The sequence below is a fragment of the Mesorhizobium sp. BE184 genome (assembly GCF_031457045.1).
Classification (GTDB): domain Bacteria; phylum Pseudomonadota; class Alphaproteobacteria; order Rhizobiales; family Rhizobiaceae; genus Mesorhizobium.
The window spans coordinates 227,806-282,901 of sequence record NZ_JAVDVU010000004.1 but is presented as its reverse complement, the minus strand read 5'-3'; the positions used below and the strand labels follow the sequence as shown (position 1 = coordinate 282,901).

Below are 55,096 nucleotides of genomic sequence, written 5' to 3'. Positions count from 1 at the left end.
ACTATGTTCCTGAAATCGTTCGCCCCGCGCGACATCCTGCTCTGCCTCGTCTTCTTCACCCGGCTGCCGCTGCCGAGCCTCGATTTCCGCGGGCGCACACTGGCGCAGGCCATATGGGCCGCGCCGATTACCGGCATTGCCATCGGCCTGATCGCCGCGCTGGTTTACGCCATCGCAAAGGCACTTGGCCTCGCCGCCGGCCCCGCAGCGGCGCTTGCCCTTGCTACCGGCATGCTGGTCACCGGCTGCCTGCACGAAGACGGCCTGTCCGACGTGGCAGATGGCTTCGGCGGCGGCAGGACGCGCGAACGCAAGCTCGAAATCATGCGCGACAGCCGTATCGGCGCTTATGGAGCCTGCGCGCTGGCTCTGTCGCTGCTGCTGCGCTGGACAGCGCTGGCCCAAATCGGCAGCGCCTGGTTTGCCGTTCTTGCGCTTGTCGTCGCGCATGGTGCATCGCGCGGCCTGCTCGGAGCCTTCATGCACAGACTGCCGCCGGCGCGAGAGGACGGCTTGTCTGCGAACGCTGGCATGGTCGGGCGGGAGACCGCCATGATTGGCCTGGCGATTGGCGTCGTCCTGCTCCTGCCGCTCGGGCTTGCCGGCGCGATCATCGCTGCAATCGTCCTCGCCCTCGTCTTCTTCGGCTTCCGCGCGCTGTGCCAACGCCAGATCGGCGGCCAGACCGGCGATGCGATCGGCGCCCTGCAGCAAGCCGCGGAGATATCCATCCTTCTTGTCGCTTCCGTGTGCCTGGCCTGATTCAATCCCGGAGTATTCGTCCCTATGCCCTTCAAGTCGCTCGATGAATTGCGTTCCGCCTGCCTCGATCTGCCGAACGGCGACCAATCGGCGGCTGATGCCGCCCTGCGCCGTCAGGACGTGCTGACCAAGCCGCAGGGCAGCCTCGGTCGGCTGGAATCCATCGCCGCATGGCTGGCGCGCTGGCAAGGCCGCGAAATGCCAAAGCTAGACAAGGTCAAGGTCTTCGTCTTTGCCGGCAATCATGGCGTCACCGCGCAGGGCGTCTCGGCCTATCCTGCCGAAGTGACCGTCCAGATGGTGGCGAATTTTTCCGGCGGCGGCGCCGCCATCAACCAGCTTGCGCGCATCGCCGAAGCGGAACTTGAGGTGGTCCCCCTCGGCCTCGACACGCCGACCGGCGATTTCACCAGCACCGCCGCCATGGACGACGAGGCCTTCCTGGCCGCCGTATCGGCCGGCTACGACGCGGTCGATGCCGACATCGACCTCGCCTGCTTCGGTGAAATGGGCATCGGCAACACGACGCCGGCAGCGGCGATCTCCGCTGCCCTGTTCGGCGGCGGCGGCCGCAAATGGGTGGGGCGCGGCACCGGCGTCGACGATGCCGGCCTCGACCGCAAGGTCACAGCCATTGAGGCAGGCCTCACGCTTCACGCCGCAAGCCTGACCGATCCTTTGAAGGTGGCGGCCGCGCTCGGCGGACGGGAGCTGGCCGCTATCCTTGGAGCGACCCTTGCGGCGCGGCACCGCAATGTGCCGGTCCTGCTTGACGGCTTCGTCTGCACAGCGGCGGCAGCGCCACTGGCGCGGCTGCACCCGAACGGCCTCGCCCATACGCTCGCGGCTCATGTTTCCGCCGAGGCCGGCCACCGCAGCCTTCTGGAAGCGCTCGGCCTGCCGCCGCTTCTCGACCTCGGCATGCGGCTGGGGGAAGGCTCCGGCGCGTGCCTGGCGGTGAACGTCGTCCGATCGGCGCTGGAATGCCATGCCCGCATGGCCAGTTTCGCCGAGGCCGGCGTGTCCGAGAAATAGCACACTCGAAACCATGGCTCGGGCGCGCCGGTGCTAGCGCAGCGGCGGCACCGGCATCGGGTTCGGCTGCGGCGCGGGTGGCGGCTGCGGATCGGGGTCCGGATCGGGAAACGGATCCGGCATCGGCCGCGGGGCATTGTCGTGGTTCATGACGTTTCTCCTCAAGATGGGAGAACGCTTGTTTTCGCCCTGACGTTCCGGTGGAGCCGGCAGGAAATTGTTCCCAACGATCCAGGTCGGAAAAATCGGCGACAGGCTGGAGGGAGTCCTGAGAAAATATTTCTCCCGAGCACCGCGTTTCAGAACATTACGGCTTGTTCTCTGCCTAAATTTCAAGCATTTCGGACATACAATGCGACTTTTTTGATCGTCGCGAAACCACGGTTCAAAGTCTCGCAAGCATGGCCCTTCGTCTGTTCGTTCCGATTCTCGCCGGCGCCACCTTGCGGGAACGGCTTTTTGCATGCCTTGGCGCGGTGATCGGCATCGCCCTTACGGGCGCCGTCTGCAGCCTGATCATGAAGGGCAGCTATCACACGCCGCTGATCGTCGCCCCGATGGGCGCTTCGGCCGTGCTGCTGTTTGCGGTGCCGGCCAGCCCGCTGGCGCAACCCTGGTCGATCATCGGCGGCAATACCATTTCGGCCTTTGTCGGCGTCGTCGTCGCCTATTTCGTCCGCGATCCTGTGCTCGCATCCGGCCTTGCCGTCGGCATCGCCATCGGAGCGATGTCCTTTACCCGCAGCCTGCATCCGCCCGGCGGCGCGGCGGCCCTGACAGCCGCCCTTGCCACACCCGCCGTCATCGATGCCGGCTTCCTGTTTCCGTTCGTCCCCGTGGCCATCAACTCCGTTCTGCTGGTCGGGGTGGGCCTTGTCTTCCACAAGCTTGGCAAACGCAACTATCCGCATGTCGTCCAGACCGTAGCCAGCACGCATGGGACCGCCGATCGTCCGGCGCAACTGCGCGTCGGCTTCCAGCCGGAAGACATCGATACCGCGCTGGCGGCGATCGACGAGACCTTCGACATCGACCGCAAGGACCTTGACCGGCTGGTGCGCCAGGTCGAGCTTCAGGCTCTGGTGCGCTCCAGCGCCGCCCTGCTGTGCGAAGACATCGTCTCCCGCGACGTCATCCAGGTTGAGGAGAACGCACGTGTGGTCGATGCGAGAGATATGCTCATCGACCATAATATCCGCACCCTCCCGGTCGTCACCGGCGACGGACGGCTGCGGGGGATCGTCGGCCTGCGGGAGCTAGCAGATGCCGGCGGCACCGTCGGCGCGCATATGTCGCCGGCCGCGACCGCCTCCATGTCCACGCCTGCCCTTGCCCTGCTGCCGAAGCTGACGGACGGGCGAACGCACGCCGTCGTGGTGGTCGACGAAGAGGCCCATGTTCTCGGGATCATCACCCAGACGGACCTCCTGGCGGCGACCGCGCGGCTGCAGATCGGCGAAGCCGTCGCCGCCTGATTGGACCGCGCGCCCGTGGCTCAGGCTATGTATTGCCTGTTGAGAAGCCAGACGAACATCCCGCCGACAATATAGGCGATCAACCCGTAGGCAGCCGGCGGGATCGCCATTTCGGGATTGTTCAGCATGTATTCGCTCATCGCCAGCGCGATAACGAGCGCTGCATTGTGAATGCCGATCGACATCGACAGCGCGACAGCCTGTGGCCGCGCTATTCTCAGCAGTTTCGGCACGAAATATCCGACAGTGACGCTTATCAGATTGTAGGCGAGCACGAAGAGCCCGATCGCCGGTGCCCAGACGGCCAGCAGATTCCATTGGCTGATCAGCGCGAATAGAACCACCATTCCCAGGAAAAGCGTGGCCAAAAGCTTTACCGGGCGGTCGAGACGTTTCGCCAGTGCGGGATAACGCCGGCTGATGAGAGCCCCGATAACGGCGGGAATGATGGCGATGGCGAAGATTTGCGCCACCTGGTGGATCTGCAGCCTGACGGCCCCGCCTTCCCCGTAGAAGACCAGCAGGGACAGATTGACGATGATCGGCAGGCTGACCATCGCCACCAGCGTGCCGACCGCGGTGAGCGTGATGCTGACAGCGACATCGCCCCGCGCGAGATGTGTGTAAAGGGCCGCCGATGTTCCCCCGGGGCTTGCCGCGAGCAGCATCATCCCGACGGAGATGGCCGGCGGCAAATGGGAGAAATACACCAGGCAAAAGCAGATGGCCGGCAGGACGAACACCTGACAGCACAGGCCGATGATCACCTGCCAGGGTCTCGACAGAACACGCGCGAAATCCTCGAGCTTGAGCGATAGGCCGAGCCCCAGCATGATGATGCACAGTGCGGCGGGCAGGCCGACGCTCAAAGCGAGACTTGAATGCATGCGCAACCCATTTGACCGGGTTGCATCTTGCCAAACATATGTCTCTGAAGTCTTACCGGATGAATTCGACATCCACCCGGGCGCGATTTGTCGGAAATGAACAGCGCGGGGCTGGACATGCACAGATGAGGCGGCTATATGCCCGCCGACGCTGGCTTTGCCAGTTGGTTGGGTGCGTAGCTCAGTTGGTAGAGCAGCTGACTCTTAATCAGCGGGTCACAGGTTCGATCCCTGTCGCACCCACCAATCTTTCGTTAAATATCCCAGATAAATCATTTGTTTTATTTACCTCTTCCGGTCGATAGTGGGGGCCGGCGCGAACTTCCGCCGCAATTGCAAGGCTATTCGCAGCAAGGGGCTTTGACAGAGGACGGACCAATGACACTGACCAGGACCACCGCTGTCGCGGCGGCTATCGCCATTTCGTTTCTCGCCGGCTGTGCCCAGACGGAGCAGCAACAGCGCGCCACCGGTGGCGCCGCCCTTGGTGCCGTTGGCGGCGCTCTGGTTGGCCAAGCCATAGGACGCAATACGGAGAGCACGCTCATCGGCGCAGGCGCAGGCGCGCTTCTCGGCGCCGTGGTAGCCACTTCCTCCGGGCCGCAGCCGCGCGGCGAGGAAATGTGCCGCTATCGCGCCCGCGACGGACGCATCTTCGTCGCTCCCTGCGACGAGCGCTACTACAGCCGTCGAAACGACTACCGAGACGATTACCGGGACGACTACAGGCGTCGCTACTGATCCCGAGAGCCCGGCCGGGTCATGCGACGATCAGGCGAATAGTATCCCTTCCGCTACCTTGATCGCATGGCCGCCGATGCGGCCGGCTTTAAGCCGGCCGTCTTCAACCTCGAGTTCCAGCCCAAGGCGCGAAGGCCGCCCCATTTCCAGGCCCTGCTCGATCCAGAACCGCGACAGCCCGTCCACCGGCTGATCGAAACGCATGATCGCTCCCGCGAAGGCGGCCGCCGCCGAGCCGGTTGCGGGGTCCTCGTAGGACGGAGTTCCGGGCACCAGCATGCGGGCATGGAAGGCGCTGTCATGGTGGACCGTCTCGCGACAATAGACATAGGCGCTGGCGACCGCGGTATCGCTTTTGCGCGGCGCCAGTTCCAACCAGGCCTGATTGTCGAGCCGTATTCGGGATGCGGCGTCGAGCCCGGCGACCGGAATGATCACGTAAGGCACGCCGGCCGAGAAAAGCGAGACGCGGTGATTTTCGAAGCCGATCTCGTGCGGGCCGAGCCCGAGCGCCGCGCCCACAGCTTCGGCGCTGGCGTCGAGCGTCAACGCTTCCGGCAGCTTCGGCAGGTCGAACTCGGCATGGCTTACCGCGCCGTCGGTTTTGACGGCGCAGCGTACCGGGCCGATATTCTCCTCCAGCACCAGGATGCTGTCGCCAGCGTCGGCCAGTGCCGTCAGCGCCACGGCGGAACCGACCGTCGGGTGTCCGGCGAAAGGCATTTCGTAGTCTGGCGTGAAGATGCGGATGCGCGCCCGATGGTGCGGGTTTTCCGGCGGCAGCACGAACACCGATTCGGACAGGTTGAATTCGCGCGCAATGCGCTGCATCGCCTGTGTGTCCAGGCCCGCGCAATCCAGCACGATAGCCAGCGGATTACCGGCCAGTGCTTCCTCGGTAAAGACGTCGTAGATCAGGTATTTGCGGCCGTTCATTGATCGATTCCATGGCGCCGTCGCCAACATGAGCGAAATTTAATTTGAAATTCGGGCCGTTAGGGCTGATTTGTGAATGGTAGGGATGACTTGCCACCATAGGGGCGTGCCGTGGACCAGTCTGTCAATCGGCCAGAGGCGCAAGAGGATTCCGCCATCGAGACAGCTCTTGGGCTTGACCGGGAAGGTGCTGGCAAGAGCCGGCGCAAGGGCTGGCTCTATGTGCTCGCCGCGATGGCGCTGATCGCAGCCGCCGTCGTCGCCTACCAGTGGTATGCAGCCGCCCCGGCCAAGGTCGAATACACCACCACGCCCGCCGCCGTTGGCGACCTCACGGTCGAAGTCTCCGCCACCGGCACGCTGCAGCCGCTGACGCAGGTCGACATTTCGAGCGAGCTTTCGGGCGTCGTCCGTTCCGTCGCCGTCAACGAGAACCAGCAGGTCAAGCAGGGCGAGGTGCTGGCAGCCCTCGATACCTCAAAGCTCGAAGCGCAGAACGAGCGCGCCGAGGCCTCCGCCAAGGCGGCCCAGGCCAAGGTCGAGGACGCGCGCGTCACGCTCAAGGAAAACGAGCAGGCGCTGGCGCGCAGCACCCAGTTGGCAAAGCGCGGCATGACCGCCGATCAGGCGCTCGAAACGGCCACCGCGACGCGCGACCGCGCCAGGGCGGCGCTCGATAGCGCCGAAGCGAACCTCGCCATCGCCAACGCCGATTTGAAGCTGCAGCAGGCCGACCTCGCCAAAAGCACCATCTATGCGCCCATCGACGGCATTGTGCTGACCCGCTCCGTCGATCCCGGCCAGACCGTGGCCTCCTCGCTGCAGGCGCCGGTGCTGTTCGTCATCGCCGCCGACCTGCGCAAGATGGAGCTGAAAGCGGCGATCGACGAGGCGGACATCGGCGCGGTCAAGCCTGGCCAGAACGCCCGCTTCACCGTCGATGCCTTTCCGGAACGCCCCTTCGATGCGGCGATCCGCGACATCTCCTTTGCTTCCGTCACCACCGACGGCGTCGTCACCTATGATGCCCGCCTCGATGTCGACAATGGCGAACTGCTGCTGCGCCCCGGCATGACCGCCACCGTTTCGGTCGTCACCCAGCAGGCAAAAGCCGCGCTGACCGTGCCGTCCGCTGCCGTCCGCTACCGTCCCACCGAAACCAGGGAGCGCAGCTTCAGCCTGCTCAGCATGTTCACCGGCAGGCCCGGCGGCCGTTTCGGCGGCGGCCGCAACCGCACGCAGCCGCCGGCGGACGGAACCCGCACCCTCTATGTGCTCAAGAACGGCGCGCCGCAGCCGGTCAGCGTCAAGCTCGGCGCCACCGATGGCGACATGACGCAGGTGCTCTCCGGCCTTTCCGAGGGCGATCTGGTCATCACCGCCCAGCAGCAGCGCGGCTGACCATGGCCGCGCCCCTCATAAGCTTCGACCGGGTGTGGAAGACGTATGGCGAAGGCGAAGCCCGGGTTCACGCGCTCGCCGGCGTCGATCTTGCCATCCCACGCGGCGAATTCGTCGCCATCATGGGGCCTTCCGGCTCCGGCAAATCGACTTCCATGAACATCATCGGCTGCCTCGATACGCCCACCGCCGGCACCTATTCCTTCATGGGGGTCGATGCCGGTCGGCTCGACCGCAACCGGCGGGCGCAATTGCGCAATCTCTATGTCGGCTTCGTCTTCCAGGGCTACAATCTGCTGCCGCGCACCACCGCGGCGGAGAATGTCGAGCTGCCGCTGATCTATCGCGGCGCACCCGCCGCCGAGCGCCAGCGCCTCGCCATGCAGGCGCTGGCCGAGGTCGGGCTGCAGGGGCGTGAACATCACACGCCGGCCGAGCTCTCCGGGGGCCAGCAGCAGCGCGTGGCGATCGCTCGCGCCATCGTCACCCGCCCGACGCTGGTGGTGGCCGACGAACCCACCGGCAACCTCGACACCGCCCGCAGCCACGAGATCATGGAGTTGCTGACGCGTCTGAATCAGGAACTGGGGCTGACCATCGTCATGGTCACCCATGAAGCCGACATCGCCGCCTACGCCCAGCGCACCATCCGCTTCCTCGACGGCCATGTGGCGTCGGATTCGAAGACGCTGGAGGCGGCGTGATGATCTGGGAAACCGTCCGCCTCGCGCTCCGCTCCGTCCGCCGCAACGCGCTGCGTTCCTTCCTGACGCTGCTCGGCATCGTCATCGGCGTCGCCGCCGTCATCGCCATGCTGACCATCGGCTCCGGCACCACCGCCAAGGTGAAGGAAGACATCTCCAAGCTCGGCTCGAACCTGCTCGTCGTGCGCGCCGGAAGGCCGGCGGGGCGCGGCCCCGACCAGGTGGTCAGGCCGCTGGAACAGAAGGACCTGACCGCGCTGACCGAACATCTGACCGGCGCCCGCGCCATCTCGCCCGCCGCGCAGAAACAGGTCCGCGTCATCTACGGTACCGAAAGCATCACCGCCGGCGTCACCGGCACCGACAGCGCCTTCCTGATCGCCCGCGACTGGACGCTCGCTTCTGGCCGCGCCTTCTCGGATTCGGAGGTGCGCAGCGGCACCGGCGTCTGCCTGATCGGCGAGACGGTACGCCAGCAGTTCTTCGGCGCCGGCGATCCCGAAGGCGAGATCATCCGCGTCAACCGCAGCTCCTGCAAGGTCATCGGCCTGCTCGCGCCGAAGGGCTATACCGGCTTCGGCCAGGACCAGGACAATGTCGTCATGATGCCGCTCGCCGCCTTCCAGCGGCGTGTCGCCGGCAATCGTGACATCGACAACATCTACGTCGCCGCCGACGACGCCACGCCGACTTCGGAACTCCTGACCCGCGTCGAAGACATATTGCGCGACGCCCGCAAGACCCCGGTCGACCGCGAAAGCGACTTCGACATCCGCGACATGACGCAGATCGCCGACACGATGGCCAGCGCCACCACCACCATGACCGGCATGCTCGGCGCGGTCGCCGGCGTCTCGCTGCTGGTCGGCGGCATCGGCATCATGAACATCATGCTGGTGTCGGTCACCGAGCGAACGCGCGAGATCGGCATCCGCCTGGCCATCGGCGCACATGAAAAGCACATCCTGATCCAGTTCCTCGTCGAGGCGACGGTGCTGTCGCTGCTCGGCGGCATCATCGGCATCGCCCTCGGCCTGTCGCTTGCCGGCATTGCCTCGCTGACACTCTCGATACCGTTCGCGCCGAGCCTGGCGGTCGTCATGCTCGCCGTCGGCTTTTCCGCACTGATCGGCATGGTGTTCGGGTTCTTCCCGGCCCTGCGGGGCGCACGCCTCGACCCGATCGACGCATTGCGGCACGAATGAAAGACGGCGGGAATTCGAACTTTAACGCAGCGGCTGGTACGAAAAGTGCCATTCGATCAGCGGCCGCATATGCGGGGCGAGATCGTCCGGCAGGTCCTCGGCGCTCTGGATCACCACCGGCCCGGCTATTTCCGGCTCCGCCTGCGTGGCGACATAGTCATTGATCCTGTTGATGATGGCGTTCGCCGTCAGCGGCATCGTGTAGCGGCGGATGATCACCGTTCCGGCCTGTGTCGACAGGATGTAATAGCGTCGTCCGACCTTCGCTTCGGCCAGATCGAGCCCGGTTTCCTCCCGCACCTCGCGGTGCATGTTGAAGTCGACATCGACCTTGCCGTCACGGAAATCCTCGAGCTCGAACGACCCGGCGGCGAAATAGATGCGGCCTGGATTGGCCGTGTGCGTTCCCATACGGATCGCCACCAGGGCGTTGTCGCTGGAGATCAGCATGGCATGCGCGAAGACATGGCCGGTTCCCGGCGTCTCCCGATTCCTGCGCCAGTACAGGAAGGTGGAATACTTCACGATATGGCAGCGGCCCGTCAGCGTTCCGTCGCGGTAGGACAGCTCGGAAAGCAGGGCCACCCGTCCGTCGAAAAGATGCGGATTGATGGTGATCTCGTGGCCCCAGTTGTCCTCGATTGCCCGACTGTTGCCGATTTCGAAGGGATGCGGCGCGGAATCGAGCCGTACATCGACGATATCGACCGGAAGGATGGTGCCGCGGGGCAGATCGATGCTCATGCTACCTCAAGCCAGATCAAGTGTGACGGCGACCGGGCAGTGGTCGGAAGCCTTGGGCCGATCCCAGCCGACACGCGGGAAACGTTCGACTTCCTGACCGGTGGGAAAGGGTGTGCGGAAGGGCTGCCCGTTGCGGATGATGTCGGGCACGGCGTTGGCGTTGCGCGCGGCGAGCCCTTTCGACAGCAGGATGTAGTCGAGCTGGCACAGATGCCGCTCCTGCGGGCCGCGCGTATGAAAAAGCGTCCAGCGGTCCAGTTCCGGACGCCGCTCCACCAGATTCTCGCAGAAGCCGCCCGCCGTCAGCACGTTGAGGCAGGACTGCGCATCGTCCACCACGTCGAACTGGTAGCCCGAAAAGCTGTCGCCGCCGATGACGACGCGCTGGCGGTAGTCGTTCATATCGCCGCAGATCGCCCAGCTTTTGTCGGCGGCATGGTCCTTGCCGAACCGTTCCTCGATAATCCGCCGCACCGCCTGCGCCTCGGCGATGCGAACAGGCATCGAGGCCTGCCGCCCGTCCAGCCCGTTGCGCGGCGGCCCCATCGATTTGAAATGCACGAGATAGAGCGTCAGCGGCTTGCCGCCGACTTTCAAATCGATCTCGAGGCAATCGCGGCGGAATATCCTCTCATTGGGTTCGTTGCCGAGCGCCGCCAGCTCCGGCGTGTGCAGCCCGAACTGCTCATAGGTCACATAGGCGTGGCTGGTCATGCGCACGAATTCGATCGGCTCGCCATGTTCCGTCTCGGTGCGCATCATCACCGCCACGTCGATGCCGCGCGAATCATTGCCCGACGTCGTGTATTTCTGCCGGTAGCCCTGCCCCACCATCTTGAACAGATAGCCATATTCGAACGCCTTCAGCGCCTCGATATTGTCGACCTCCTGCAGGCAGATGATGTCGGCTCGTGTCGCCGCGATGGCGAGCGCCGAAAGCTGGCGCGTGTCGTCCGACTGCGCGATTGTGCGCGCCTGCTCCAGCAACCGGTATTCCGCCTCGTTCTGGATGTCGAACAAAGCGAGCGTCCGATCCTCGTTGAGCTGATTGCGATAGCCTGAAAAATCGAACCTGTTCATCAGGTTCTCGATATTGAAGGTGGCGAGGCGAAGCGACATGGGCACGAGCTTTGCCCGCAAGCGGCGCGGAAGACAAGGGGCCGGTCTTTGGAACCGCTTCCAGGTTCGCTTCCATCGCCGGCGCAGCAACTTATCCGTTCATCGTCCGTTCATTCGCCAGGATGCATTTTCCGTGTCACCAGGGTGCGGCGCGGGGCTGGCAATGCTGGGAGTAGTGTCATGACGTCTCTTTTAGTCTCATCACTGAGGTCGGGCCTGATCGCGCTGGGTCTGGTCGCAGGATTTGCAGCGCCTTCCTTCGCCGGTCCGGCCAATCTGGCCGTTTCGCCGGCCGAGCGGCTGGCAGGCGGTCCGGCGAGCCAGATAATCCCCATCCAGGATGCCTGCGGCACCAGACGCTGCCTGCAGCCGCAGGGCAATTATCGTGGCGATGGCGGCCGCCGTCATTTCAACCGCCGGCACGATGGCGGTCCGGTTTTCGGCGGCCACAGCAATTACCGGCGCCATTGGAACGGCAACAATGACGGCAGATGGCGCCGTCACTATCGCCACCATCGTCCCCGCTATTATGGCGGTTCCGGCGTCTATCTGGGCCTTGGCTTCGGCGTGCCGGCCTATCGCTATGTCCAGCCGCGCCGCGTCTATCGTGGCGGTTCAAGCGCGCATGTGCGGTGGTGCTACAACCGCTACCGCTCGTATCGCGCCTGGGACAACACGTTCCAGCCTTACAACGGCCCACGCCAGCAGTGCTGGTCGCCCTATAGCTGAGCCGAGGCTGCGCAGACGTGAAAAAGCCGGCGGGTTGCCCCGCCGGCTTTTTTGATTCACGCCTGATCGTCGTTCAGGGGCCGGAAGTTCGAAGGTAATTCGCCCTGCCCTTCTCCCCTTGTGGGAGACGGTGGCCGAGCCAAGCGAAGCGAAGGAGGTCGGATGAGAGGTAATCCAGCCTGCCTTGCGGCGCGCCTGGCAACACCCCTCATCCGTCTCGGCCTCACCTCGACACCTTCTCCCACAAGGGGAGAAGGTAAGACAGAGGGGTCCTAGTTCTTCGTCTTGTCGACCAGCTGGCTCTTGGCGATCCCCCGCGCGCCCGCAGCCGGAGGCGAGGACGCGCAGGCCAAGAATCCGTGGGTCGCTTTAGTTCTTCGTCTTGTCGACCAGCTGGTTCTTGGCGATCCACGGCATCATGGCGCGGAGCTTCGAACCAACCTCTTCGATCTGGTGGTTGTCGTTGTTGCGGCGGATGCCCTTGAAGCGCGACATGCCGGCGCGATATTCCTGCATCCACTCGGAGGTGAACTTGCCGGTCTGGATGTCTTTCAGCACCCGCTTCATCTCGGCCTTGGTATCGGCGGTGATGATGCGCGGACCCGAGACGTATTCGCCCCACTCGGCGGTGTTCGAGATCGAGTAGTTCATGTTGGCGATGCCGCCTTCATAGATCAGGTCGACGATCAGCTTCACTTCGTGCAGGCACTCGAAATAGGCCATTTCCGGCGCATAGCCGGCCTCGACCAGCGTCTCGAAACCGGCGCGGATCAGCTCGACCAGACCGCCGCACAGCACCACCTGCTCGCCGAACAGGTCGGTCTCGCATTCCTCGCGGAAATTGGTTTCGATGATGCCCGAACGGCCGCCGCCGACGCCGCAGGCGTAGGACAGCGCCAGGTCGAGCGCATTGCCCGATGCGTCGTGGTTGACGGCGACCAGGCACGGCACGCCGCCGCCCTTCTGGTATTCGCCACGAACGGTGTGGCCGGGGCCTTTCGGCGCGATCATCACGACGTCGATCGTGTCCTTCGGCTCGATCAGGCCGAAATGCACGTTGAGGCCGTGCGCGAAGGCGATGGCCGCGCCGTCGCGGATGTTGGGGGCGATCTCGTTCTTGTAGATATCGGCCTGCAGTTCGTCCGGCGTCGCCATCATCATCAGGTCGGCCCACTTGGCCGCCTCGGCGACGGTCTTGACCTCGAAGCCGTCGGCTTCGGCCTTCTTGATCGTCGGCGAACCGGCCTTGAGGCCGATCACGACGTTCTTGGCGCCGGAATCCTTCAGGTTCAGCGCATGCGCGCGGCCCTGCGAACCGTAGCCGATGACAGCCACTTTCTTGCCCTTGATGAGATTGAGATCGGCATCGCGATCGTAATAGACACGCATGTGGTTTCCTTCCTTGTTGCGTTGGTTTGATGTCTGGGTGCGCCCTTCGAGGCTCGCTTCGCTCACACCTCAGGATGAGGGAGGTTGGCGCAAACCTCCCTCATCCTGAGGTGCGAAGTCTGAAGGACGAGCCTCGAAGGACGCACCGAAAAGAGCGAGAAACTGCTGCGTCGCCTGCGCGGCATCCCGCGTGATATCCGCAGCAGTCAATTTCAGCCTGTCGCCGAGCAGCAGACGGATCTGCACGTCGCGGCCGACAAGCCCGAAAAAGGTCCGGAACGCCGTTTCAGTGTCGTCGAAGGCCAGGAGGCCGGCGTCCCGCGCCGCCTCCAGCAGCGGTTTCAGCCGTTCGCCGATGGCAAAGCGGCCATTGGCGAGCACAATGGCACCGAGGTCGTCCTTGGCCGACGCCGCGTGCGAAACCGCCACCCGGTTGAGCGCGACCGAGGTCGGGCTGGAGATGACCCTGAGCCAGGTTGCAGCAAAACTGTCCAGGCTTTCGCGCAATGTGGCCGCGTCCAGCTTGTGACGGTCGTAATTGCCGGCGCGCACCTTGGACGCCTGCCACTGCACGGTGGCTGTCAGCAGGCCGTCACGGTCGCCGAACCATTTGTAGAGCGTTTCCTTGGAACAGTTGGCGCGGCGGGCGACGGCGCTCATCGTCAGCGCGTCCCCCTCTTCGACCAGCAGGCGCAGGACGGCGTCAAGCACGTCCTGCTGGCGCGCCGTCAGCGTCTCGCCTGTTTCAATCTCCGTGCCCAACTGCCAAAACCTTGCGGCTGATCGGCCGGCCTCTTTGTGCCGTACCGTACGTTACGGTTCGGCATCTAGCGCATTCGATAAAGGAGGTCAATTGGTATAAATTCCCAGGAGGTTTTGTATCGTGGCCGCGGGGCGGCGCGGTAAGCACGGGGGAACGCTGCGATGAAATCCGTATGATGGCGGACCGCCGGCCGGCTAAGCCGCGACAAGGCAAAAGCCGGGGGACGCCCCGGCTTTTGCTCCATACTTGTCCCGATACCTGCTGTGGACATCCACGCCAGTCAGGGCTCGGGCCTTGATGTCTACTATTTGACGACGATTGCGACTGTGCCCGATTGATAGCGCTTTACTTCGGTTCCGCTGGCGATCCCGGTGCCGTTCACCGCGCGGGTCGGAACGCGTTTCTTGCAATCTTTGCTGACGCGGCTGGACAACCCGCCGTCCGAATATCGCACCACCGCCGATTTCGGGATCCGGCCCTGGATCGCGGCAAAGCTCGGCGCCGGAGCATTGCAACCGTCACCGCGATAAGCGGTGATGTGCCTGGTCTCACCGACGCGAAGCTCGACGCTCTTGTCGGCGCTCCCTACGGACACGCACCCACCCAGCAGCAGTCCAGCAACTACAACCAGCTTCCTCATAGGAACCCCCTTGAATCAATCGGCAACCAACCCGACGGACCATCCGCGAGCGCAACGCCGAGATACATGCAACCGAGCGGAGAAATGGGTTCGCAGATCAAATGAAAACTTGAGCAATTCTCGGAAACTCCAGAAAAATGCGTTTCATGAAGATTGCTATCCTTATGAATTATATCGTAATTTTCCGTGACGAGAACCGGGGGCCTCGTTTTGAAGGAAGATGACTGGGACGACTTTCAGACCTGGAGCCAGTTGTTCGACGTCCTGTGCAAGCGGGACGGTCACTACGACAACGCATCGCTGGCGAGCGAATATTGCAACCATGTTGGCAAAAACGGTCGCGACAACTTCGACGCCATCCAGAAGAACTTGAGAAGCTGGCGGCTTGGCCGCCATCTGCCCTTGCGCCGCAACATGATGGTTCTGGCGAAACTGCTCGACGTCGAGCGGGACCCCTGCCTCAACAACCGGTGGATGCACCTCTATGCCGTGGCCCGGGGGGAACCCGCCATGGATCCAGCGATGCAGCAGGAAGACGCAGGGCGACAGCCTGTCGCGGCCGCTGAACCGGCGAAGCGCCGGCGGCCGATTTGGCATTGGCTGGCAATCGGTGCCCTCGCCACCGGCACTGGTTTCACGTTCGATTTTGCGGTCGACCGCTGGGCTTTCAAGAAATTGCCGATGATCGGCTATGATGCGCGCGTGAGAATGGTGGTCGGTGAATCGCGGCTCATCCATGGCGATCGTGGCGACTGCGACGGCAGGCCCCCGGACTGGTACTATACCCTGCCGCGGGTGCCGGTCAGCGCGCTTGGCACGTTTTCGGATGGCGGCCTCGCCCGGAAAATGAGCAATTTCTGCAACCGTGTCGTTGAAGTGCGCGCCGTCCGCTTCACCGCGACCGACGCCGGCATGGAGGAGATAAGGCTGCTCGACGATTTCATGAAAATCGAGGTCACGGGCGCCGGCCATCCCAGGCAGGAGTAGCGCCTTCAGGACAGCAAGGAGGGAGCCATATGGAAGAAGCCGATTGGAGACAGTTCAGCCAGTGGCATCTGCTTTTCGACGAGTTGTGCAATCGGGCCGGCTTCTATGACGATGCGACGCTTGCGGGAGCTTACTGCACGCTCACTCAAAGCAAGGGGCAAAAGCAATTCGAAACGACGGTCCGCAACCTGAACAATTGGCGTTCGGGCCGTCATGTCCCCCGTGCGGGCAATTTGCGCATCCTGTCCAGGTTGCTGGATATCGCCGGCAATCCAGAACTTCAGGTCCAATGGAACGAACTCTACAAGCGCGCCAAGGACCTTGAAATCGTTCGGCCGGCGGCGTCCGGATCGCCTTTGCCCATCGTGTCCCGATTTCCCGCCTCCGGCTATGTTGACCTACCCGCCACGACCTCGGCAGCCCTTATCCCGACTGCCTATTACGGCTTCGTTGCAAGGCCGAAGCGCTGGTCGCATCCGCAGGCGCTTTTGGGCGGGCTCGTTCTCCTGTGCATCGGTGTGGCGGCAGGTGCAGTCCTCGGCGCTTCGGGCTGGCGTCCCTGGGCCGGACCGGCGGACAACGCACCGATCATCGCCTTCAATCCAAAGATTGACATGAAGGTCGGTGAATCGCGGCCCATTTACGCGGAACGCAGCGATTGCGGAAAACTTCCGCGCGATTGGGCCGAGGTTCGGGCCGAACTGCCCTTTGCACGGACCGGCGAATTTTCGGACGGCGGACTGGCCCGCCGTTTCTCGAAATTCTGCAAAGGCTTGACCCCTGCACGCGCCATTGTCTTCACCGCTACCAAAGCCGGCATCGAGGAATTCGAAATCCAGGGCGATTTCTTCAAAATGACTGTAACGCCGCCCTAATACCCGGCGCTATTGGCCACAGAGGTTTGGCTCTAAATCGCCACCTGCGTACCGATTTCCACCACGCGCCCGGTTGGGATCTGGAAATACTCCGTCGCGTCGGCGGCGCTGCGGGCCAGTCCGATGAACAGCTTGTCCTGCCACACCGGCATGCCGGAATTCGGCGACGATTTCAGCGAACGGCGCGACAGGAAGAACGACGTCGTCATGATGTCGAACTTCCAGCCCTGCTTGCGGCAGATCGCCAGGGCGCGCGGGATGTTGGGCTGTTCCATGTAGCCGAAGGTCAGGCTGACGCGCATGAACAGGTCGTTGATGGGTTCCATCTTGACGCGTTCACTATCGGGCACCACCGGCTGCGGCGCCGTCACGACGGACAGGATGACGTTCTGCTCGTGCAGCACCTTGTAGTGCTTGAGGCTGTGCATCAGCGCCGTCGGCGCGCTTAGCGGATCGCTGGTCAGGAACACCGCCGTGCCTGAAACGAGCTGCGGCTTCTTTTTCAGCAGGTTGGCGGCGAGAAAATCGAGCGGCACCTCGTTGCGTCGCGTCTTGTCGAAGAGATAGCGGCTGCCCTTGATCCAGGTGACCATGATCAGCCCCATGACGCAGGCGACGCCGATGGAAACCCAGCCGCCCTCGAGGAATTTGACGATGTTGGCCGAGAAGAAGCCGATGTCGATGACGCCGAACAGGATCGCCAGCGCCAGCGCGCCGGCAAGCTGCCACTTCCACATGAAGCGCATGACGATGAACAACAGGATCGTTGTCATCAGCATCTCGCCGGTGACCGAAATGCCGTAGGCGGACGCCAGCGAACTCGAATCGCCGAACCCGACGACCAGCAGCATCACCATGATCGCAATGAGCAGGTTGACGCGCGGCAGGTAGATCTGGCCGGACTGCATTTCAGAGGTGTGGCGCACTTCGAAGCGCGGCAGAAGATTTAGCTGGACGGCCTGCCGCGTCAGTGAAAACGCTCCCGAGATGACCGCCTGGCTGGCGATGACGGTCGCCGCCGTCGCCAGGGCGACCATCGGCACCAGCGCCCAGTCCGGCAGCATCTCGAAGAACGGGCTTTGCGGCATGATCACCTGCGTCAGCACGAAGGCGCCCTGACCGAAGTAGTTCAGCAGAAGGCACGGAAAGACGATGGCGAACCAGGCCATCACGATCGGCCGGCGGCCGAAGTGGCCGAGATCGACGTAAAGCGCCTCGGCGCCCGTTACGGCCAGGAAAACCGCCCCGACGGTCAGGAAGGCGACGTCCGACCGCTCCACCAGATAGGCGATGGCGTAGTAGGGATTGACGGCATAGAGCACCGTCGGATCGTCGGCGATGTGAATCAGCCCGGCCACGCCGAGCGCCAGGAACCACAGCGCCGTGATGGGTCCAAAGACGATCGCAACCCGGCCGGTGCCGAAACGCTGGACGGCGAACAGGCAGGCGAGGATCACCAGTGTGATCGGCACCACATAAGGATCGAACGCCGGCGTGACGACGCCGAGGCCCTCAACGGCGGAGAGCACCGAGATCGCCGGCGTGATCACCGCGTCGCCGAAGAACAGCGATGCCCCGCACAGGCCGATGCCCAGGACCAGCTTCGATCCGGCCGGATAGGCGCTGCGCGCCAGCGCCATCAGCGAAAGCGTTCCGCCCTCGCCCTTGTTGTCGGCGCGAAGCACGAACGCCACGTATTTGATGGTGACGATGATGGTGAGCGCCCAGACGATGAGCGACAGCACGCCGAGCACATCGCTGCGCGATACGGCGCCCTCCGCCGTATGCAGCGCTTCGCGAAACGCATAGATCGGGCTGGTGCCGATGTCGCCGTAAACGACACCCAGAGCGCCCAGCATCAGCACGCGCGTGCTTTGTTGCTTGACCTCGGAATGGCTCGGCTGTTCGGCGGCTTCCGCCTCCCCAGCGCCATTGGCAAGGACCATCAGGTACACTCCATTAAGCGGGCGGTGCTCTACGCTTGCTGCAATGCAATATCAAGTGCCTTAACGGCATGTCGGGGTTTGCGCCTTGCGCTTGCAGCCGTCATCACCAGCCGCAAGCGGCAAGATAGCGCTTCACCGTGCCGGCCATCCCATGCTCCAGCGCATCAGCCGTCAGGCCATGGCCGATGGACACTTCCGCGAGCGCCGGAACGCGCTTGATCAGCGGCGGCAGATTGGCCACCACCAGATCGTGGCCGGCATTGACCTGCATGCCTGCAGCGAAAGCGGCGTCAGCGGTTTTTCCCAGTCTTTCCAGTTCGTTCGCGGCTTTTTCGGAATCGGAATGGAAGCCACCATAAGGGCCTGTATAGAGTTCGATGCGGTCGGCGCCGGTGTCTCGGGCAGCGGCAATGCCTTCAGGATCGGAATCGGAAAACAGCGACACGCGAAACCCACCCTTCTTCAGCCGTGCGACGATCGGAGTGAGGAACGCGGTCTTCTCGCGGAAGTTCCAGCCATGGTCGGAGGTCGCCTGCGCCGGATCGTCCGGCACCAGCGTCACCTGTTCGGGTTGGTTCTGCTCGACCAGCCGCAGGAACTCCTCGGCCGGATAGCCTTCCATATTGAATTCCGCCTGTGGGAATTCGTCGTCGATCAGCGCGCGAATCGCCGGCAGGTCCGAATAGCGGGTGTGGCGCTGGTCGGGACGCGGGTGCACGGTCAAACCATGCGCGCCGGAAGCCAGCGCAATCCTGCCGATCCCAATCATGTCCGGCCACGGCAGGTCGCGGCGGTTTCGAAGCATCGCGATGGCATTGAGATTCACGGAGAGCTTTGTCGGCATGAAGGGCTCCGGTAATGCGGGACCGCATCTATACTGCCTTTGTCGGGAACAGACAGCCCATTTCTGTGTTGCAATAGGATGATCGTGAACCTGCCAGGGAAAACGCCGTGAATTTTCTCGAATCCGTACCGGCCATACGCCGCATTGAAACCAATAGATCCGACCTGTTTGCGATCGATATCGTCGGTCATGTCACCGCCGCGGACGCCGAAAACCTGTTTGGGCTCCTGGAGGCGGCTTACGCCCTTCATCCGCAAATCGATGTGCTTGTCCGCCTTGTCGACCATGACGGCGTTGATTGGACCGATTTCGACCCGGAAACGATGACGCAGGGCAAGGAGCACGCAGTCAAGCATGTGGGCAGATGCGCGACGGTCGGCGACCCCGACTGGACCTCGCACGTCACCGGTTTTTTTGCCGCTCCGCTGCCAATCGAAATTCGTCATTTCGCCGCTGAAGACGAAGCCGCCGCCTGGGCTTGGTTGGGTGCGCGTGAAAAACCGGCCGATGTTTAACGGTCTTCGGTACGCATCTAGCGCACCACTGTCAGCCGTTCCGCCGCCCGCGTGATCGCCGTATAGAGCCAGCGCTGGCGGGTATCCTTGAACGCCCAGCTTTCGTCGAACAGCACGACGTCGTTCCATTGCGAACCCTGCGCCTTGTGGACGGTCAGCGCGTAGCCATAGTCGAAATCGTCGAATCGCTTCTTCTGCTGCCAGGAAATTTCTTCTTCCGGGCTCTCGAACGCCGCCTTGAGCAGCTTGATCTTGGCGACGCCGCGGTCGGGATCGTCCTCCTCAGGCGACACCAGAAGGTTGATGCCGGGCTTCACCGTTTCGCGCGACGAGGTCATCACCTTCCACAGCGAGCCGTTAAGCAGCCCCTTGGCGGGATCGTTGCGCAGGCACACCAGCTTGTCGCCGGCCTGCGGATAGTCCGCGTTGAAGCCCTTCAGCTCGCGTAGCCGCTGATTATAGCGGCGGCGCGTCCGGTTGGTGCCGACGAGCACCTGATCGGCCTTCAGCACCAGCTCCTGGTTGACCTCGTCCTTGCCGATGACCTTGGCGGCGCCATAGTCGCCATGCATGAACTCCCGGCCTTCCCGCACATCCAGCGCCAGCCGGATAATGGGATTGTCCCGCGCCTGACGATGGATTTCGGTCAGCAGATAATCCGGTTCATGATCGGTGAAAAAGCCACCGCCGGAAATCGGCGGCAACTGCCCCGGATCGCCCAGGACGAGGATCGGCGTGCCGAAACTCATCAAGTCGCGGCCGAGCTGCTCGTCGACCATGGAGCATTCATCGATGATGACCAGCTTGGCGCGGGAAATGGGGCTTTGTCGATTGAGCGAGAAGGTCGGCGACATCGAGGTCTTGCCGGTCGTTTCGTCCTCGACCGCCTCCTCGCCCTTGGGCCGGTAAATCAGCGAATGGATGGTGCGGGCGTTGACCGCGCCCTTCGAACGCAGCACCTGCGCGGCCTTGCCGGTGAAGGCAGCGAACTGGACCTGGCCATCGACATGCTCGGCGAAATAGCGCGCCAGCGTCGTTTTGCCGGTACCGGCATAACCGAACAGCCGGAAAAGCTGCGGGCTTCCGGCCTTCAGCCATTGCGCGACGGCCTTCAGCGCGGCGTCCTGTTGGGGAGAAAAATCCATCGTCCTGACTGACAGGATTCGCAATGGAAAGACAAGTTCGAAGCCGTTCCACCCTCACCGCAGCATTGGCCACAGCGTCGCTGCCAGAAGCACGCCCATGGCAATGTTGAACCATTTCAGCCGCACGGGGTCGGAGAGGAAGCCGCGCAGGCCCGTGCCGAAGCCGGCCCAGACCGAGACCGAGGGGAAATTGACCAGCGCGAAGACGACGCCGACCAGCAGCACTGACAGGAAAGGCCGTTCTGGATTGGTGTAGACGGCCATCGCCGTCACCGCCATTACCCAGGCCTTCGGATTGACCCACTGGAACGCGGCCGCCTCGATGAAGCGCATCGGCCTTGCTGCATCGTCTCCTGCGCTGGCCATCGAGCGTGACGTGGCGATCTTCCAGGCCAGATAAAGCAGATAGGCGCCACCGGCGACTTTCAGCCCTGTATGCAGCACCGGAAACGCCGTCAGAACCGCCCCCAGGCCCGCGCCTACCGCCAGCAGCAGAATGAGGAAGCCGATGCCGATGCCGAGCATATGCGGAATGGTGCGGACAAAGCCGAAATTCACCCCGGATGCCAGAAGCATGAGGTTGTTCGGCCCCGGCGTGACCGAGGTGACAAAGGCATAGACCAGCAGGGCGAGGAAGACGTCGGGAGACATGGAATGTTTGCTCGCTCAGTCTGACGGAGCTTTGTCGTTCTATTCAAGGAACGGCTACATCCCCTGCGCGCCCCGGTTCATCGCCGCCACGCCGGTGCGGCAGATTTCCGCCAGCCCCAGCGGCCGCATGATGGCGATGAACTGATCGATCTTCGAGGTCTTGCCGGTGATCTCGAAGATGAAATGTTCTGTGTTGGCGTCGATCACGCTGGCGCGGAACGCATCGGCCAGCCGCAGCGCCTCCACGCGTGCGTCCCCCGTACCGGCCACCTTGACCAGCGCCAGCTCGCGCTCCATCGGGCGCTCCTGCCCCAGTTCCCTCGCACGGACGGTCAGGTCGACCACGCGGTGCACCGGCACGATGCGCTCGAGCTGGTGCTTGATCTGCTCCAGCACGTGCGGCGTGCCCCGCGTCACGATGGTGATGCGCGACTGGTGTTTCTCGTGTTCCGTCTCCGAGACGGTCAGGCTCTCGATGTTGTAGCCGCGGCCCGAAAACAGGCCGATGACTCGCGCCAACACGCCGGGCTCGTTGTCGACCAGCACGGACAGCGTGTGGTTTTCCGGCTTCTCGGTCTCCTTGGCGATGAAGTAGGCGGAGCCGGTCGGTTGAAGGTGGGGGTTCATGAAGGAAGCTTTCTGCGCTGCTGTTAAGGCGTAACGATTGGAACCGAACCGGCGATCTTCTTGGCGCGGCGTTTTAAACCTCTGTCGAAACTTGCGAGGCCTTCGCAGCCATCGGAAGCTCGAAGATGCATGGCGTCGGCGAAATCGAGACCCGCCCGGTGCGAGGAAATCACATCTGCAATATTACGACGGTTCGAAAACCCGATGTTGGCGCTGGCTACCAGGGTCGCGAAGGTTCGGTTGATATGCCCCTTGTCCAGCTTCATGACGCTGCGAAGCAACCATTCCGTCTCCAGAAGCACGGTGTCGGGGATAAAGACTTCCTTTTCACTCAAAAGCATGCGGGATCGTCGCGCCTGATCGGAACCGTCATCGATCAAAGCCCTCGCGAGGACATTCGTGTCAACGGCGAGTGGCATCGAACCTCCGTGCCGCCTCGGCAAGCATTGCCCGATCAATCTCTTCGTCGGTCGGGAAAGGTCTGTCGATCCGCACGACATGCTTCAGGAATTCGCCCGCAGGCACCTTGGGATACCTGGTGTCGAAATCCTCTATCGGCTGAACGAAAAAACCGCGCCCTTGCGGAACGAACTCGACCTCGGTGCCGTCGGCAATGCCCAGGCCGTCTCGAATCTGCTTCGGGATGACGACCTGCCCTTTGCTCGACACTCTTGCCCGCACATTCATCACACACTCTCCCGGTAAAACTTAGTAAGAATATACGCCTTACCGTGTCTTACTTCAACTCAAACCAGTTCCCTGCCCTTGGCGTCGATGGCGTTGGCGACGGCTTCGTCAGTGGCCTCGTCCGGCAGCAGCATCTCGTTGTGCGCCTTGCCCGACGGGATCATGGGGAAGCAGTTCGCCAGCGACGCCACCCGGCAGTCGAACAGCACCGGCTTCCTGACGTCGATCATCTCGCGGATCGCGTCGTCCAGTTCGTCCGGTTTGTCGCAGCGAATGCCGTGTCCACCATAGGCTTCCGCCAGCTTGACGAAATCAGGCATCGCTTCGGTGTAGGAATGCGACAGCCGGTTGCCATGCAGCAATTGCTGCCACTGGCGCACCATGCCCATATACTGGTTGTTGAGGATGAAGATCTTGATCGGCGCCTCGTACTGCACCGCGGTCGACATCTCCTGCATCGTCATCTGCACCGACGCATCGCCGGCAATGTCGATGACCAGCGCGTCCCGGTGCGCAATCTGCACGCCGAGAGCCGCCGGCAGACCGTAGCCCATCGTGCCGAGGCCGCCGGAGGTCATCCAGCGGTTCGGCTTTTCGAAGTGGAAATGCTGCGCCGCCCACATCTGGTGCTGGCCGACCTCGGTGGTGATGTAGGTGTCGCGGTCTTTCGTCAGCTCGTAGAGCCGATGGATGGCGTATTGCGGCATGATGACGTCGGGGTTCGTCTTGTAGGCCAGCGAATCCCGCGCCTGCCACTTGGCGATCTGCTCCCACCACGGGTAGAGCGCTTTCTTGTCCGCCTTCGCCGTGGCGCGCCACAGCCGCACCAGATCCTCAAGCACCCGCCCGACATCGCCGATGATGCCGATCTCCGTCGGCACGTTCTTGTTGATCGAGGACGGGTCGACGTCGATGTGGATGATCTTGGAGTTCGGCGAAAACGCATTCAGACGGCCGGTGATGCGGTCGTCGAAGCGGGCGCCGACGCACAGCATCACGTCGCAGTCGTGCATCGCCATGTTGGCTTCGTAGGTGCCATGCATCCCGAGCATGCCCAGCCAGTTCTTGCCGCTGGCCGGATAGGCGCCAAGCCCCATCAGCGTCGAGGTGATCGGAAAGCCGGTCAGATCGACCAGTTCACGCAGCAGATGGCTGGCTTCCGGGCCGGAATTGATGACGCCGCCGCCCGAATAGATGATCGGCTTCTTTGCCGTCGCCATCAGCGCGACCGCGGCCTTTATCTTCTCGAGGTCGCCCTGCAGCTTCGGCTGATAGCTGGTGCGCGGCGCGGTCTGTGGCGGCACGTAGGTGCCCTTGGCAAACTGGACATCCTTGGGAATGTCGACGACCACCGGCCCCGGCCGCCCGGTCGTGGCGACATGAAAGGCCTCGTGGATCGTCGCCGCCAGTTGGTTGACGTCCTTGACCAGCCAGTTGTGCTTGGTGCAGGGCCGCGTGATGCCGACCGTATCGCATTCCTGGAAGGCATCCGTGCCGATCAGCATCGTCGGCGCCTGGCCGGTGATGCAGACCAGCGGAATCGAATCCGACAGCGCGTCCTGCAGCGGCGTCACCATGTTCGTCGCGCCGGGACCGGACGTGACGAGAACGACGCCCGCCTTGCCGGTGGACCGCGCATAGCCTTCGGCCGCATGGCCGGCGCCCTGTTCGTGCCGCACCAGGATGTGTTCGATCTTGTCCTGCTGGAAAAGCTCGTCATAGATCGGCAGCACCGCGCCGCCCGGATAGCCGAAGAGGTGCTGGACGCCATTGTCGATCAGCGCCTGCACCACCATCTCGGCGCCGCTCATCTCACGCCGCTCGTTCTTCTCACTGCTCATCGGTCTGCCCCGTATATCCTTGCCCGTTCCGGGCTTTTGCTCGCCCCTTGGGCTTTTTGGTCGCATTGTCTGTTTCAGGCAATAAAAAAGGCCCCCGGAGGGAGCCTGTGTGTCGCGCATGGGGGGATTTCGCCCGGCGGTTACACCGCCTTGCCCACGCGCGTTCCTACTACGAGAATGGATGCCGTTTTCATGGGTGCGGACAATAAGGGCGAAACGAACCGTCCGTCAATGGCTCCCAAAGATTTCATCCGGCCAAGACCTCATGGACAGCGCCAAACGTCGATTCACCGCGCCATGGACCAGCAGATGCGTGCAATTTGCGGTCGTATCTTAAGGATGGCTACACCATGCGGCCTCACGGGAGTTTAACCGCGCTCGCGTAGGGTGCGATCCTAGGGAATCGGGACAGAAGCAGAAATGTTTGTCGAACGCGAAGCTTCCGCCGGCGAAGCAACATCGCAGGAACGCCGCGACGCCGCCCAGAATGACAAGCGCATTCTGGGCAATGTCGTGCAGTGCGATGGCGCGCGTGCCACGATAAGCGCTTTCGCCGACGATGCCGAGGGCACCGTCACCGCCCACTGGACCGTCGGCAAGATGATCTCGATCAATCTCGGGGCCACCCGCACCGTCGGCCTCGTCTATGCCATCGGCAAATCGCAGCGCATGTGGAACACCGACAGCCAGAACCCGATCGAAGTCGAGGTGGAACTGATCGGCGAAGTCCGTGACGGCGAAGAGCCGGGCTCCAAGCCTGTGTTCGACCGCGGCATCACCAACTATCCGCATATCGGCGCCATCGCTCACCGCATCCGCAGCCGCGACTTGCGGGCCGTCTACGATCTGGCCGGACGCCGCTCCATCAAGATCGGCTCGCTGTCACAGGATGAGGAAATCGAGGCGAATATCGCCATCGACGACACGCTCGCCCGCCACTTCGCCGTTGTCGGCACCACGGGCGTCGGCAAATCCACTGCCGTCTCTCTGCTCTTGCGCAAGGCCATCGCCGCGCGGCCCGACCTGCGCGTTCTGATCCTCGACCCGCACAACGAATTCGCCGCCTCGCTGCCGGAATATTGCGTCAGGATCGATAGCGCCTCGCTCGACCTGCCGTTCTGGATGTTCAAGCTGGAAGAATTCGCGGAAGTGCTTTTTCGCGGGCGTGAGACCGTGCCGGAAGAAGTCGACCTGCTGCGCGAACTCATTCCCCTGGCCAAGAACCTCTACAAGAACCCGGCCAGCGGAGCCTATCTGCGCCGCGGCGTCGATAACACGACCTCCGATACCCCCGTTCCCTACCGCATCGCCGACCTCATCAAGCAGGTGGACGAGCGCATGGGCCTGCTGGAAAGCAAGAACGACCGGCCGGCGCTCAAATCGCTTCGTGCGCGCATCGAATCCGCCGCCGCCGACCCGCGCTACCGTTTCATGTTCAATTCCCGGCTGATCGAGGACACCCTCCACCAGACGATCGGCAATATTTTCCGCGTGCCGCATCACGGTCGTCCGGTCACCTGCTTCGAAATGGCGGGCATGCCTTCCGAAGTGGTGAATTCGGTCTGTTCGGTATTGGCCCGGCTGGCATTCGACCTGGCGCTCTGGAGTGAGGGCAAGCTGCAGCTTCTGCTGCTTTGCGAGGAAGCCCATCGCTATATGCCTGCCGATTCCCGGCTCGGCTTCGCGCCTACCCGTCACGCTCTGTCCCGCATCGCCAAGGAAGGCCGCAAATACGGCTGCTATCTCGGCGTTGTTACGCAGCGCCCCGGCGAGCTTGATCCGACCATCCTGTCGCAGTGCTCGACCTTCTTCGCCATGCGCCTTTCCAACGAGCAGGACCAGGCGATCATCCGTTCGGCCATCGCCGATTCCTCAGCCTCGACCCTGTCGTTCCTGTCGTCGATGGGCCAGCGCGAGGCCATTGCCTTCGGCGAAGGCGTCGCCACCACCATGCGGCTGAAATTCGAGAAGCTGGATCAGAAATTCATTCCCGGCACGGCAAAGCGAGCCGAGACCGTGGCGGATGACAGCCAGGAGCTCGACCTCCCCGGCATTGTCGACCGGCTGCGCAACGTGCAGAAGCCGCAGTCCATTGCGGCACTGGCCGAGAGCATCGATCCCGGCCGCCAGGCAGGCGATCCCGACTATCGCAAGCCGGCGGCGCCCCGGCTTCATAGCGACGACGATTTCGATATGCGCTACGGCCTCAAGCCCGCGACCTTCGGCCTGCGCTCGCAGAACGATTGATGCAAACGCAAGGCCACGCGGCAAGTGCAGGCTGCGTGGAGGTTGAGCCTGCGTTGACGCGCACAGGGTCCTTAGGCCGCCGACCGCGCCTCTGCAAAATTCTCGATCGCGTCGATATCTGCCCTCTTCGCCGCCGCTTCAGCCGCCAGATCGAAAGCTGTCTGCATGTTCATCCAGAACTGTGGCGTGGTGTCGAAGAATTTCGCGAGGCGAAGCGCCGTATCCGGGGTGATAGGTGTCTGTTCTGCGGCCAGCCGCTCAATGCGCGTGCGTGGCACATGCAGCTTCTTTGCCAGCGTGTACGGTTTAAGGCCGAGTGGGATGAGATACTCCTCTCGAAGTATTTCGCCAGGGTGGAAGGGGGTTAGAGTGAAGATGGACATTCTTTAAAACCTCGAAGGGTACAGGCCAGAGGCCCATTCAGGGGAATCGTTCAGTGGTAGTCTGTGATTTCCACATCCTCTGCGTTTCCATCGACCCAACGAAAGCAGATACGAAACTGGTCGTTGATGCGGATGGCATATTGGCCCGCGCGATCCTTGGATAGCGCGTGGAGCTTGTTGCCCGGCGGCGACATTAAGTCTTTCAGCTCGACCGCCTGCTCAAGCATGAACAATTTTCTCTGAGCGGCCCTGACCAGATCGGAAGGAAAGCCTTTCGGAGCCCTGCCTGCGGCTACGGATTCCCCGATTCTGTCCTTGTAGGATCTGATCATTAACGTATCATAGAGAGATACGTCACACCTGTCCAGATACAAGTATCATAGCATGATACCTCCGCAACCCGCCTCAGGCGCACACGCGGTTGCGGCCCTGCCGCTTGGCCTCGTAGAGCTGCCGGTCGGCGCGCCGATAGAAATCCTCGGCCGTTTCCGCGCTGTCCCACACAGCAAGACCAACGCTGGTGGTGATCTTCAGCCGCACATTGCCGGAAAGCACCGACATATTGGCGATGGCCTTGCGGATGCGTTCGGCGAACTTGGCCAGAAGGTCGGCGTCCATGTTGGGCGTGACCACCGCGAACTCCTCGCCGCCCAGCCGCGCCACCACGTCATGGTAACGGGTCATGTCCTTGAGGCAGTTCGCGACAGCCTTGAGAACCTGGTCGCCCACGTCGTGTCCATGGGTATCGTTGACCTGCTTGAAATGGTCGAGGTCGAGGATCATCAGGCCGACCGGTTTGCCGATGCGCCGGAATTCCTCGATATATTCCTTCAAGGCGTCGTCGAAATAGCGCCTGTTCTGCATGCCCGTGAGGCTGTCGGTCAGCGCCGCCTGCTCCATCGTTTCGGAGCGCGCGCTGAGCGTTTCGGTCATGGCGCGCAACTTGCCTTCCTCCTTCGCCTGCCTGCGGATCAGCGGATAGATGAAGAACATGCCGAAAAACAGCGCTGTCGCCAGAAGCACGCCGGTCGCCAGCACCAGCTTGGTCAGATGCTCGACATTGTCCGGCGTGAAAAAGCCCTGATCTTCGCCTGCGGCGGTGTGCAGATAGTCGTAAGCATGCAGCATCACCAGGCCCGCGGCCAGGATCACGAAGATGAAGACGAAGAAGGCCGACTCGGCCTGATGGAAGCGCATCGGTTGCCTGCTGCTCATACCGCTCTCTATATGCCAGCAAGGAGCTTACGTGCAGTTAATTCCAACAACCTGAGCGAGCAAATAACCGAAGGGTAAACGGTGTATTGGCGTTGCCGGAGCTTTGCATCAAAGTTTCGGCATCCGCGGATCGTTTGAACATTTTTGCCATTCCGCTCCGAACTGGTTTCGGAACCACGTCGTCTGCCGTTTGGAATATTGCCGCGTTGCGATCTTGGCCTTTTCCGCGGCCTCTTCGAGGGTGATTTCACCGGCCACGGCGGCTTGCAGTTCCGGAACGCCGATGGCCTTCATCGCCGGAAGCGCCGGGTCGAGATCGAGTGCCGCCAACTGCTTCACCTCTTCCATTGCCCCGAGATCGATCATGCGGTCGAAACGCCTGTCGATACGCGCAATCAGCTCGCTCCGTTCCGTGTCGACCAGCAGGAAACGCGCGCTGTCACGGTCTATCAAGGGCTTGCCACGCGCCGCCTGCCAGTCGAGCATGGAACGGCCCGAAGCGTCGAGAACCTCGAGCGCCCGCACGATCCGCTGCCCGTCGCTTCGCTTGAGCCGCGCCGCCATGGCGGCGTCCCGCGACGCCAGCCGCTCATGCAATTCGGGCGCGCCACGCTCCTTCAATTCGCGCCGCCAGCGCTCGCGCACAGCAACGGGTATCTCCGGCATTTCGGAAATCCCTTCCGCCAGGGCGCGGAAGTATAGCCCGGTCCCGCCCACGAAAATCGGCCGCGCGCCGGCGAAAATCCCGTCTTCGAGCAGCCGCACGACATCGCGCAGCCAGGCTCCGGTCGAATAAAGCGACGAGGGATGGACATGCCCGTAAAGATAGTGTGGCGCGCGCGCCAGTTCGGCTTGTGTTGGCCGGGCCGTGAGGACGTTGAGGATCGAGTAGCCCTGCATGGAATCGGTGTTGACGATGACACCGCCGAGCCGCTCGGCGAGACCGAGCGCCAATGCCGACTTGCCGCTGGCGGTCGGCCCGGCTATCAGGATCGCGTCCTTCACGCGGCCTTCGGTCGCCTCTTGTGCGGAAGTCTCCATGCCTCTCATTGCCACGCTTGTCTGCCATCCAGCCGCCGGCATTCTTTCGCCCGCCCTTGCGAATACGGCGTCGAGGTCGGTGAAGGCAAGCGCGCTCCGCTGGCTGGCCGATGACATCGCCTGTGACCTGCATCTTCAGGAAGACGCGGAAGCAGAAAAGGCGACCGCGGAACTGCGCGCCGCGCTTGCCGGCCAGCCGGTCGACGTCATCGTCCAGGAAGCGGAAAACCGCCGCAAGAAAATCCTCATCGCCGACATGGACTCCACCATGATCGACCAGGAATGCATCGACGAACTGGCGGACGAAGTCGGCCTCAAGGATCACGTCGCCGCCATCACCGCGCGCGCCATGAACGGCGAAATCGCTTTCGAGCCCGCGCTCCGGGAGCGCGTCGCGCTGCTGAAGAATCTGGATCTCGCCGTCATCGACAAGATCATCGCCAATCGCCTTACGCTCGCGTCCGGCGCCCGGACGCTGGTGCAGACGATGCGCGCCGACGGCGCCTGGGCCATTCTGGTTTCCGGCGGCTTCGACATCTTCACCAACCGCATCGCCGCCATGCTGGGCTTCCATGAGAACCGCGCCAATCGTCTGATCGAAGCCGATGGCCGGCTGGACGGCACGGTGGCCGAGCCGATCCTCGGCCGCGCCGCCAAGGCCGAGGCGCTGCTGGAGATATCCGCCCGGCTGGGACTGACGCCGGCCGACGCCATCGCTGTCGGCGACGGGGCCAACGATCTCGACATGATCCGGCTGGCCGGTACCGGCGTCGCACTTCACGCCAAACCGTCCGTCGCCGCGCAGGCCCGCGTCCGCATCGATCATTCAGACCTGACCGCCCTGCTCTACCTGCAAGGCTATTCCCGTAAGGATTTCGTCCGTTGACGCCGATCAACACGCAAAGGTTGATCTTGCGCAATTGGCGCGAAGCCGACCGCGACCTCTTCCATCGCATCAATTCCGACGACCGGGTGATGGCGTTCTTTCCGTTCCGCCGCAACCGCGCCGAGGCCGACGCGAAGCTGGACGAACTCCGCGCCGCCATCGAGCGCGACGGCTTCGGCTGGACAGCCGTGGAAATCGCCACGACCGGCCAATGCATCGGCTTTGTCGGCTTGAACCGCGCCGGCCACCTGCCGAACCTGTCGGACGATGCCGTCGAGATCGGCTGGCGCCTGGCGCCGGAATTCTGGGGCCACGGCTACGTCACCGAGGCGGCATCGGCCTGGCTGGACTTCGGCTTCGAAACCTTGAAACTCGATGAGATCGTGTCTTTCGCGGTGGCGGACAATCACCGCTCCACCGCAGTCATGCAGCGCCTCGGCATGAAGCGCGACCCCGCCGCCGACTTCGATCATCCCGACGTGCCCGGGAGCCATCCGCATCTGCGCCGGCATGTCTTCTACCGGCTGTCGCGAAAGGATTGGCTGCAAGCAAAAAGGGCGGCACTCTAGCCGCCCTTTTTTATTCTAAATCAAAAACCTGAGAGCATTTCCAGATTCAGTTTATCTGGATCAGCGCGCTCTCGACCGGCCTAGTCCATACGGATCGTCACGAACCGCAGCTCGCCCGTCTTCGACGCCAGCATCAGCAGCGCGTTCTTGCGGCCCTGCTCTTTCAGCGCGCCGATGCGATCCATCACGTCCTTCGGGCTGGCGACTGATTCCTGCGCGATCTCGGTGATGACCTCGCCTGCCTGGATGCCACGCTCGGCGGCGGCGGAGTCCTTGGCGACCTCGGTGACGACCACGCCCGACACGTCGGCCGCGATGCCGAACTTCGAGCGCGTCTCGTCGTTGAGTTCACCGATGCTCATGCCGAGGACGGAAGCCGTCGCGACTTCGCCGCCATTGCCTTCGTCATCGCTCTGCTCATCGCCACTGCCTTCCTCGTTGCCGGCAAGCTTTTCGCCATCTTCGAGCCGCCCGAGCGTCACCTTGACGGTCTGCTCGACGCCCTTGCGCACGATGACCACGTCAACGGCCTTGCCCACCGGGCTCTCGGCGACGGCGCGCGGCAGGTCGCGCATCTCTTCGACGTCCTTGCCATCGAACTTGATGATGACGTCGCCCGGCTGGACCGTCCCGTTATCGACAGGGCCGCCCTTGATGATGCCGGCCACGAGCGCGCCTTTGGACGTCTTCATGCCGAGGCTTTCGGCGATGTCGTCGGTCACCGGCTGGATACGCACGCCGAGCCAGCCACGGCGGGTCTCGCCGAACTCGCGCAACTGGTCGACCACACCGGCCGCAAGCTGGGCGGGGATGGAGAAACCGATGCCGATCGAGCCGCCCGACGGCGAAATGATCGCCGTGTTGATGCCGATCACCTCGCCATACATGTTGAACAGCGGGCCGCCGGAATTGCCGCGGTTGATGGCGGCGTCGGTCTGGATGAAATCGTCGTAGGGCCCGGAATTGATATCGCGGTTGCGGGCCGAGATGATGCCGACGGTCACAGTGCCGCCGAGACCGAACGGATTGCCGATCGCCATCACCCAGTCGCCGATGCGCATCTTGTTGGAATCGCCGAACTTGACCGCGGTCAGCTTGTGCTTCTTGGCATCGACCTTGAGCACGGCGATGTCGGTCTTGGTGTCGGTGCCGACCAGTTCCGCCTTCAGCGTCACCCCGTCGGAGAAATTCACTTCGATGTCGTCGGCGTCGGCAATGACGTGGTTGTTGGTCACGACGATGCCCTGCTCGGCGTCGACGACGAAGCCGGAGCCGAGCGACTGCACCTTCTGCGAGCCGCCGCCGCCATCCTTGTCGCCGCCGCGGTCCTTGAAGAAATCGTCGAAGAAATCCTGGAAGGGCGAGCCTTCCGGCAACTGCGGCATCGGCACCGCGCCAGGGCCTTCCGTGCCCTTGACCGTCTGCGAGGTGGAAATGTTGACCACGGCGCCGAGCAGTCCGTCGGCGAGATCGGCCACCGAAGCCGGGCCGGCGGCAAGCGGCTGGGCCGAATTGGCGCGCGGCGTCGCCACCGGGGCAGACGGGGCCGGCGCGGTCTGGGCGAACGACTGGCTGGCGAAGGCGCCCGCCAGAAGCGCCGCCGCCGCGACGGTGACCGTCTTGCGCGTCGCACGCAGGAATATTTGGGGTGTCATCAACAGGCCTCCCGGCTTTTCAGGAAAAGGGCGTCGCGGTCTGGGTCGTGGACCAGATGACGCGTCGGGTCATGTTGGCAAGAAATACGGCACGTTTGCGGCTGTGCCTACAGGCTGCGGGATAAATCATCCGTTATCCGGGCAGGAAGATTTTATCCGCGAACCAGCCACACGATAAAGACACCGGCGGCAACTGCTACCAGCCCGGCGATGCGAAGCGCGTTTTCGGGCAAGGTCAGCACTTCCGTCGCCATCTTTTTGGCAAGTGCGGGAAAGCCGCCATAGACGACGCCCTCGATGACGAGGACGAGGCCGATGGCGGCCAGAAAGTCGTGCACCGGGCCTATTGCCCGGCGCCAGGCTGCGGCGCGGTTGATGCGGGCGCGGATGCTCTCGGGCCTGATGCGGCGGGAGCGTCCGAACCAGCCGGATCGCGGAAGAACCGGAAGAATTCCGAGTTCGGCGAAAGCAGCATGGTGGTGCCGGTGTTGTCCAGCGCAGTGCCATAGGCATTCATCGAACGATAGAAATCGAAGAATGCCGGATCGCGCTGGTAGGCGTTGGCGAAGGTGGAGCTTCGCTGGGCGTCGCCCTCGCCGCGAAGGATTTCCGATTCCTTCTGCGCTTCGGCGACGATTTCGACCACCTCGCGGTCGGCCCGCGCCTTGATGCGCTGCGCCGCCTCGCGGCCGCGCGCCCGCAGCCGTTCGGCTTCCGCCAGACGTTCGGCCTTCATGCGGTCGAATGTCTGCTGCGACACTTCCTGGGTGAGGTCGGTACGGCGGATACGCACGTCGTCGATCTCCAGGCCGAGCGATGTCGCGTCCGGGCGCAACTGGTCTCGCACTTCGCGCATCATGTCGGCGCGCTCTTCCGAAAGCGCCGCCTCGAAGCCGCGAAGACCGTAGACCCGGCGCAGCGCCGCATCGAGACGTGTCCGCAACCGCTGCTCGGCGAGGTCGATGCTGCCGGAGACGGCAGCGCGGAACACGCGCGGATCGGAAATGCGATAGGCGAGGAAGGCATCGACTTCATAGAACTTGCCGCCCGAAACCTGGACGCGGATGTTGTCCAGTTCGAAACGCAGCAGCCGCTTTTCGATCAGCTGCACATTGTCGGCCTCGAACAGCGAGAACGGCGCCTTGAAGTAGATGCCGGGCTCGGTCTTCACTTCGACGATTTCACCGAAGCGCAGGATGATCGCCTGCTGGCGGGCGTTGACCACGAACACCGACGAGTAGATCAGGAACAGGATCACCGCGATGGCGACCACGATGAGGGGAAGACGGTTCGCCATCACTGGTTTCCTCCCGTGGCCGCGGGGGCCTTCGGCTGCAGGGCGGGCAACGGCAGGTAGGGCAGTACGCCCTGGCCGCTGCTTTCGTCCATGATGATCTTGTTGGAATCCTTCAGCAGTCGCTCCATCGTTTCCAGATAAAGACGCTTGCGCGTGACCTCGGGAGCCTTGGCGTATTCGTCATAGACCGAGATGAAGCGTTGCGCCTCGCCTTCGGCCTCCTGCATGACGCGGTTCTTGTAGGCTGCCGCCTCTTCGCGGACCTGCGCCGCCTGGCCCCGCGCGGCGCCGAGCTTCTGGTTCGAGTACTGGTTGGATTCCTCCACGAACCGGTCCTCGTCCTGTTCGGCGCGCTGTACCTCGTCGAAGGCGTCCGCCACTTCGCGCGGCGGCGCGGCGTCTTCGATGGAAATGGCGTTGACCGTCAGGCCCGACTTGTAGCCGTCGAGCGTCGACTGGATGATCTGCCGCACGGATTCGGCAATCCCTTGCCGGTCATCGCGGAAGATGTCCTGCGCCGGACGCCGGCCCACCGCCTCGCGCATGGCGCTTTCCGCCACCTTGCTCAGCATTCCGTCGGGATCGGAAACGTCGAAGAGATAGGCGCGCGGGTCGGCAACCTGGTAGGCGACCGAAAACTGCACATTGACGATATTCTGATCGCCCGACAGCATCAGGCCCGACTGTCCGCCCGCGTTGGAGCCGTCGCCGATGCGGACAAGCTGCTCCGAAATCTTCGCGGTCTCGACCGTTTCGATCGGCCACCAATGGAAATGCAGGCCGGGCTCTGAAAGCTCCGGCTTCGGCTTGCCGAACCGCAGTTCGACGGCCACTTCGTCAGGCTGCACGGTATAGACGGCCTTGAATGCCCAAAGGCCGAGCAGCACCAGCACGATCAGGCCAATCATGGCGGGGCTGATGCCGCCACCGCCCGGCAAAGCCTGGCGCAACCTGTCCTGGCCGCGCCTGATGATGTCCTCAAGATCGGGAGGCGAACCTTGCGGGCCGCTCGGGCCTCGCGGTCCCTGCCCCCACGGGCCTTGATTGTTGCCGCCGCCACCGCCGCCGCCCCACGGGCCGCCGCCTCCGCCGCTTTTATCGTTCCAGGGCATGAATGTCCTTTCGCTTGCGTTCCCTCATACGCCGCGATGCAGCGCAATTGCCTAGGTTCTTCTATAGGGACGAGCCGGCGCGCTTTCAACGCGTCGCAGCCTCGAGTGGACCGTTTGCAGGCAATGAACCGCCGGATTCGGCGCGACCCTTTGTCTTGGCAGCCCATTTTACCGTTTCGGACGGACGATCCGTCCCTCGCAGCGTTCTACCGGCGGCGCTCATAAACCATGTAGCGGGTAGCGTGACTGTCCTTCTCGCCGGCTGGAATATCGGCGGCCGAGACAATCTGCCATTCATCGGGGTCGATGCGCGGGAAGGACGCATCGCCTTCGACCGAGGCCAGCACATGGGTGACATGAAGCCGGTCGGTCAGCGGCAATGCCTGCGCATAGATTTCGGCCCCACCGATCACGCAGACCTCGTCGGCCTCGGCCATCGGACCGGTCCGCGCCACCTTGATCGCCTCGTCGAGCGAATGCGCGATGTCCGCCCCCTCGGCGGCGAAATCCTTCTGCCGGGTGATCACGATGTTCTGCCTTCCGGGCAGCGGCCGGCGCGGAAAGCTCTCCCACGTCTTGCGGCCCATGACGATCGGCTTGCCCATCGTCTGTTCCTTGAACCGCTTCATGTCGGTCGACAGCCGCCACGGCAGCCCGTTGTCGCGTCCTATCACCCCGTTTTCGGCAATGGCGACGTAGATGGCGATCTTCATTGACCGCCGCTCCCGTTATCCGCATCGATCGGATTGAGGATCAATATGTCGATGTCGCGGTCTGGGTAGAATTCGTCCGCCGTCATCTCGAACGTCGTCGGCCCGACCTTGCGCACATTGGTGCCGCAGAAGGACACCAGGTTCTTCGGATTGCCCTTGTCGATGGTCAGCTTGAACTTGCCGATATTGCCGAGCGCCCAGTTGCCGCCGCTGGTCAACACATATTCGATCCGGCTTTCCCACATGTTGGCATAGCCGCCCTCGTTCATCCTGGCGGTCTTGCGCACCGCCGCCTCGAACGTCTTGTCGATGCAGTAGCGGCTCTTGTAGGCGTCATAGGAGCCCTGGAACTTGCCATCGTAGAAGAAACTCAGGCTGGAAGTCGCGCCGACACTCGGCTTGTAGCGGTGCGAAACCCGCACCGGCTTCTTCGCCGGGAACGTCGCCCGCCACCAATAGGCGGATTGCAGCCGCCAATACGGCACGCGCACCTTCTTCATGCCGCTGCCGTCATCGGATTCGTCGATGACGATGATGCCGCGCCCGACCCACTCGTCGGCGACGGTGTCGGGGAGCTTTGCCAAAGCCTCTCTGGCCTTGTCGCCGAAGGGAAAGAGCGGAACGTTCTGCGTCGCGAGGTCCGCCGTCACATCGATGCCGGCGGCATAAGCCTTCTGCTCGAGTTCCGGCTTCACCGCGGCGCCGTCGATGCTCACCTCGAAACCGAGGAAATTGTCGTCCTGGGCGGCAGGCATGTCCGGCATCTCATACGGGCTGCCCTCGATATCCGGCATCGGAAACGCGACGATCGATTGCACATCCTGGTCGGAATTGTTGCGGAAGACATAGTCGACCGTCACTTTTTCCGGCGAGATGAACAGATCCTCGCTTTCCATCGCCACCGCGTCGGTGCGCGACAGCACCAGCCCGCCGGTGCCGAGCTCGGCGACGGAATCGTTGGCCAGCGCCGGCGTGGCGGCGACAGCCAAAACGGCCAACATCGGACGAGCGGCGAGCATGGCGCGAAACATCATACGATTCCCTCTGGCGAATATGCCGCCCGAGCGTACTTGTTTCGATCAAGACAGGAAAGCGTTTGCCCGCTCTGATCGCGGCTCTGGACAGCACCACCGCCTTGGGGCAGGACTTCGCCATGCGAAATATCCTCGTCATTGGCATCGGCGCCGGCAATCTCGAGCACATGACGGTCCAGGCCATCAACGGCCTGAACCGCGCCGACGTGCTGTTCATTCCCGACAAGGGCGCCAGGAAGAACGATCTGGCCGAACTGCGCCGCGAGATCTGCGACCGCTTCGTCACCAATCCGGATTCGCGCCGCGTCGAGTTCGACGTACCGGTGCGCGCCGAGCCTGCCCCCTCCTACGAAGCGACCGTGGACGACTGGCATGAGGCCATTGCCGGCATCTACGAAGCCTTGATCCGCGACGAGCTTGGCGAGGACGGCTGCGGCGCGTTCCTCATCTGGGGCGACCCGTCGCTTTACGACAGCGCCCTGCGCATCCTTGAGCGCGTGCGGCAGCGCGGAAATGTCGCCTTTGAGCTGGAGGTGATCCCGGGCATCACCGCTATCCAAGCGCTGGCCGCAAGCCATGCCATTGCGCTCAACCGCATCGGCGATCCCATCCACATCACAACCGGCCGCCGGCTGGCCGAGCAGGGCTTGCCCGACAATGCCGGCAGCACCATCGTCATGCTCGACGGCAAATGCGCGTTCCAGACCGTCGCCGACAAGGAAACGACCATCTACTGGGGCGCGTATCTCGGTACCCCGGATGAGATCGTCGTTTCAGGAACGCTGGCGGAGGTCGGCGACGTCATCGCGAAAACCCGCGAGGACGCCCGCCGCCGCAAGGGCTGGATCATGGATACGTATTTGTTGAGGAAGCCCGCGGACGAAGGATAAACGCTGCTGACCCCAAATCCGGAGAACGCCGTCAGGGAAGCCGAGCTGCGCCGTTCAGAACTCCCACGGAGAGATGAGCTCTAGGCCGCTCTCGCCGAAATCACGCAAATTGCGCGTCGCCAACCGGCCGCCATTGACCCGGGCAATCGCGGCAATCATGCCATCGGGCGCCGACATGCCTCGGCCCTTGCGAACTGCGGCTCCCATGATCTCGCCATAGGCTAGGGCAGCTTCTTCGGTCAGGCCGAATATCCGGTCGGCAAACCGGCGACGCCAGTCTGAAAGTCCCTGCTCCAGCCGCTCGGCGCGCTGATCGGGCCTTATCTTGTGGATGCCGAATGCGATCTCCGCGATCGTCACGGTAGACAGCGCAAGCTCTGCATCATGGCGCACCAGCCAGGCAATAACCGCCTCGTCTGGCGCTTTCTTCAAACTTTCAGAAACGACGTTGGTGTCCAGGAAAATCAAAGGTCGGGTCCACTGTGGGCCTGACGGCTTTCCTGAATGATCGTCTCGAGATCAATATCGCTGCCGTTGTTCGTCAGGCGCGCATAGAAGGTCGAGGCTGGTTCGCGGCCTGCTTCACGAATTTCGTAAGATTCAAGCGCTCGTTCGACCACGTCCGCGATCGAACGGTTTTCACGTCGCGCCAATCGATGCGCAAGATCGCGCGCCTTGGCGCTACGGACTGATAGTTGCGGTTCGGCCATGATCCAATTCCTTTCGAGAAATATAGCCGCTCGTCTATCTGCCATCAAGATGGCTATGGACGGCTAAGCATCAGAAAGGATCTAAACGTCGCTACCCTCACCCCGCATCGATCTCCGCCTGCAGCGCCTGCATATGCGCCGTCGCGGCCGAGGCCGCCGCACGCTCGATGGCGCGGAAACGGCTGACCACCGCCAGTCCCACCGCTGTGAGCTGCGCGCCGCCACCCTTGCGGCCGCCTGTCTGCGCCGCAACCAGCGGCTTGCCGAACACCCGGTTCATGTCCTCCACCAGGTCCCAGGCGTGCTTGTAGGACATGTCCATGCCGCGGGCCGCAGCGGAGATCGAGCCGAAGGCGGCGATGTTTTCCAGCAGTTCGATCTTGCCGGGTCCGATACGTCCCTCGGGATCGAGATTGATGCGCAGACTGAGCGAAGGCATGTCGTTCTCCCACTCTGCGCATTCATGTCACGCAGGCTTCGCCTTGAAAAGCGCTATTCCCGAATGACATAACGAAATGCACCTAGGCGTGCGCTTCCGGCAGGGGCAAACCGACCGCCATGTTTGCGCGGTCGAAGCTCACCGTCTTCACCACCGCGAATACCGCCATCCCCTTTTCAAGCGCCAGCGCCTGGCGCGACTGCTCGGTGATGCGGGCAAGCACCGCCACGCCGTTGCAATCGATGCGCACATCGACGCCCGACCCGCCGTCCGGAACCAGCGAAGCAACGCGCCCCGGCAGGATGTTCAGGGCGCTTAGGCCGCGCGGCCGCTCGGTCGCGATCATTACATCACGCGCGCGGATGCGCAGACGCACCGGCGCGCCGGCGGGCATGTCGAGCCGCGGCACGCGGATCTCGCCTGCGGGAGAGCCCAGCACGGTCATGCCGAAGGTCTCGTCATGGCCGGCCACGACCGTTTCGAGCACAGCCCCACCCTCGCCGCGCTCCCCTGCCGGTAACAGGTCGAGCCGCTGCATGATCTCCGATGTCGGCCCAGCCGCGACGACCTTGCCCTCCGACAGCATCACCACGTCGCTGGCCAGCCGCGCCACCTCGGCCAGCGCATGGCTGACATAGACGATCGGAATGCCGGCCTCGTCGCGCAGCCGCTCGATGTAGGGCAGGATCTCGGCCTTGCGGCTATCATCGAGCGAGGCGAGCGGCTCGTCCATCAAAAGCAGTCGCGGACTGGCCAGAAGCGCTCGCCCGATCGCCACGCGCTGCTTTTCCCCGCCGGAAAGGCCGGACGGCCGGCGCTCCAGCAAGGGCCTTATGCCGAGCAGGTCGACGACCGTGTCGAAATCGGCGTAGCGCTGCGCGGCCGGCGTGAACCAGCGTCCATAGCGCAGATTGCCGGCCACGCTCATATGCGGGAACAGCCGCGCGTCCTGGAAAACCATGCCGATGCGCCGCTCGTGCCGCGGCACGAAAATGCCTTTGTCCGTGTCGACCAGCACGCGCCCGTCCACCGCCACGCGCCCGCGCTGTGGCCGCATCAACCCCGCAACCACATTGATGAGCGAGGACTTGCCAGATCCCGACGGGCCGAACAGCGCCGTCAGCCGCCCGGCGCTGTTGAAACGGGCCTCGAGTGCGAAGCCACCAAGACTGTGGCCGATATCGATCTCGACGCTCATGCCGTTTCCAGCCGCCGTCCGACACGCCGCGCCAGCACCTCTGAAGCGATGAGGGCCGCCATCGAGATGATAACGCTGATCAGCGTCAGCCGAAGCGCGCCCGCGTCGCCGCCCGGCACCTGGGTGAAAGTGTAGATCGCCGAAGGCAGCGTCTGCGTCTCGCCCGGAATGTTGGATACGAAGGTTATCGTCGCGCCGAACTCACCCATTGCCTTGGCGAAGGAAAGGATGGCGCCGGCGATGATGCCGGGGAGCATCAGCGGCAATGTCACCGAGCCGAACACCCAGAGCGGGCTCGCTCCCAGCGTACCGGCGGCCGCCTCCAGCTTGCGGTCGACGCTTTCAATGGAAAGCCGGATAGCGCGCACCATCAACGGAAAGCCCATGATGGCGCAGGCGAGCGCAGCGCCCGTCCAGCGAAAGGAAAAGACGATGCCAAAATGCTCGGCCAGGAAGGCGCCCGCCGGCCCTCGTTTGCCGAAGCTCAACAGCAACAGATAGCCGGTTACGACCGGCGGCAGGATCAGCGGCAGATGCACGAGGCCGTTGAGCAGCGTCTTGCCCCAAAACCGCCCCCGCGCCAGCAGCATCGCAATCAAGATGCCCGGCGGAAGGCTGAACAGCATCGCCACCATTGCCACCTTGATCGACAGGCGGACCGCATTCCATTCGTCCGGAGTGAGGTCCGTAAGCCAGTTCATGTGCGCCGTAATGCCCCTCTTGCAGGCGGACCTTACTGCGCCCCCGGCAGCACCGTGAAGCCCTGTTCTTCATAAAGCGGCTTCGCGGTGTCGGACTCGGCGCATTTCAGCCAGGCCGACGTTTCCGCGTCCTTGGCATCGGCCGTCTCGGCAACCGGATAGACGATGGGAGGATGCGATCCTTCCGGGAATGTGCCGATGACCCGGACGCCGGGTTCGGCGTGCGCGTCGGTCTGGTAGACGATGCCGAGCGCCGCCTCGCCGGTCGAAACCAGCTTGAGCGCGGCCCGCACATTCTCGGCCTGCGCCACCTTGCCCTCGACGGATGACCAGACGCCAAGCGATTCGAGGGCCGCCTTGCCGTATTTGCCGGCGGGCACAGCTTTCACGTCGCCCATGGCAAGCTTGCCGTCGCCGAGCAGACCTGCAAGGTCGAAACCCTTTTCCAGCTTGGCTTCGGTCGTCGAATCCCTGGCCGTCGATGCCGGGGCGATCAGCACGATGGCGTTGCCGAGCAGCAGCCTCTCGGTGTCTGGCTTGGTCAACTTCTTGGCGGAGAGATATTTCATCCAGTCGAGGTCCGCCGACATGAACACATCGGCCGGCGCACCGCTCTCGATCTGCTTGGCCAGCGCCGATGACGCCGCGTAGGAAATGGTGGCCGCTTCGCCGACTTCCGCCGCGCAGGCCTTGTTCACCGCATCGAGCGCGTCCTTGAGGCTGGCGGCGGCAAACACCGTGACCTTGCTGTCGTCGGCCTTCGCCGCCGATGACAGCGCCAGCGCTGCAGCCAATAGTCCCGCACCCGCAAGTGCCTGGATCCCGAAACCTCTGCAATCCATGAAAATCCCCCCCTTGCGAGGCCCGCTCACAGCTAAGCCGAAATACGATATATCCAGATGAATATAACAATGGAAGGGGATTCTGGACAAAATAGCCGCCATGGCCATTCAACATGGTCGTACCACGTCTCCTCGATAGCGTTTATGAAACATAGCGAACCGAACTTGATCCGGGAGAACCAGCATGAACAGCCGGCCTATGCCTTCATCAAGGCGTCCGACGTGATGATCGGGGTGGATTGATCGCAGCGGCGCCCTCTCCGACAGGCGCCTCAACGGCGATTGCATCTGACGTTAACAGGTTGGCCGCGGCCATGGCGAGCAGCGCACCTGCAAATTGCGCGGCCACGAACGCCGGAATGTCCAGGGGGCGAATGCCCGCGAATGTGTCGGAAAGCGCACGCGCCAGCGTCACGGCGGGATTGGCGAAGGATGTGGAGGCCGTGAACCAGTAGGCGGCGACGATATAAAGTCCCACCAGCCAGGCAATCACATCGATGCGGTAGCGCTGCGCGGCGAGGATGGTGAAAACCAGACCGAAACTGGCGACAGCTTCGGATATCCATTGGCTCATGCCCGTGCGCGCGGTGGCGGAATACTGCAGCACCGGCAGCTCGAACATCAGATGGGCGACAAGTGTTCCGGCAATCGCGCCGGCGATCTGGCATACGCTGTAGACAAGCGCGACGCCGCCCGGCATCCGCCGGTGCAACGCCGTCACCAACGTAACCGCGGGATTGAAATGGGCGCCTGATATCGGACCGAGGACCGTTATCAGCACGACCAGGATAGCGCCTGTCGGCAGCGTGTTGCACAGCAGCGCCAGCGCCCTGTCGTCGGTCAGGCGGTCGGCCATGATGCCGGAGCCGACGACCGCGGCGACGAGCATGGCCGTACCGAGCGCTTCGGCCGCGAGACGCCGATGCAACTCCGGGGCCACGGTCCTCAGCCGGCCTTGGGCAGGTCTTGACCGATCTCGTCCAACCGGCGTTTCAGACCGAGCTTGTCGATCGTCTGCATCGGCAGGCTGGCGAAGACCGAGATGCGGTTGTTCAGCATTCGATACGCCTCGGCGAAGGCCAGATGCCTTTCGGCATCGGTTCCTTCGGCCGCTGCCGGATCGGGCACGCCCCAATGCGCGGTCATCGGCTGCCCGGGCCAGACCGGGCAGGATTCACCGGCTGCGTCGTCGCAGACGGTGAAGACGAAATCCATTTCCGGGGCGCCGGGGACGGCGAACTCGTCCCAGGCTTTCGAGCGCGCGAAGGCGGTGTCGTAGCCAAGGCTTTCCAGAAGACGAAGGGAGAACGGATGAACCGTTCCTTTCGGATGCGATCCGGCCGAGAAGGCGCGGAAGCGCCCGTCGCCGACCTTGTTCAGGATAGCTTCGGCAAGGATCGACCGCGCCGAATTGCCTGTGCAAAGGAACAGGACATTGTAGATTTTCTGGTTCATCGAAACCTCTAGCAATCGCAGGCGACGGCGTTGATGACGGGTCGGCAGAGTTCAGGCGATCCGTTGCAGCAATCTTCCATCAGGAAGGCCAGCAGGTCACGGAAGCCCGTCATGTCCGCCCTGTATCGTATGGTTCTGCCATCGCGTTCGGAGCGGATCAGGCCGGCATGGACAAGGATTTTCAAATGGGCGGAGGTCGTGTTCTGGACAGCGCCGAGACGGTCGGCGATTTCGCCGGCGGCAACGCCGGAAGGCCCGGCCTTCACCAGCAGGCGAAAGACATCCAGCCTCGTCTCCTGACCAAGCGCGGCCAAAGCTCCGGTAGCGGTCTTTCTATCCATATATCCAAAATCCTAGATACAACGATCCTTGGATAGCGTAAGCAGGGAGAATTGTAAATCCGCTGCGCGATAAAATTTCTGGAACGGGAAGCCTGAAACCGAACGCCAGGCGCGGTCAGACCGCGATCGGCGCCTTGATCGTGGCGTCTGCGACATAGTTGTCGAGGCGGAAATCCTCGAAGCGGAAGGCGAACAGGTCCTTCACCCCGGGGTTGATCCACATCGTCGGCAGCGTCTTCGGCGTGCGCTTCAATTGTTCGCGCGCCTGCTCGAAATGGTTCGAATAGAGGTGCGCATCGCCCAGCGTGTGGACGAAATCGCCGGGCTTCAAACCTGTCACCTGCGCCACCATCATGGTCAGCAGCGCATAGGAAGCGATGTTGAACGGAACGCCGAGGAAAATATCGGCGGAGCGCTGGTAGAGCTGGCACGAAAGCCGCCCGTCGGCCACATAGAACTGGAACAGGCAGTGACAGGGCGGCAGCGCCATCGCCTCCACTTCCGCCGGATTCCACGCCGAGACGATTAGTCGGCGCGATTGAGGATTGCGCTTTATCTCTTTGAGAAGATTCGCGATCTGGTCGATCGTACCGCCATTGCCATCGGGCCATGAGCGCCACTGCTTGCCGTAGACCGGGCCGAGGTCGCCATTCTCGTCGGCCCATTCGTCCCAGATGGTGACGCCATTGTCGCGCAGATATTTGACGTTTGTGTCCCCGGCCAGGAACCACAGCAGTTCGTGGATGATCGACTTCAGATGCAGCTTCTTGGTCGTCGTGACCGGAAAACCGCGCGAGAGGTCGAAGCGCATCTGATAGCCGAACACCGAGCGCGTGCCCGTGCCGGTGCGGTCGCCACGGTCCGCGCCGTAGTCCAGCACATGCTGGAGAAGATCGAGATATTGGCGCATCGCATTCGCCCTGATTCGCTGCTGCCCCATCATAGCGGAGGCGCAGCCGGCCCGACACCGGAAAGCAAGGCCGCCGAGGGTTGCGCCCGCTATCCCCAGCAGCGTGACAAGCGGGCACAGCGGAACAACGGCAAAAGCCGGCGCGGGTTGCGCCGGCTTGATCCGACGAGCGGCAATAACTCCTAGAGCGAGCCGAGTTTGCCGAGTTCCTTGGCGACGAGATAGTAGAAGGTCACGCGGCCCTTCGAACTGTCGGCCGCCATCGCCTTCGCCACCTTGGCCACCGCGGCCTCCGCCTTGGCTGCATCGACGCCCAGCTTCTTTACGCCCCAATTGTCGCGGACGCGGTCGAGTTCCTTCTGGTCGGTTGCCGAAACCAGCGAGGAGTCGCGGTTGCGGAGCGCGATACCGAGATGCTTCACGATCTTATCGACGGTCGCGGCATCGGCGGCGGCATCGTACTTCTTCACGTCTGCGAGATAATCGGCCATTTCATTCCCCTCTCGGAGTCATCGTTCAGTCGGCGCAATCCGGCCTTGGGGCCGCGCGCTGGATCGGAATCTCCTCACCAAGTGGACATTCCAAGCATCGCAAATGCAAGTCAACCCTGCGTGGCACATGCGCCGGGAGGCCCCACGGTTTTGAAGAGATTTTTACAGCCTTTTATTTTCCCGCGCCGGCCCCTATATTCGGCGGGTCGGCTTGACCGACTATGGCGATAAATGGGCGATGTAATAAGCCGTTCGGACCCGGGGGCGGTACCCGGCGCCTCCACCAAAAACCGCTGCTGGTGTCAGCGGCTTTTGCTGGGGGCGAAATAGGATCGACGAAGGTGTAAAGATCGTACTTTTGCCCGGCATTGTACCACCGTTATCGGGCTAAACTTGTAGTTGCAAACGACAACTATGCTGAGGCACGTCTCGCTGCTTAATGCGGCGCGATAGTCTCGAATCAAGTCCTAGGGGTTAGCACTTCTAGGCGGGGTCCGGAGGCACCTGGCAACAGAAGCCTCCACTTCCTTTTCGGCCTTCACGGGCTTGTTCGGCGTCATTTCCGCGTTCCTGTTTTACTGCTTTGGCTCGTGTACGCGCCGACAGGATCATTGGCGTCATCGCTCCAGCGACAGGCCGTGTCCGTCGCGGTAGAGCGCGGCGAATTCGCCGGTGCCCTGAGCCAGCATTTCAGCCGGCGTTCCGTCATCAACGATACGCCCGTCCGCGACGACAAGCACGCGATCGGCGATCTCCACGGTTGACAGACGATGGGCGATGACCAGCGCCGTGCGGCCAGCCAGTAGCGCCCGCAGCGCCTTCTGCATCGTCCGTTCGGTTGGAATATCGAGCGCGGACGTAGCTTCATCGAGGATGAGCACCGCGGGATTGGCGAGGAACGCCCGCGCAAAGGCGACCATCTGGCGCTGCCCTGCGGACAGCCTTGTGCCGCGCTTGCGCACATCGGTCTGGTAGCCGCCGGGCAAAGCACGGATGAACGCATCAGCGCCAACCGCTGTCGCCGCGGCCTCGATCTCGGCCATCGTCGCCCCCGGTTTGGCGATACGGATATTGTCAGCCACGGAGCCCGCGAACAGAAAGCCATCCTGAGTCAGCATGACAACCGCGCCGCGCAGGTCGCGGTCTCTCAGATGACGCAGATCGACGCCGTCGAGCAGGATGCGTCCAGCCGTCGGGTCGTAGAACCGGGCGATTAGCTTGGCTATAGTCGACTTGCCGGCCCCAGTGGCGCCGAGCATGGCAACCAGTTGGCCAGGTTCGAGGCGAAGGTTCATGTCGCGAATGGCAGGCGCGCTTTCGGACAATCCGGATGTGGCGGCATGATAGCCGAACCGCACGCGTTCGAATACCACCTCGCCACGAACCGGGCTCGGCAGGGCGACTGGATGCCGTGGTTCGGCAACGCTGGACTCCTGTTCTAGTACTTCGGCCAACTTTGCCAGAGCCGTGAGTGCTGACTGCAGGGCATCCAGAATGAATGTGAGTGAAGTGAGCGGCGAAACAAGCTGGCTGATATAGAGTGTAAATGCAGCAAGAACGCCAATTTCGAGGACGCCATTGGCAACCGCCGAGCCGCCGACCATGATGACGGCGAGCGTTACAAAACTTAAGGTCAGTTCGAGAGTCGTCCAGAATGCGCCACGCACAGCCTGTATCTGGCGTCCAGATGTTCTTGCCCGCTCAATCAGGGGAGCAAACATCTCGTCGTGGCGTTTTTGCCGTCGAAATGCATGCGCTGTGCGCGCGCCATTGAGCGACTCGACCACTTGCACCGTCGCTTCGGCGATAGCTGCGCGATTGTTGACAAAGGCTTCGCTAAGCCGCCGCGCCATCCAAACCAGGAAAAAGGCGAGCGGCGCCAGCACCGCAAGCGTGATTGCCGCCAGCCACGCATCGAGCAACAGCATTGCACTAACCGTCATCAATACGCCGAGCCCAGCTTGCACCAGGGCGGCAAGGGTAACCCCGAACAAGGTATTGACGGACTCAACGTCGGTGGTCAGGCGGACAATGACCCGGCCAGAACTGAAGCGGTCGTGAAAGTCGATGGGCAGCCGTTGAATTTTCGCAAACAGCTCCGTCCTGAGGTCGAACACGACCAATTGGCCAAACGCCCCCGTGAGTTGCCGCCAGAGCAAACTGAGAGGCGCTATTGCGACCGCGCAAACCATGATGGCGGCGGTTATACCAGCCAGCGGCCAGTAGTTGGAAGCCTGCGCGGCCGGGATCCCTGTGTCGATCGCCAGACTGACCAACCACGGCGTCGCCGCGACCAGGACCGTCTGCACAATGGCAAGAACGAAAAGAACGATGATCCGATACAGCCTGGGCCTTGCAAGCCGCCACAGAAGGCGGCGTGCAAGCCGGAGCGAACCGCCTGTCCTCTCGTCAGTCAGCATCAGCGATCTCCGCCGCTGGCCGGGCGTCCGTAGCGGCGATGAGAACCCGCCGATAGGCGGCCGAATTTGCCAGCAGTTCGTCATGCGTGCCGACGGCAACGATCCGGCCCTCCTCGAGCAGCGCCACGCGATCGGCGAGCATGGCCGTCGATGGACGACGGGCGACGAAAAGGGTGGTGACGCCCTTGAAGGCCTGGCGAAAAGCCCGCTCCAGCGCTTCTTCGGTGCGCACGTCCAGAGCGGACATCGGATCGTCGAGCACCAGAACACGAGGCCGGCCGAGCAAGGCCCTGGCCAGCGCGAGGCGCTGGCGTTGGCCGCCCGACAGCGTCAAGCCACGCTCGCCAACCACCGTGTCGAGGCCGTTCGGCAGGTCGGCGACAAATCCCGACTGCGTGACGGCAAGCACCGTCGCGATGTCATCGTCTTTGATCCCTTCGCGACCCAACGTCAGATTCTCGCGCACGCTGACGGAAAACAACAATGCATCCTCGAAGGCCATGCCGACAGCCCGGCGCAACGCGTCGATTTCGACATCGCGGACATCGACGCCACCGACGAGTACCCTTCCGCCAGTAACGTCAGCCAGGCGCCCGACGAGATTGGCGAGAGCGCTTTTGCCCGAACCTGTCGACCCGACAATTGCAATCGTCTCTCCAGCGCGGATAGTGAGATCGACCCCGGCGAGTACCTCAGCTCCTGTGCCGGGATAGCTGAAAGACACGTTTTCGAAGCGGACATCCAATGCTCCCGACGCCGGCAGCATCCGGGGCACTGCCGGATCGGCGATGTCCGATTGGGTATCGAGCAAATCAGCGACCCGCGTCATCGCATTCATCGACAACTGAAATTGGAAGAGCGTATTGCCCATCAAGTTTACGGGGCCGAGAACGCGAAAATAGAAGGTCGTGAAAGCGACGAATGCACCGACGGACACGGTTCCCTGGGCCACGGAAATGCTGCCGCCTCCGATAACCACCGCCAATAGCGCGATGGGATATCCGGCAAGAATGGCCGACACTATCGAGTTCAGCCGGATTTTTTCGATTTCGGCATTGCGCGATCGGCGCGCGGCAAGATCGAAACGATCGGTCATGAACGAACCGCCGCCAAGCGCCTTCAGCACCCGTATGGCTAACGCCGATTCTTCAACGGACGTCGCCAATGCCGCGTCGCTCTCTCTTGCCTCGTCGGCCGCTCTATAGAAAAGCTTTTGAAAAATAACGGTGGCAAAGCCAAGTGGCACCAGTCCGATCACAACCACCAAGCCAAGCACCGGATGGATAAGGATCAGCATTGCGGCTGTGAGAACAAGCGCTGTCGCGGCGGATGCCAGTTGCGGCAGAATTTGATGCAATCCGACAGCGATTTGACCTACATCGCCGATCAGATGTGACAGGGCTACCCCGCTGCCATGGCGATCATGGTACAAGGGGGAAAGCCGTTGCACGTGGTGATATAAATCGCGGCGGAGGGCCATCTCCAGATTGATGATGGCCGGCGGCGGAAAAAACCTCAGCACGAAAAACAACGTTTGCGCCACAGCCAGCAAGAGCAGGATGCCGCCATATGACCAAAGGCCAGCATGGTCGCCTTTGGCGATGGGACCATCGATCATGCCGGCAACAACGAAAGGGATTATCGTTCGAATGACCAAAGCCATGACGTCCGCCGTGGGCATCAGCGCCAACGCCCACCAATAGGGGCGCCACCACGGCCAAAGCCGTAAGAATACGCGCGCCCGGGACGGCTGGTTGGACGGATTGTCAGGAGGCACGGTCAGCAAGCTCATGGAGAGTCTTTTACAAAGTCGTCGACTTAGGCTGGTTCAATCATGGCAACCTCACCGAGTTCCCGGAAAACGGCGTGATCCTCTTGAAGGCCACAAGAGGGACAAATTGCTGCGATTAGTCGCTTGAGAAGGTAAGTAGCGTGTTGCGGATCATTTGTCGTGTCCTCAAGAGCACACTCTTGCTCCAGTGAGCCGGCCCGGGGTTTCAGCAGGCCATTTGTTTTGAGTTCGAACGCAATTCACGCGCCGCATGGCCGCAAGCAACCCGCGTAGGCTGCCTCGACAATCCTGCGTGGCATGACTATGGACGAACAAGGCGCTAAACCCGGGAAACTGGATTTTTGATCCCGCGCACGACCGACACGTCGGTCCCATTTCAACTTCCCGACAACAAGAGAGATTCATGAACCAATCACTAAGCCCCGCCTTGCGTGACGTTCTCATTGGTCTGGCGCACTTCGACAAGTCGCGTGACACGGAGGTGCGTTCCGCTCTGCACGGCCTGGAACCGGCCGACTGGGGACGATTGTTCGAACTGGCCGGCACCCATCGGGTGCTCGCAAACTTGAGTCGGATCGTAGCCGACATGGCCGACGCTCCTGCGCCCTCGAAGTACCTGGCTCGCCTGCTTCTCATGATGCTTAAGCAGCATGCGGCCATGCGGCGGTGGGAGTCGCAAACGACGGTCGCGGCACTACGGGCCGAAGGAATTAATCCTGTTGTGCTCAAGGGCTATGTGCTCGGCACGGAGTGCTATCCCGAGTTCTACTTGCGCGAGACGGTCGATCTTGACCTTTTGATTGAACGGGATCTCCTCGATCGGGCCGGGGCGGCCCTGGAATCGCAAGGCTTCACTCGTTCGCAGTTTGTGCCGGCCACCGGCGAGCTTGAGTCGCTTTCCGACGCCCGGATTGAGGGGTATCGGAACGAGCTGCAACACCTGGGAGAGTTCACGCGGCTCTCTGAGACAGGGGCGGCGCTCACGATTGACTTGCACTTCCGTCTCTCTACCGTTTTCGACCACCAGGAACCCGACACCCAATTGTTCCTCGTGAACACCGTAGACTATCCCGACGGCGGCTACCGGAAGCTCATGCCGGAATTGTTCGTCGCGCACCTCGCCTATCACGCCTGGTGGGACACGCAGGCGCTGACCAATGTGCGTAAGGGATTCGACCTGAGGCTCTTTCAGTACTCCGATATCCTGCTTGCCTTCCAGACTTGGGGCCTCAAGTGCGAGCCCGTTCTGGAGTGGGCACGCCGGGCAAACGTGTTCGAAGCCACGAATTGGGCGCTGTGGATGACGAGCGAGCTCTTTGGAGGTCTCGAAGGGGACGGCGCGCTGGACCGCGAGCTCGCATCTCAGGTCGACAGCAGATTTACGGATCGTTGGCTTCAGCGCGGCACCGACACTCCGATTGGCCAGTGGGACAGACCCGGTCCGAGTCGGATCTTTGATATGCATCGGGGCGCACAGGCAACGGCGATGATCGTTGAGTGGCTCGACCGGCACACCAAACGCGGGGACGTGCTCACCTGGGTTGAACGCAACTAGCAATGAGAATCCCGTTCTCAGTCCTGGAGCACGAAGCTGGTCGGGTTGCAGCCTGATCTGGTGCGTATTGATTGGCTTTTCGGGTAGCCTTGAGAGCGGTTCCCGAGCATCAGGATTCGTTGCGGGTCTCGACGGTCCCGCAGTGATGCGTCAGCCGGTCGGGCAGTGTCATCGTCATCTCGGCGTCACCGAAGAGGTCAGGCCGCTGGCCGACGACAAGCAACGCAGGACCGATACCGCACCCGCAACGGGCGTCCCGCGGACCAGGCAAGGACATGTTACGTCCGGCGGCAGAAGGCGCGGCTTATCTGCAAGCCCCCCTTCTCCCTCCCACCGAATCGCCGTCCCCATCACTTTTGACGATCGATTTCCGGTCGTCTTTCCTATAATTCCTGGTTACGTGGCAATATCGGCCGACCGGCGAAGCGAGGGCTTTGCAGACGGCCCGGTATGAACTCTATTCCAGGCTGGCGAACGATCTGCCATCCTACTGGAAAGCGTACAGGGCAGGATTAGAGTGAGCGACCGGCGCAATATCGGAAGGTTCGACTACGTCATCGTCGGCGCGGGATCGGCCGGCTGCGTGCTGGCGAACCGCCTGAGCGCCGATCCGGCCAAGCGCGTCCTCCTGCTGGAGGCCGGCGGGTCGGACAATTATCACTGGATACACATTCCGGTCGGCTATCTCTATTGCATGGGCAATCCCCGCACCGACTGGGGTTATTCCACAGTCAGCGAGCCGGGCCTCAATGGCAGGTCCCTCGCCTATCCGCGCGGCAAGGTGATCGGCGGCTGCTCGTCCATCAATGGCATGATCTATATGCGCGGCCAGGCCGCCGACTACGACCAGTGGCGCCAGCTCGGCAATCCCGGCTGGGGTTGGGACGATGTCCTGCCCCTCTTCGTCAAATCGGAGAACCACCATAGCCTCGACGGCCCCTTTCACGGCCAGGGCGGCGAGCTGCGCGTCGAAAAGCAGCGCCTGTCGTGGCCGATACTCGACGCCGTGCGCGAGGCCGCCGAGGAGCTTGGCGTGCCGCAGGTCGATGACTTCAACGCCGGCGACAATTTCGGCTCTTCCTATTTCGAGGTGAACCAGAAATCCGGCTTCCGCTTCAATGCGGCACGGGCTTTCCTCAAACCAGTCCGCCACCGCAAAAACCTGACCGTCCTGACTTTCGCCCAGGCCGAACGCATCGTTCTGGATGGCCGGAAAGTCACGGGTCTCGATCTGCGCGTGAAGGGGCAGCCTGCTTATATCGACGTCGCCGGTGAACTGATCCTGTCGGCCGGGGCGATCGGCACGCCGCAATTGCTGCAATTGTCGGGCATCGGTCCGGGCGCCCTGTTGCAGGCGCACGATATTCCGGTCCTGCACGACCTGCCCGGCGTCGGCGAAAACCTGCAGGATCATTTGCAGATCCGCACCGCCTTCAGGATATCGGGCGCGACGACGCTCAACGAGCGCCAGGCCAGGTTTTCAGGCAAGGCGCGCATCGCCCTCGAATATGCCTTGCGCCGCACCGGGCCGATGGCGATGGCACCGAGCCAGCTCGGCATCTTCATGCGATCCGACGAGCGTTTCGCCACGCCCAACATCGAGTTCCACGTCCAGCCGCTGTCGCTGGAGCGCTTCGGCGAGCCGCTGCACAGTTTTCCGGCGATCACCGTCTCTGTCTGCAATTTGCGGCCGCAATCGCGCGGGCATGTGCGCATCGGCTCGCCGGATTTCCTGCGACATCCGGAGATCGCGCCAAACTATCTGTCCACCGACGCCGACCGCGACATCGCCGCAACGTCCATCACCATTGCCCGCAACCTGATGCGGACGCGGCGGATGCAGGCCTTCAAACCCGAGGAATTCAAACCCGGCATCGAAATCCAGAAACCCGAGGACCTCGCCAAAGCCGCCGGCGACATCGCCACGACCATCTTTCACCCGGTCGGCACGGCGAAGATGGGCACCGACGATATGGCTGTCGTTGATCCGCAACTCAGGGTTTATGGCATCGATGGCCTGCGCGTCGCCGATTGCTCGATCATGCCGACCATCGTGTCGGGCAACACCCACGCGCCTGCGGTGATGATCGGCGAGAAGGCCGCGCAGATGCTCGCCTGACGGCTCGGGCGCGAACGGCTGCCGCAATTCCCCTCCCCGTCGCCTCCCCTGTCATCCCCAAGGAACAGCCATGCCCAGCCATAGCGATGCTTTTTTCGTTCTCACCGGCGGACCGGGCTCCGGCAAGACAAGCCTGATTGAAGCGCTGCACGCCCGCGGCTTTCGCACCGCGCCGGAGGCCGGACGCGGCATCATCCGCGACCAGATGGAGATCGGCGGCAGCGCGCTGCCCTGGCAGGATCCGGCTCTGTTCGCCGAACTGATGCTGGCGTGGGAACTGCGCTCCTGGCGGGAGGCTCACGCCGCAGCCGGGCCGGTGGTCTTCGACCGAGGCGTGCCGGACACGCTGGGCTATCTGCGCCTGACCGCCCTGCCCGTGCCGGTGCATATGCGCGAGGCGGCAAAGCGTTTCCGTTACAATCGCCGCGTCTTCATCGCGCCGCCTTGGCCGGAAATCTTCACGCAGGACAGCGAGCGGCGCCAGACATTGGACGAAGCCTGGCGCACCCATGACGCCATGGTCGAAATCTATGCCGAACTGGATTACGAACTCGTCGCTCTGCCGCTGGCCTCAGTGGAAGAGCGCGCCGACTTCGTCACGGAACAAATCAGACAGGATTAAAGAGAGGCGAGAAGTCGGCATTGCACGCAAGCGGCGGCGTCAACGCCACCAGGAGCCATGCGGCAGCTCGACATCGCGCTGCGCCCGGCCCAGCGCATCGATGAGCCGCGCCCTGCCCAGCGGAATGCAGTATGCCGGCTTCGCCCGCTCGAACCGCCAGCTTTCCTGAAGTCCGCCGGTATCGACCGTGTCGAAGCCGAACTGTTCGTGAAGATCGGCGACGATGCGCTTCGAGGCGACATCGTTGCCGGCTATGGGGAGCGCCCGGCGGCCCGAACCCGCCGTCAGCGGAACATTTCCCGGATTGGCGAGGTCGGCGGCAAGGATGGCGTTAAAGGCCTTCACCACCCGGGCGCCGGAAAAATGTTCGGCGACCATCTGGCTCGTCGTCTTCTTTCGCTCGTCCAGCGCGGCAATTCGCCCGTCGCGGTCTGGATAATAGTTGTTGGTGTCGATCAGGACCTTGCCGGCCATGGGTTCCGGCTCGACCGAGAACACCTTGGCGAAGGGAATGGTGACCACCACAACATCGCCGAAGCCCATGGCGTCATGGCTCGCACCCGCCTCGCAGCCGATCGAAGCCGCCGTCTCGGCCAGCGTTTCGGGCCCGCGCGAATTGCTGAGCATCACCGCGTGGCCTTTGGTGCTGGCCAGCCTGGCAAGCGCCTGCCCGATATTGCCCGCCCCGACGATACCGATTTTCATGGGATCATTCCGCATTATTGTCTTCCGCCCACGCGCGACGCAGGCGGAAGGGAGTCAACACCAGCACCGGAAGACGGCGTTCACTCGGCCGGCGCTTCAATCACCTGCCGGGCACGGCCAAGCGTGAACTGCGCCACGGTGAACGATATGATTGCGCAGATCGCGATGCCGGCCACCATTGGCACCGGCGTGCCATCGAAGAAGGCTCCCGACACGCCCATGGCCAGCGCGCCGATGGCGAACTGCAGCGTGCCGAGCAGCGCCGAGGCGGTGCCGGCGATGGCGCCGTGGTCATCCATGGCCAGCACCGAAGTCGAGGGGATGACCAGGCCTACGAAGCCGTAGCCGACGAACAGCAGCGCCGCCAGCACAGCCAGGCTGTCGATGCCCGACGCCATCAGCGCGAACAGCACGATCATCGTGGCGGCGTAGCCGGACACTGCGACGCGCACCACCCGGGCCAGCCCATACTTCTCGGCGAACTTGCCGGTGAGCTGCGACATGGCGAAGAACGACACCGCGTTGATCGAGAAGAACACGCTGTAGGCCTGCGGCGACAGCCCGTAATGATCGATCAGGATGAAGGACGAACTCGACAGATAGACGAAGAAGCTCGAGATCGCGAAGCCGCTGATCGCTGCGAGGCCGAGGAACTTGCGATCACGCAACAGGAAGGCGTAGGCCGAAAGCGCGATGCCCAGCGAACTGCCGACACGGTCTTTCGGCAGCCGCGTTTCCTTGATCGAGGTCGAGAGCAGCACCACCGCCAGCAGCGCCGCAATCGTCACCGCCCAGAATACGCCGCGCCAGCCGAACGCCTCGATTATGAAGGAGCCGGTCAGCGGCGCCAGGATCGGCGAGATCGAGAACACCAGCATCAAGAGCGACATCAGCTTCGCCGCTTCCGTGCCGGTATGCAGGTCGCGCACCACGGCGCGCGGGATCGCCATGCCGGCGCAGGCGCCAAGGCCCTGGAAGAACCGGAACGCGACCAGCCATTCGATCGACGGCGCCAGCGCCGCGCCGATGCCGCCTGCCATGAACAGCGCCAGCCCGAAATAAAGCGGCGGCTTGCGGCCGACCATGTCGGAGATCGGACCAACAAC

General features: G+C 62.9%; 58 protein-coding genes, 1 tRNA gene and 1 other RNA gene (2 of these 60 running past the window's edge). 20 read left to right on the top strand and 40 right to left on the bottom strand.

The window, feature by feature from the left end; genetic code table 11:
- From cobS to J2X35_RS19385, 3 genes are all read left to right on the top strand, one after another.
- Positions 1-762, top strand: the 3' portion of a protein-coding gene (gene cobS, locus J2X35_RS19395) for an adenosylcobinamide-GDP ribazoletransferase (protein WP_310189200.1). Its footprint begins 3 nt before the window's first position; the window shows 762 of its 765 coding nt (coding positions 4-765); the start codon falls outside the window, past its left edge; the stop codon is at positions 760-762.
- 24 nt (positions 763-786) lie between these two features.
- Complete coding sequence (gene cobT, locus J2X35_RS19390) at positions 787-1,797, top strand: nicotinate-nucleotide--dimethylbenzimidazole phosphoribosyltransferase (RefSeq protein WP_310189197.1); 1,011 nt, start codon at positions 787-789, stop codon at positions 1,795-1,797.
- Between the two features lie 401 nt (positions 1,798-2,198).
- Entirely contained in the window at positions 2,199-3,272 is a 1,074-nt protein-coding gene (locus tag J2X35_RS19385) for an HPP family protein (protein ID WP_310189195.1), read from the top strand.
- A 20-nt stretch (positions 3,273-3,292) separates the two neighbouring features.
- Here the strand turns inward: J2X35_RS19385 and J2X35_RS19380 are convergent, their stop codons facing one another.
- Complete coding sequence (locus tag J2X35_RS19380) at positions 3,293-4,159, bottom strand: bile acid:sodium symporter family protein (protein WP_310189193.1); 867 nt, start codon at positions 4,157-4,159, stop codon at positions 3,293-3,295.
- Between the two features lie 170 nt (positions 4,160-4,329).
- Here J2X35_RS19380 and J2X35_RS19375 point away from each other — a divergent pair.
- A tRNA-Lys gene (locus tag J2X35_RS19375) sits at positions 4,330-4,405 on the top strand.
- A 132-nt stretch (positions 4,406-4,537) separates the two neighbouring features.
- Complete coding sequence (locus tag J2X35_RS19370; RefSeq protein ID WP_156459806.1) at positions 4,538-4,900, top strand: YMGG-like glycine zipper-containing protein; 363 nt, start codon at positions 4,538-4,540, stop codon at positions 4,898-4,900.
- 30 nt (positions 4,901-4,930) lie between these two features.
- Here the strand turns inward: J2X35_RS19370 and J2X35_RS19365 are convergent, their stop codons facing one another.
- A complete protein-coding gene (locus J2X35_RS19365; RefSeq protein WP_310189192.1) occupies positions 4,931-5,836 on the bottom strand; it encodes a PhzF family phenazine biosynthesis protein in 906 nt (301 codons plus the stop codon).
- A gap of 111 nt (positions 5,837-5,947) precedes the next feature.
- Here J2X35_RS19365 and J2X35_RS19360 point away from each other — a divergent pair, with 111 nt between their 5' ends.
- The 3 genes from J2X35_RS19360 to J2X35_RS19350 are packed head-to-tail and all read left to right on the top strand — an operon-like array spanning position 5,948 to position 9,146.
- Complete coding sequence (locus J2X35_RS19360; protein ID WP_310189190.1) at positions 5,948-7,237, top strand: efflux RND transporter periplasmic adaptor subunit; 1,290 nt, start codon at positions 5,948-5,950, stop codon at positions 7,235-7,237.
- 2 nt (positions 7,238-7,239) lie between these two features.
- Positions 7,240-7,941, top strand: a complete 702-nt coding sequence (locus tag J2X35_RS19355) for an ABC transporter ATP-binding protein (protein WP_056110342.1) — start codon at positions 7,240-7,242, stop codon at positions 7,939-7,941.
- On the top strand, positions 7,941-9,146 hold the full coding sequence (locus tag J2X35_RS19350) for an ABC transporter permease (protein ID WP_056110344.1): 1,206 nt from the start codon (positions 7,941-7,943) through the stop codon (positions 9,144-9,146). The genes J2X35_RS19355 and J2X35_RS19350 overlap by 1 nt, the downstream gene beginning before the upstream one ends.
- Positions 9,147-9,167: 21 nt before the next feature.
- Here the strand turns inward: J2X35_RS19350 and J2X35_RS19345 are convergent, their stop codons facing one another.
- Both J2X35_RS19345 and J2X35_RS19340 read right to left on the bottom strand, forming a co-directional pair.
- Positions 9,168-9,890 (bottom strand): NUDIX hydrolase, encoded by a 723-nt coding sequence (locus tag J2X35_RS19345; RefSeq protein WP_310189186.1) that lies wholly within the window; start codon positions 9,888-9,890, stop codon positions 9,168-9,170.
- Positions 9,891-9,896: 6 nt separating this feature from the next.
- Positions 9,897-11,009 (bottom strand): endonuclease/exonuclease/phosphatase family protein, encoded by a 1,113-nt coding sequence (locus J2X35_RS19340; RefSeq protein ID WP_310189183.1) that lies wholly within the window; start codon positions 11,007-11,009, stop codon positions 9,897-9,899.
- A 180-nt stretch (positions 11,010-11,189) separates the two neighbouring features.
- On the opposite strand from J2X35_RS19340, the gene J2X35_RS19335 reads away from it, so the two are divergent.
- On the top strand, positions 11,190-11,738 hold the full coding sequence (locus J2X35_RS19335; RefSeq protein ID WP_310189182.1) for a BA14K family protein: 549 nt from the start codon (positions 11,190-11,192) through the stop codon (positions 11,736-11,738).
- 369 nt (positions 11,739-12,107) lie between these two features.
- Here the strand turns inward: J2X35_RS19335 and ilvC are convergent, their stop codons facing one another.
- From ilvC to J2X35_RS19320, 3 genes are all read right to left on the bottom strand, one after another.
- The gene (ilvC, locus tag J2X35_RS19330) at positions 12,108-13,193 is read right to left on the bottom strand and encodes a ketol-acid reductoisomerase (protein WP_274533093.1); all 1,086 of its coding nucleotides are present in this window, start codon (positions 13,191-13,193) and stop codon (positions 12,108-12,110) included.
- Positions 13,194-13,196: 3 nt separating this feature from the next.
- Complete coding sequence (locus tag J2X35_RS19325; protein WP_310189180.1) at positions 13,197-13,889, bottom strand: TetR/AcrR family transcriptional regulator; 693 nt, start codon at positions 13,887-13,889, stop codon at positions 13,197-13,199.
- A 305-nt stretch (positions 13,890-14,194) separates the two neighbouring features.
- Positions 14,195-14,530 (bottom strand): hypothetical protein, encoded by a 336-nt coding sequence (locus tag J2X35_RS19320; RefSeq protein WP_056110354.1) that lies wholly within the window; start codon positions 14,528-14,530, stop codon positions 14,195-14,197.
- A 186-nt stretch (positions 14,531-14,716) separates the two neighbouring features.
- On the opposite strand from J2X35_RS19320, the gene J2X35_RS19315 reads away from it, so the two are divergent.
- Both J2X35_RS19315 and J2X35_RS19310 read left to right on the top strand, forming a co-directional pair.
- Positions 14,717-15,517, top strand: coding sequence for a hypothetical protein (locus tag J2X35_RS19315; RefSeq protein WP_310189178.1), 801 nt, complete (start codon positions 14,717-14,719; stop codon positions 15,515-15,517).
- Between the two features lie 29 nt (positions 15,518-15,546).
- A complete protein-coding gene (locus tag J2X35_RS19310; RefSeq protein WP_310189177.1) occupies positions 15,547-16,392 on the top strand; it encodes a hypothetical protein in 846 nt (281 codons plus the stop codon).
- 32 nt (positions 16,393-16,424) lie between these two features.
- Here J2X35_RS19310 and J2X35_RS19305 read toward each other — a convergent pair whose 3' ends face one another.
- Both J2X35_RS19305 and J2X35_RS19300 read right to left on the bottom strand, forming a co-directional pair.
- Positions 16,425-18,338, bottom strand: coding sequence for a potassium transporter Kup (locus J2X35_RS19305; RefSeq protein ID WP_056115648.1), 1,914 nt, complete (start codon positions 18,336-18,338; stop codon positions 16,425-16,427).
- 103 nt (positions 18,339-18,441) lie between these two features.
- Positions 18,442-19,182: a pyridoxine 5'-phosphate synthase gene (locus J2X35_RS19300; protein WP_310189175.1), complete on the bottom strand. Its 741-nt coding sequence runs from the start codon at positions 19,180-19,182 to the stop codon at positions 18,442-18,444.
- 107 nt (positions 19,183-19,289) lie between these two features.
- Here J2X35_RS19300 and J2X35_RS19295 point away from each other — a divergent pair, with 107 nt between their 5' ends.
- The gene (locus J2X35_RS19295) at positions 19,290-19,697 is read left to right on the top strand and encodes an STAS/SEC14 domain-containing protein (protein ID WP_310189172.1); all 408 of its coding nucleotides are present in this window, start codon (positions 19,290-19,292) and stop codon (positions 19,695-19,697) included.
- Between the two features lie 17 nt (positions 19,698-19,714).
- Here the strand turns inward: J2X35_RS19295 and J2X35_RS19290 are convergent, their stop codons facing one another.
- From J2X35_RS19290 to J2X35_RS19265, 6 genes are read right to left on the bottom strand one after another with little or no spacing between them, the layout of a single operon-like run.
- On the bottom strand, positions 19,715-20,842 hold the full coding sequence (locus tag J2X35_RS19290; protein ID WP_310189171.1) for an ATP-dependent RecD-like DNA helicase: 1,128 nt from the start codon (positions 20,840-20,842) through the stop codon (positions 19,715-19,717).
- 54 nt (positions 20,843-20,896) lie between these two features.
- Positions 20,897-21,493 (bottom strand): LysE family translocator, encoded by a 597-nt coding sequence (locus tag J2X35_RS19285; protein WP_310189168.1) that lies wholly within the window; start codon positions 21,491-21,493, stop codon positions 20,897-20,899.
- Between the two features lie 54 nt (positions 21,494-21,547).
- Positions 21,548-22,120: an acetolactate synthase small subunit gene (gene ilvN / locus J2X35_RS19280; RefSeq protein ID WP_056110369.1), complete on the bottom strand. Its 573-nt coding sequence runs from the start codon at positions 22,118-22,120 to the stop codon at positions 21,548-21,550.
- A gap of 23 nt (positions 22,121-22,143) precedes the next feature.
- Entirely contained in the window at positions 22,144-22,539 is a 396-nt protein-coding gene (locus tag J2X35_RS19275) for a type II toxin-antitoxin system VapC family toxin (RefSeq protein ID WP_310189166.1), read from the bottom strand.
- A complete protein-coding gene (locus J2X35_RS19270) occupies positions 22,523-22,807 on the bottom strand; it encodes an AbrB/MazE/SpoVT family DNA-binding domain-containing protein (protein ID WP_056110373.1) in 285 nt (94 codons plus the stop codon). The genes J2X35_RS19275 and J2X35_RS19270 overlap by 17 nt, the downstream gene beginning before the upstream one ends.
- 59 nt (positions 22,808-22,866) lie before the next feature.
- The gene (locus J2X35_RS19265; protein ID WP_082542407.1) at positions 22,867-24,648 is read right to left on the bottom strand and encodes an acetolactate synthase 3 large subunit; all 1,782 of its coding nucleotides are present in this window, start codon (positions 24,646-24,648) and stop codon (positions 22,867-22,869) included.
- A 420-nt stretch (positions 24,649-25,068) separates the two neighbouring features.
- On the opposite strand from J2X35_RS19265, the gene J2X35_RS19260 reads away from it, so the two are divergent.
- Complete coding sequence (locus J2X35_RS19260) at positions 25,069-26,895, top strand: ATP-binding protein (RefSeq protein ID WP_310189163.1); 1,827 nt, start codon at positions 25,069-25,071, stop codon at positions 26,893-26,895.
- A gap of 71 nt (positions 26,896-26,966) precedes the next feature.
- Here the strand turns inward: J2X35_RS19260 and J2X35_RS19255 are convergent, their stop codons facing one another.
- The 4 genes from J2X35_RS19255 to miaA all read right to left on the bottom strand — a co-directional run bounded on the left by J2X35_RS19255 (position 26,967) and on the right by miaA (position 29,534).
- Positions 26,967-27,278, bottom strand: coding sequence for a HigA family addiction module antitoxin (locus J2X35_RS19255; protein ID WP_310189161.1), 312 nt, complete (start codon positions 27,276-27,278; stop codon positions 26,967-26,969).
- A gap of 50 nt (positions 27,279-27,328) precedes the next feature.
- A complete protein-coding gene (locus J2X35_RS19250) occupies positions 27,329-27,610 on the bottom strand; it encodes a type II toxin-antitoxin system RelE/ParE family toxin (RefSeq protein WP_310189160.1) in 282 nt (93 codons plus the stop codon).
- Between the two features lie 73 nt (positions 27,611-27,683).
- Positions 27,684-28,475, bottom strand: a complete 792-nt coding sequence (locus J2X35_RS19245) for a GGDEF domain-containing protein (RefSeq protein ID WP_056115654.1) — start codon at positions 28,473-28,475, stop codon at positions 27,684-27,686.
- Between the two features lie 126 nt (positions 28,476-28,601).
- Positions 28,602-29,534, bottom strand: coding sequence for a tRNA (adenosine(37)-N6)-dimethylallyltransferase MiaA (gene miaA, locus J2X35_RS19240; protein WP_405023246.1), 933 nt, complete (start codon positions 29,532-29,534; stop codon positions 28,602-28,604).
- Here miaA and serB point away from each other — a divergent pair.
- Together serB and J2X35_RS19230 are read left to right on the top strand one after the other, a co-directional pair.
- Positions 29,533-30,420, top strand: coding sequence for a phosphoserine phosphatase SerB (gene serB, locus J2X35_RS19235; RefSeq protein ID WP_310189158.1), 888 nt, complete (start codon positions 29,533-29,535; stop codon positions 30,418-30,420). The two genes, miaA and serB, sit on opposite strands and share 2 nt — an antisense overlap.
- Positions 30,417-30,989, top strand: coding sequence for a GNAT family N-acetyltransferase (locus J2X35_RS19230; protein ID WP_310189155.1), 573 nt, complete (start codon positions 30,417-30,419; stop codon positions 30,987-30,989). Before serB ends, J2X35_RS19230 begins: the two co-directional genes overlap by 4 nt.
- Positions 30,990-31,069: 80 nt before the next feature.
- On the opposite strand, the gene J2X35_RS19225 is transcribed toward J2X35_RS19230, so the two are convergent.
- The 6 genes from J2X35_RS19225 to J2X35_RS19200 all read right to left on the bottom strand — a co-directional run bounded on the left by J2X35_RS19225 (position 31,070) and on the right by J2X35_RS19200 (position 36,797).
- The gene (locus tag J2X35_RS19225) at positions 31,070-32,644 is read right to left on the bottom strand and encodes a DegQ family serine endoprotease (protein ID WP_310189151.1); all 1,575 of its coding nucleotides are present in this window, start codon (positions 32,642-32,644) and stop codon (positions 31,070-31,072) included.
- 152 nt (positions 32,645-32,796) lie between these two features.
- A complete protein-coding gene (locus tag J2X35_RS19220) occupies positions 32,797-32,982 on the bottom strand; it encodes a DUF2065 domain-containing protein (protein ID WP_056110382.1) in 186 nt (61 codons plus the stop codon).
- A 5-nt stretch (positions 32,983-32,987) separates the two neighbouring features.
- Positions 32,988-33,941, bottom strand: a complete 954-nt coding sequence (gene hflC / locus J2X35_RS19215) for a protease modulator HflC (protein ID WP_056110385.1) — start codon at positions 33,939-33,941, stop codon at positions 32,988-32,990.
- Positions 33,941-35,053, bottom strand: a complete 1,113-nt coding sequence (hflK, locus tag J2X35_RS19210) for an FtsH protease activity modulator HflK (protein ID WP_056110387.1) — start codon at positions 35,051-35,053, stop codon at positions 33,941-33,943. The genes hflC and hflK overlap by 1 nt, the downstream gene beginning before the upstream one ends.
- A 206-nt stretch (positions 35,054-35,259) precedes the next feature.
- Positions 35,260-35,766 (bottom strand): dihydrofolate reductase, encoded by a 507-nt coding sequence (locus tag J2X35_RS19205; RefSeq protein ID WP_310189150.1) that lies wholly within the window; start codon positions 35,764-35,766, stop codon positions 35,260-35,262.
- Positions 35,763-36,797, bottom strand: a complete 1,035-nt coding sequence (locus tag J2X35_RS19200) for a DUF4424 domain-containing protein (protein ID WP_310189148.1) — start codon at positions 36,795-36,797, stop codon at positions 35,763-35,765. Before J2X35_RS19200 ends, J2X35_RS19205 begins: the two co-directional genes overlap by 4 nt.
- Positions 36,798-36,919: 122 nt before the next feature.
- Here J2X35_RS19200 and cobF point away from each other — a divergent pair, with 122 nt between their 5' ends.
- Positions 36,920-37,690: a precorrin-6A synthase (deacetylating) gene (gene cobF, locus J2X35_RS19195; protein WP_310189386.1), complete on the top strand. Its 771-nt coding sequence runs from the start codon at positions 36,920-36,922 to the stop codon at positions 37,688-37,690.
- Between the two features lie 54 nt (positions 37,691-37,744).
- Here the strand turns inward: cobF and J2X35_RS19190 are convergent, their stop codons facing one another.
- From J2X35_RS19190 to J2X35_RS19140, 11 genes are all read right to left on the bottom strand, one after another.
- Positions 37,745-38,158: a type II toxin-antitoxin system VapC family toxin gene (locus J2X35_RS19190; RefSeq protein WP_056110390.1), complete on the bottom strand. Its 414-nt coding sequence runs from the start codon at positions 38,156-38,158 to the stop codon at positions 37,745-37,747.
- Entirely contained in the window at positions 38,155-38,400 is a 246-nt protein-coding gene (locus J2X35_RS19185; protein WP_056110393.1) for a type II toxin-antitoxin system VapB family antitoxin, read from the bottom strand. The genes J2X35_RS19190 and J2X35_RS19185 overlap by 4 nt, the downstream gene beginning before the upstream one ends.
- Before the next feature lie 97 nt (positions 38,401-38,497).
- Positions 38,498-38,839, bottom strand: coding sequence for a winged helix-turn-helix domain-containing protein (locus J2X35_RS19180; RefSeq protein ID WP_056110395.1), 342 nt, complete (start codon positions 38,837-38,839; stop codon positions 38,498-38,500).
- Positions 38,840-38,921: 82 nt separating this feature from the next.
- Complete coding sequence (gene modC, locus J2X35_RS19175) at positions 38,922-40,037, bottom strand: molybdenum ABC transporter ATP-binding protein (protein ID WP_310189141.1); 1,116 nt, start codon at positions 40,035-40,037, stop codon at positions 38,922-38,924.
- Positions 40,034-40,738, bottom strand: a complete 705-nt coding sequence (gene modB / locus J2X35_RS19170) for a molybdate ABC transporter permease subunit (protein ID WP_310189139.1) — start codon at positions 40,736-40,738, stop codon at positions 40,034-40,036. The genes modC and modB overlap by 4 nt, the downstream gene beginning before the upstream one ends.
- A gap of 32 nt (positions 40,739-40,770) precedes the next feature.
- Positions 40,771-41,580: a molybdate ABC transporter substrate-binding protein gene (modA, locus tag J2X35_RS19165; protein ID WP_310189138.1), complete on the bottom strand. Its 810-nt coding sequence runs from the start codon at positions 41,578-41,580 to the stop codon at positions 40,771-40,773.
- A gap of 208 nt (positions 41,581-41,788) precedes the next feature.
- Positions 41,789-42,520 carry an MIP/aquaporin family protein gene (locus J2X35_RS19160; protein ID WP_310189135.1) on the bottom strand — a complete coding sequence of 244 codons (732 nt, stop codon included), beginning with the start codon at positions 42,518-42,520 and terminating at the stop codon, positions 41,789-41,791.
- A gap of 5 nt (positions 42,521-42,525) precedes the next feature.
- Positions 42,526-43,035, bottom strand: coding sequence for an arsenate reductase ArsC (locus J2X35_RS19155; RefSeq protein WP_056110403.1), 510 nt, complete (start codon positions 43,033-43,035; stop codon positions 42,526-42,528).
- A gap of 8 nt (positions 43,036-43,043) precedes the next feature.
- The gene (locus J2X35_RS19150; protein WP_056110405.1) at positions 43,044-43,376 is read right to left on the bottom strand and encodes a helix-turn-helix transcriptional regulator; all 333 of its coding nucleotides are present in this window, start codon (positions 43,374-43,376) and stop codon (positions 43,044-43,046) included.
- Between the two features lie 115 nt (positions 43,377-43,491).
- Positions 43,492-44,286, bottom strand: a complete 795-nt coding sequence (locus J2X35_RS19145) for a thymidylate synthase (RefSeq protein WP_310189131.1) — start codon at positions 44,284-44,286, stop codon at positions 43,492-43,494.
- A gap of 182 nt (positions 44,287-44,468) precedes the next feature.
- Complete coding sequence (locus tag J2X35_RS19140; protein WP_056110407.1) at positions 44,469-44,777, bottom strand: DUF2853 family protein; 309 nt, start codon at positions 44,775-44,777, stop codon at positions 44,469-44,471.
- A gap of 166 nt (positions 44,778-44,943) precedes the next feature.
- Between J2X35_RS19140 and ssrA the strand changes: the two genes are divergently transcribed.
- Positions 44,944-45,302, top strand: a transfer-messenger RNA (tmRNA) gene (gene ssrA / locus J2X35_RS19135).
- Between the two features lie 92 nt (positions 45,303-45,394).
- On the opposite strand, the gene J2X35_RS19130 is transcribed toward ssrA, so the two are convergent.
- Together J2X35_RS19130 and J2X35_RS19125 are read right to left on the bottom strand one after the other, a co-directional pair.
- Positions 45,395-47,197 carry an ABC transporter ATP-binding protein gene (locus tag J2X35_RS19130; RefSeq protein WP_310189130.1) on the bottom strand — a complete coding sequence of 601 codons (1,803 nt, stop codon included), beginning with the start codon at positions 47,195-47,197 and terminating at the stop codon, positions 45,395-45,397.
- Entirely contained in the window at positions 47,187-48,989 is a 1,803-nt protein-coding gene (locus J2X35_RS19125) for an ABC transporter ATP-binding protein (protein ID WP_310189127.1), read from the bottom strand. The genes J2X35_RS19130 and J2X35_RS19125 overlap by 11 nt, the downstream gene beginning before the upstream one ends.
- Positions 48,990-49,392: 403 nt before the next feature.
- On the opposite strand from J2X35_RS19125, the gene J2X35_RS19120 reads away from it, so the two are divergent.
- From J2X35_RS19120 to J2X35_RS19105, 3 genes are all read left to right on the top strand, one after another.
- Positions 49,393-50,544 (top strand): nucleotidyltransferase family protein, encoded by a 1,152-nt coding sequence (locus J2X35_RS19120; protein ID WP_310189123.1) that lies wholly within the window; start codon positions 49,393-49,395, stop codon positions 50,542-50,544.
- Between the two features lie 517 nt (positions 50,545-51,061).
- Positions 51,062-52,663, top strand: a complete 1,602-nt coding sequence (locus J2X35_RS19110) for a GMC family oxidoreductase N-terminal domain-containing protein (protein WP_310189120.1) — start codon at positions 51,062-51,064, stop codon at positions 52,661-52,663.
- A 70-nt stretch (positions 52,664-52,733) separates the two neighbouring features.
- Complete coding sequence (locus J2X35_RS19105; protein ID WP_056110417.1) at positions 52,734-53,285, top strand: AAA family ATPase; 552 nt, start codon at positions 52,734-52,736, stop codon at positions 53,283-53,285.
- 39 nt (positions 53,286-53,324) lie between these two features.
- Here J2X35_RS19105 and J2X35_RS19100 read toward each other — a convergent pair whose 3' ends face one another.
- Entirely contained in the window at positions 53,325-53,990 is a 666-nt protein-coding gene (locus J2X35_RS19100) for an NADPH-dependent F420 reductase (protein WP_310189117.1), read from the bottom strand.
- 80 nt (positions 53,991-54,070) lie between these two features.
- Positions 54,071-55,096, bottom strand: the 3' portion of a protein-coding gene (locus tag J2X35_RS19095; RefSeq protein WP_056110419.1) for a multidrug effflux MFS transporter. It continues 180 nt past the right edge of the window; only the last 1,026 of its 1,206 coding nucleotides appear in the window; its start codon lies off the right edge, out of view — the gene reads right to left on this strand; it ends in the stop codon at positions 54,071-54,073.

What these genes read in the sequence shown, in the direction of transcription:
- cobT (WP_310189197.1), top strand. Translation starts at nt 787, where the DNA reads ATGCCCTTCAAGTCGCTCGATGAATTGCGTTCCGCCTGCCTCGATCTG.
- J2X35_RS19385 (WP_310189195.1), top strand. Translation starts at nt 2,199, where the DNA reads ATGGCCCTTCGTCTGTTCGTTCCGATTCTCGCCGGCGCCACCTTGCGG.
- J2X35_RS19380 (WP_310189193.1), bottom strand. Translation starts at nt 4,159, where the DNA reads ATGCATTCAAGTCTCGCTTTGAGCGTCGGCCTGCCCGCCGCACTGTGC.
- J2X35_RS19370 (WP_156459806.1), top strand. Translation starts at nt 4,538, where the DNA reads ATGACACTGACCAGGACCACCGCTGTCGCGGCGGCTATCGCCATTTCG.
- J2X35_RS19365 (WP_310189192.1), bottom strand. Translation starts at nt 5,836, where the DNA reads ATGAACGGCCGCAAATACCTGATCTACGACGTCTTTACCGAGGAAGCA.
- J2X35_RS19355 (WP_056110342.1), top strand. Translation starts at nt 7,240, where the DNA reads ATGGCCGCGCCCCTCATAAGCTTCGACCGGGTGTGGAAGACGTATGGC.
- J2X35_RS19350 (WP_056110344.1), top strand. Translation starts at nt 7,941, where the DNA reads ATGATCTGGGAAACCGTCCGCCTCGCGCTCCGCTCCGTCCGCCGCAAC.
- J2X35_RS19345 (WP_310189186.1), bottom strand. Translation starts at nt 9,890, where the DNA reads ATGAGCATCGATCTGCCCCGCGGCACCATCCTTCCGGTCGATATCGTC.
- J2X35_RS19340 (WP_310189183.1), bottom strand. Translation starts at nt 11,009, where the DNA reads ATGTCGCTTCGCCTCGCCACCTTCAATATCGAGAACCTGATGAACAGG.
- J2X35_RS19335 (WP_310189182.1), top strand. Translation starts at nt 11,190, where the DNA reads ATGACGTCTCTTTTAGTCTCATCACTGAGGTCGGGCCTGATCGCGCTG.
- J2X35_RS19320 (WP_056110354.1), bottom strand. Translation starts at nt 14,530, where the DNA reads ATGAGGAAGCTGGTTGTAGTTGCTGGACTGCTGCTGGGTGGGTGCGTG.
- J2X35_RS19310 (WP_310189177.1), top strand. Translation starts at nt 15,547, where the DNA reads ATGGAAGAAGCCGATTGGAGACAGTTCAGCCAGTGGCATCTGCTTTTC.
- J2X35_RS19305 (WP_056115648.1), bottom strand. Translation starts at nt 18,338, where the DNA reads ATGGTCCTTGCCAATGGCGCTGGGGAGGCGGAAGCCGCCGAACAGCCG.
- J2X35_RS19300 (WP_310189175.1), bottom strand. Translation starts at nt 19,182, where the DNA reads ATGCCGACAAAGCTCTCCGTGAATCTCAATGCCATCGCGATGCTTCGA.
- J2X35_RS19290 (WP_310189171.1), bottom strand. Translation starts at nt 20,842, where the DNA reads ATGGATTTTTCTCCCCAACAGGACGCCGCGCTGAAGGCCGTCGCGCAA.
- J2X35_RS19285 (WP_310189168.1), bottom strand. Translation starts at nt 21,493, where the DNA reads ATGTCTCCCGACGTCTTCCTCGCCCTGCTGGTCTATGCCTTTGTCACC.
- ilvN (WP_056110369.1), bottom strand. Translation starts at nt 22,120, where the DNA reads ATGAACCCCCACCTTCAACCGACCGGCTCCGCCTACTTCATCGCCAAG.
- J2X35_RS19275 (WP_310189166.1), bottom strand. Translation starts at nt 22,539, where the DNA reads ATGCCACTCGCCGTTGACACGAATGTCCTCGCGAGGGCTTTGATCGAT.
- J2X35_RS19270 (WP_056110373.1), bottom strand. Translation starts at nt 22,807, where the DNA reads ATGAATGTGCGGGCAAGAGTGTCGAGCAAAGGGCAGGTCGTCATCCCG.
- J2X35_RS19265 (WP_082542407.1), bottom strand. Translation starts at nt 24,648, where the DNA reads ATGAGCAGTGAGAAGAACGAGCGGCGTGAGATGAGCGGCGCCGAGATG.
- J2X35_RS19260 (WP_310189163.1), top strand. Translation starts at nt 25,069, where the DNA reads ATGTTTGTCGAACGCGAAGCTTCCGCCGGCGAAGCAACATCGCAGGAA.
- J2X35_RS19255 (WP_310189161.1), bottom strand. Translation starts at nt 27,278, where the DNA reads ATGTCCATCTTCACTCTAACCCCCTTCCACCCTGGCGAAATACTTCGA.
- J2X35_RS19250 (WP_310189160.1), bottom strand. Translation starts at nt 27,610, where the DNA reads ATGATCAGATCCTACAAGGACAGAATCGGGGAATCCGTAGCCGCAGGC.
- J2X35_RS19245 (WP_056115654.1), bottom strand. Translation starts at nt 28,475, where the DNA reads ATGCGCTTCCATCAGGCCGAGTCGGCCTTCTTCGTCTTCATCTTCGTG.
- serB (WP_310189158.1), top strand. Translation starts at nt 29,533, where the DNA reads ATGCCTCTCATTGCCACGCTTGTCTGCCATCCAGCCGCCGGCATTCTT.
- miaA (WP_405023246.1), bottom strand. Translation starts at nt 29,534, where the DNA reads ATGGAGACTTCCGCACAAGAGGCGACCGAAGGCCGCGTGAAGGACGCG.
- J2X35_RS19225 (WP_310189151.1), bottom strand. Translation starts at nt 32,644, where the DNA reads ATGACACCCCAAATATTCCTGCGTGCGACGCGCAAGACGGTCACCGTC.
- hflC (WP_056110385.1), bottom strand. Translation starts at nt 33,941, where the DNA reads ATGGCGAACCGTCTTCCCCTCATCGTGGTCGCCATCGCGGTGATCCTG.
- hflK (WP_056110387.1), bottom strand. Translation starts at nt 35,053, where the DNA reads ATGCCCTGGAACGATAAAAGCGGCGGAGGCGGCGGCCCGTGGGGCGGC.
- J2X35_RS19205 (WP_310189150.1), bottom strand. Translation starts at nt 35,766, where the DNA reads ATGAAGATCGCCATCTACGTCGCCATTGCCGAAAACGGGGTGATAGGA.
- J2X35_RS19200 (WP_310189148.1), bottom strand. Translation starts at nt 36,797, where the DNA reads ATGTTTCGCGCCATGCTCGCCGCTCGTCCGATGTTGGCCGTTTTGGCT.
- cobF (WP_310189386.1), top strand. Translation starts at nt 36,920, where the DNA reads ATGCGAAATATCCTCGTCATTGGCATCGGCGCCGGCAATCTCGAGCAC.
- J2X35_RS19185 (WP_056110393.1), bottom strand. Translation starts at nt 38,400, where the DNA reads ATGGCCGAACCGCAACTATCAGTCCGTAGCGCCAAGGCGCGCGATCTT.
- J2X35_RS19180 (WP_056110395.1), bottom strand. Translation starts at nt 38,839, where the DNA reads ATGCCTTCGCTCAGTCTGCGCATCAATCTCGATCCCGAGGGACGTATC.
- modC (WP_310189141.1), bottom strand. Translation starts at nt 40,037, where the DNA reads ATGAGCGTCGAGATCGATATCGGCCACAGTCTTGGTGGCTTCGCACTC.
- modB (WP_310189139.1), bottom strand. Translation starts at nt 40,738, where the DNA reads ATGAACTGGCTTACGGACCTCACTCCGGACGAATGGAATGCGGTCCGC.
- modA (WP_310189138.1), bottom strand. Translation starts at nt 41,580, where the DNA reads ATGGATTGCAGAGGTTTCGGGATCCAGGCACTTGCGGGTGCGGGACTA.
- J2X35_RS19155 (WP_056110403.1), bottom strand. Translation starts at nt 43,035, where the DNA reads ATGAACCAGAAAATCTACAATGTCCTGTTCCTTTGCACAGGCAATTCG.
- J2X35_RS19150 (WP_056110405.1), bottom strand. Translation starts at nt 43,376, where the DNA reads ATGGATAGAAAGACCGCTACCGGAGCTTTGGCCGCGCTTGGTCAGGAG.
- J2X35_RS19145 (WP_310189131.1), bottom strand. Translation starts at nt 44,286, where the DNA reads ATGCGCCAATATCTCGATCTTCTCCAGCATGTGCTGGACTACGGCGCG.
- J2X35_RS19140 (WP_056110407.1), bottom strand. Translation starts at nt 44,777, where the DNA reads ATGGCCGATTATCTCGCAGACGTGAAGAAGTACGATGCCGCCGCCGAT.
- J2X35_RS19130 (WP_310189130.1), bottom strand. Translation starts at nt 47,197, where the DNA reads ATGCTGACTGACGAGAGGACAGGCGGTTCGCTCCGGCTTGCACGCCGC.
- J2X35_RS19125 (WP_310189127.1), bottom strand. Translation starts at nt 48,989, where the DNA reads ATGAGCTTGCTGACCGTGCCTCCTGACAATCCGTCCAACCAGCCGTCC.
- J2X35_RS19120 (WP_310189123.1), top strand. Translation starts at nt 49,393, where the DNA reads ATGAACCAATCACTAAGCCCCGCCTTGCGTGACGTTCTCATTGGTCTG.
- J2X35_RS19105 (WP_056110417.1), top strand. Translation starts at nt 52,734, where the DNA reads ATGCCCAGCCATAGCGATGCTTTTTTCGTTCTCACCGGCGGACCGGGC.
- J2X35_RS19100 (WP_310189117.1), bottom strand. Translation starts at nt 53,990, where the DNA reads ATGAAAATCGGTATCGTCGGGGCGGGCAATATCGGGCAGGCGCTTGCC.